The sequence below is a fragment of the Streptomyces sparsogenes genome (genome assembly GCF_001704635.1).
Taxonomy (GTDB): Bacteria; Actinomycetota; Actinomycetes; order Streptomycetales; family Streptomycetaceae; genus Streptomyces; species Streptomyces sparsogenes.
This window is the reverse complement of sequence record NZ_MAXF01000031.1, coordinates 1-55,474: the sequence shown is the minus strand read 5'-3', so window position 1 is coordinate 55,474 and position 55,474 is coordinate 1. Positions and strand designations below refer to the sequence as shown.

Here is a 55,474-nt window from a genome sequence, read left to right as displayed (position 1 = left end):
CGTCAGCGCCTGGCCGCCGTCCGCCTTGACCCGGGCCTCGAAGGTGTTGCCGCGCTGGTGGGCGAACTGGGACTGGCCGAAGGCCGCGGGGGACCCCAGCGCCTGGGCGAGCGCCAGCTTGTCGACGCCCGCCCCGTCCAGCAGCGCGCGGCGGCGGCAGCCGGGGTTGGCGGCCAGCGCGGCCAGCGCGCGGGCGTCCAGGGGGTGCGGGGTGGTCGCCGGGCCGCGCAGCTCAGCGAGCCGCTGCCGCAGCGCCTTCCCCGGCCGTGGCGGTCTCCCCGCCCCTGCCGCTTCGGGCTGCCGCGCCGGCCTCCCTGCCACCGCTGTCGCCGCTCCTGCTTCCGTCCGCGTCCCTGCCCTGCTGTCGAGGGATCCGTTCCCGTTCACGCGCCGCAGTCTCGCACTTGTCACTGACATTCGAGGCGACATTGAGGTTTGAGGTGCCATTCGCGGCGGTAGCGGAGGCGGTTCCGGCGGCCGCGGTTCCGGCGGTCGCGGTGCCGGTCCCGGGGGCCGCGGCGGTGGTGGTCCCGGCGGCCTCGTCGGGCCGGCGGGCGGCGCCGAGGCGGGCCCGGATCAGGCCGGCCAGCCGCAGCGCGGGCCGGGCCAGCAGCAGTCCGACCCCCATGACGGCCGCGCCGGCGGCCGCGTCGAGGAAGTAGTGGTTCGCGGTGCCCATCACCACGACGGCGATGCTCAGCGGATAGAGGACCCCGATCGCCTTGGCCCACACCGAGCGCCCGTGCCGCCACAGCACCACCCCGCACCACAGCGCCCACCCCACGTGGAGGCTGGGCATGGCCGCGTACTGGTTGGTGAGCCCGCCGAGCCCGCGCGGCGCGCTCGCCTCGCCGCCCCACCAGCCGTACGAGCTGTACTGCGCCATCGTGTCGACGAAGCCGTGGCTCGCCTCGAGCAGCCGGGGCGGGCAGGTCGGCATCAGCGTGAAGCCGATCAGGCCGATCAGCGTGGATATCAGCAGCCAGGTGCGCAGCAGCCGGTAGTCGGCGGCCCGGCGGCGCTTCCACAGCCAGGCCAGGATCGCGGGGGTGACCACGTAGTGCAACGAGGCGTACGCGAAGTCGGCGGGTATGCCGATCCAGGCGTGCGCGGTGAAGAGGTCGTTCAGCGGGGTCTCGAAGTCGAGGTTCAGCCGCTGTTCGAAGTGGAGGAGGGCCAGGCCGTGGTCGACGGCGGTCGACACGTCCCCCCGGGCCAGCAGTCGGCCGGCCGAGTACGCCGCGTACACCACGGCTATCAAGGGCAGTTCGGACCACCAACGTGGCCGACTGCCCTGCCATGTTCCGGCGCGGGGCGCGGTCTGGGGCATCCGGACGCTCTCCAAAAACTCGGGCGGCCACGAAATGGCGCGCGATCAACCGTACGGGGTAGGCAAAGCGGCTCGCGCACCGCCCCCGACATGCGTCCGGAAAGCGCGGGTCGCCGCTGCTCAATCCCCCGACATCCCCCTCCGACCGACAGGTGCGCGCAGAGGAAGACGCCGGGATCGCCCCCACGGTTGCCTCGGGAACAGGTGAGCGATGATGGGGCCGTACGGCGCCGACCGGTGCCCGACCCGGTGAAAGGCGACCCCCTCATGGCACCACGCATCCTCCTGGCCCGGCACGGACAGACGGAGTGGTCGCTGTCCGGGAAGCACACCGGCCGCACCGACATCCCACTGCTGGAGGAGGGGCGGCGCGGCGCCAAGCTGCTCGGCGAGCGCCTTCACCACGCGCCCTGGGCGGGCCTGCCGGACGTCGAGGTCCGCACCAGCCCGTTGGCGCGGGCGAAGGAGACCTGCGAGCTGGCGGGGTTCGGCGACCGGGCGCGGGACTGGGACGCGCTGATGGAGTGGGACTACGGCGCGTACGAGGGCATGACCCCCGCCGAGATCCAGGCGATCCGGCCGGGCTGGCTCATCTGGCGCGACGGCGTCCCGGACGGGGAGACGCCGGGCGGGATCGCGGCGCGGGCGGACGCGGTGGTGGAGTGGGCGCGCTCGGCCGACCGGGACGTGCTGGTCTTCGCCCACGGCCACATCCTGCGCACCCTGGGCGCGCGCTGGCTGGGCCTCGACGTGTCCTTCGGGGCGCGGATCCGCCTGGAGCCGACGTCCCTGTCGGTCCTGGGCTGGGCGTACGGCGAACCGGCCATCGAACGCTGGAACGACACGGGTCACCTGGGCTGAACGCGCACCCGGGCCGCCCCGCGCGGGACCGTCTCGTAGCGGGCGAGGAAGTCCGCGACCGTCGCGTTGCGGCCGTGGGGGCGCAGCACGCGGGCGGTTTCGTCGAGCATCGCTCGGATGCGGGAGGAACTGACCTGGTCCATCAGCTCCAGGGCGCGGCCCGCCGCGACGGCCGCCGCGTCCGGCGCGCCGTCCGCGAGCAGATCGCTGGCCAGCTCCGTGGTGAAGAGCGCGATGTTGCGGGTGAAGTGCGGGCTCTGCAGGGCGACCGCGCGGCGGGCGTGCTCGACGGCCCGCCCCCACTCGCCGAGCGCCGACCAGCACTGCGCCTCCAGACCCTCCAACTCGGCCTCTCCGTAGAAGCTCATCCACTCCGGGTCGGCGTCGGACGGGCCGCGGCAGAAGAGCGCCTGGGCCCGCAGCAGGGCCCGCTCGCAGTTCGTCCGGTCGGTCAGCCAGGCCCAGCCGCCCGCCTCGCGCAGCGCGATCAGCGACAGCAGCCGCGGCGAGGCCAGCCGGTCCGCCGCCCGCCGCGCCGCCTGCGCGGCCCGGACGGCCTCGCGTGGGCGGCCGGCGTCGCGGGCGAGGAAGGCGGCGTTGCAGAAGGCGTGCGCCTCCAGGGCCGGGTCGCCGGTGACCCGCGCGGTGGCCAGGGCCTCCGCGTAGTGCGCGCGGGCGTCGGCCAGGCGGCCGGAGTCATGGGCCAGCCAGCCCACCGAGATGGCCAGTTCCCCGGCGCCCGCGTACAGCCGGTCGGCGATCGAGCGGCGGTGGGCCCCGGCGTCCAGCAGGGCGTACGCGGCGTTCAGCGGGCGGGCGGTGTGCGGGTAGATGCTGTCCGCCCCGTGCCGGTCGTCCAGCAGCCGGATCCGGAGGACGGCCTCCTCGACGGCCGCCGCCTCCGCCTCCCCGGCCCGGCCGCCGGGGACGCCGAACGGCTCCCGGAACACGAAGTCGGGGTGCGGCGGATCGCCGCCTGGAAAGCGGCCCGGGGGAGGGCCCGGCGCGGCGGCGCGCTCCCCGGCGGGGGCCGGCCGGGGTCCGGGGGCGGGCCCCGCCCGGCGTCCGCGTACCGCCTCGCGCGGTGAGAAGCCGAGGTCGGTCAGCGTGCGCCCGGGGAACATGTGCCGGAAGACGCGCTCGTACGCGTAGTTGGGGCAGCGGATCGCCCCGGACTCGACGCGGCCGATGTAGCGGGCGTCGCAGGAGACCTGTTCGCCGATCTCCCGCGCGGCCCTCCGTACGGCGGCGGCGAACTCGGACGGGGAAAGCTGGCCGCGCAGCCGCCGGAAGGCGGCGTTCGGCCGCGGCGCCGACGTTTGCGAGGGCTGCGACGGCGAAGACGCCGAAGACGGCGAAGACTGTGACGGCGAAGACGCGGGAAGCGGCGTCATGGCGGCCCCTCCCTAACGGTCCTGACGGGGCTCCCGGGTGGGCGGAGGAGAACCGTACCGGCCAGGGCGCGCCCGACACTCGGGCGTTCCGGAAAAACGCGGCATCTCGCCCGTGATTTGCCATGAACTGCCATCCTTTACGGCGGCATTCGGCCGTAGCCGTTGACACTGTCGTGCGTTGGGCTCTTTGCAACCCGTCGGAGAGGGAGGCCCGAGTGGACAACAGTGGCTCGCGGACGACTGCCCAGCATCTCCCGTGCCAGGACTGCGACCTCGTCACCGTGCCGGCCCGTCAGGGGCTGGAGGCGGTGGACATCCTGCGCCGCGCACGCGACGGCGTGGGCCCCGTGCTGCACGACCACGCCTGCGACACGCTCGGCTTCGTGGTGCCCGCCGGCACCGCGGCGCGCTGGGACCTGCCGGGCAGCGAGTGCGCGGAGACACCGGGGTGCGGGGTCCGCCTGAGCACGGGCGGCGCCGCCGCCGAAGACGCGGCCGGGGGCAGCGGGGTGTCGCCCCCGCTGACCGGCACCGGCTGGCTGGTGCCCCCGGGCGACGCGTACACCGGCGCGACGGACCCCGCCGAGCTGCGGGCCGCGCTCGGGGAGGCGGCCCGCATGATCGAGGCCGTGGACCGCTGCCGCTGACCCACCGGCCCCGGCGCCCCGGCCCGCCCCCGCACGCCACCCCACCCGCATACTGGGGCACGTGGCGAAGGGCGTACGGAAGAAAGCGACGGCGGCGCGGGGGCGCGGCGCGGCGCGGGCGCGCGCCCTGGAGCCGGTCGCCGCGCCGGTGGACGGCGGGCTCGCCGAACTCGTCCCCGACCGGGACCGCCCGCGCGCGTGGACCCTGCTGGTGGACGGCAAGCCGCAGTCGCACGTCGACCTCGACGACCCCTCGTACCTGGACTTCGAGTACCAGCGCAGGTTCGGCCACATCGCCGACCTCACCGCCCCGCCCGGCCGCCCCGTCCACGCCGTCCACCTCGGCGGCGGCGCCTTCACCCTCGCCCGCTACATCGCGGCCACCCGGCCCCGCTCCACCCAGCAGGTGGTCGAGTGGGACGCCGCGCTCGTCCAGTTCGTACGGCGCGAGGCCCCGCTGAACCCCGCCGACCGGATCCGGGTGCGCGGCGCCGACGCGCGGGTGGGCCTGGGCAAGGTGCCCGACGGCTGGGCCGACCTGATCGTCGCCGACGTCTTCAGCGGCGCCCGCACCCCCGCCCACCTCACCAGCGTCGAATTCCTCGCCGAGGTACGACGGGCGCTGCGCCCGGACGGCCTCTACGCCGCCAATATCGCGGACGGTCCCCCACTCGCCCACCTCCGCGCCCAGGTCGCCACCGCGCGCGCCGCCTTCGCCCACGTATGCCTGACCGCGGACCCGGCCGTCCTCCGCGGCCGCCGCTTCGGCAACGCCGTCCTGCTGGCAGCCGACCGCGAACTCCCCATCGCCGAACTGACCCGCCGCGCCGCCACCGACCCCCACCCGGCACGGGTCGAGCACGGCCGCCCCCTCGCGGACTTCACCGCCGGCGCACCCCCGGTCACCGACGCCACTGCCACCCCCTCCCCGACGCCACCGCCGAAGGTCTTCGACTGATGTCCGAAGCCGACTGCGGTGAGTATGGGACAGCGACACGCCGTGGTGTCGGCGTGTCGCTGTCCCATACCCACCGCAAAGTCACTGGCATCGCCTCAGCAGTAGGGATGCTGACCGGTCACCGATGACGCCACGCGCATGAACACCCCGAACAGCCGGAACAGCTGAGGGACCGGCCCACTGACCTCGACCGTGCGCGCGTCGCGCAAGGTGACGCCCGGGATGCCCACCAACTGGGACGCGACGGAGGAGGACTGCCAGCGCACGGCCAGGGTCATGCCACCCGCACCCGCACCCGCGTCCGCACCGGCGCCACCACCCGCCGGACGCGCGAGCGCCGCGGCCCGGCTCACCCCCTCGGCGGCGGCCTCCTCGATCGCCTTCCGCGCCTCGGCCACCGGCCGCAGCCGGGCCGCGAATCGGTCGAGGGCGTACTTGACCGGCGCGGTCACGACCGCGGCGTCCCAGGCGGCCATCTCGGCGCAGGCCGCGTCGTCCCCGGAGAGCATCACCACCGGAACACCGAGGGCCGCGGCGGTGGCGTGGGCGAAGCCGATCTCGCCCACGGGCCGGTCGTCGAGCCACATGTCCTCGATCTCATGGCCCATGTAGCTGTGGCTCAGCACGCCGAGGGTCCCGGCACGGGAGTGGAAGCCGACGCACAGCACCGCGTCGAAGCCGGCGTCCAGGTCCTGCAACATGCCCATCGGCTTCGGCTTGCCGCGCACCAGAACCGCCTCGGGATGGACGCGGTCGGCGAGGAGGTTGCGCATGGAGCTGTGCGCGTCGTTGACCAGGACGTGGGTGGCACCGGCGGCGAGCGCGCCGCGGACGGCCGCGTTGACGTCCTCGGTCATCATCTCCCGGCCGCGCTCGTAGTCCCTGCCGCGCAGTTGCACGTCCTCGGCGTCGACCAGACCGGTCACGCCCTCCATGTCGGCGCTGATGTACACCCGCACGCCGTCGCCCCCTTCGCCGTCGACCGCAGTGGTCCGTGTGCCCGCCGAAACCCTACGCCCGGTGGTTCGGCTCGCGGCACGTCAGGGGAACCGGGCCTCGATGGCGGCGAGCTGGGCGGCGAGGATCTCCTCGAACGCGGCGCGGCGGTCCGCGCCGAGGGGGCGGATGTCGCGGGCGTAGTGGGCCAGGGCGGGGAAGCGTTCGGGGTCGGCGCCGAGCACGGCGACGCGGAACTGCTCCATGCCTTGTTCGTACTCCTCGGGGGTGATGGTGCTGATGCCGGCCTCGGAGGAGATCAGCGCGGCGAGGAGGATCACGAGGCGGTGGTAGCACGCCGGGATCTCCTGGTCGGGCAGGCCGGATGTGCGCAGGGCCCGCAGCAGCTCCTCCATGACCACCCGGGACCCGGTGCCGCCGGATCCATAGCGTCCCCAGACCGCGGCGAGTTGGGGTTGCTCGCCGAAAGCCTCGCGCAGACGCAGGCCGAGGGCCGTGATGCGCTGCTTCCAGTCGCCCTCGGGGCGGTAGCCGTCCATGGCGGACTGGAGGATCCGGTCGGCGACCGCGCGCAGCAGTTCGGTCTTGTTGCGGAAGTGGCGGTAGAGGCTGGAGGAGTCGGTCCCGAGCGCCGCGGCGAGCTTCCGCACGCTGAACGACTCGGCGTCGCTCGTGCGCAGCAGTTTCGCCGCCGTGTCCAGGATCTCCTCGGTCGACCATCGCCTTCGGCCTGTCATCTCGCCCCTCTCGTCGCAAGGCTCAGCCTAACCTGTGCGCTTGCCTATGCACGCAGCGCGTGCATAATGAGGGCGACCCACACCTGACGTCGGCTCCCTGATGTCGGCTCCGCTTCACACTCCTCAGTGGGTCGGCTCGCGCTCCTCGTGGGGCTCGTGCTCCGCCTGGTGGCGGCGGTACTCCTCCACCGTGGCCTTGGGGATCTGCCCCCGGTCACCGAAGTAGCTGCGGGACAGTCTGACGCGCAGCTTGTGCCTGCGGGACGCCTTCCGGGGGACGCCGGCCTCGTCGATCTCCGCCGGGGGCTCCAGGGGGTCCTGCTGGTCGTGGGCGGTCAGGGTGTACCGCTCGGCCTGGGTCAGCGGCTCGTGGATCTCGATGTACTCGCCGTGGGAGAGGCGCTTGATGATGCCGGTCTCGCGGCCGTGCAGGACCTTCTCCCGGTCGCGCCGCTGGAGGCCGATGCACCACCGCTTGGTGATGACGAAGACGATCGCCGGAAGCACGAAGAAGGCGATCCGGCAGGTCCAGGTGATGGCGTTCAGCGACAGGTCGAAATGGGTGGCGATGAGGTCGTTGCCGCCCGCGGCCAGCAGGACGGCGTACAGGGCCATCCAGGCGGCGCCGAAGGCGGTGCGGGAGGGCGAGTTGCGGGGGCGCTCGTTGAAGTGGTGTTCGCGCCGGTCGCCGGTGACCCACGCCTCCAGGAAGGGGTAGAGCCAGATGATCAGCAGCACCACCGGGAAGATCATCAGGGGGATGAAGACCCCGAGGACCAGGGTGTGGCCCCACAGATTGATCTCCCAGCCCGGCATCAGACGGATCAGGCCCTCGGAGAAGCCCATGTACCAGTCGGGCTGGGCGTCGGTGGACACGCGGTCGGGGCGGTAGGGGCCGTACAGCCACACCGGATTGACCTGGGCGATGGCCGACATGACGACGTTGACCCCGAAGACGAGGAAGAAGAAACCGCCGGACTTGGCGACGTAGACGGGCCACAGGGGCGGCCCGACGATGTTCATGTTCTTCCTTCCCGGCCCCATGTGCTGGGTGTGCTTGTGGTACACGAGCAGGATCATGTGGACCGCGAGCAGGCCGAGCATGATGCCGGGGAGCAGCAGGACGTGGAAGGTGAACAGCCGCGGAATGATGATTTCGCCGGGGAACTGTCCGCCGAAGATGAAGAACACCAGATAGGTGCCGACCACCGGCACCGACAGGATCGCGCCCTCAAGGAAGCGCATCCCCGTGCCCGAGAGCAGGTCGTCGGGCAGGGAGTAGCCGAGGAATCCGTCGAACATGCCGAGGATCAGCAGCCCGGCGCCGGAGAGCCAGTTGATCTCGCGCGGCTTGCGGAAGGCTCCGTTGAAGAAGGTCCGCATCATGTGGACGAGCATGCTCGCCACGAAGAGGATCGCCGCCCAGTGGTGGATCTGCCGCATGAGCAGCCCGCCGCGCACATCGAAGCTGATGTTCAGCGCGGATTGGTACGCCTCCGACATGCGGACGCCGTTCAGCGGCCGGTAGGTGCCGTGGTAGACGACCTCACGCATGCTGGGGTTGAAGAACATGGTGAGGTAGACACCGGTCAGAATGATGATGATGAAGGTGTAGAGGGCGATTTCGCCGATCAGATAGGACCAGTGGTCCGGAAAGACCTTCCTGAGCTGGGCCTTGCCCATCTTGAAGAGGCCGACCCGCCCGTCGAACCAGTTGGCGAGGCCCTCCCCCTTGCCGCCCTTTTCTGCTCTCATGCCTCACCCTTGCCGACGAGTCTGGATATGCCAGATTTACCAGCACATTCCAGTCGCCGCCCAGGTGCGGCGGCCTCGACTGGGCCGTTCGGAGGAAAGGCACGCCCGTATGCCGGTACGGGCTCGACCCGGCCGCCGGCCGCGACCGGGTCGTGACGTCCTACGCCTCGGGCACCTCACCCGTACGGGCCACCTGCCCGTACCAGTGGGCGCTGGCCTTGGGGACGCGGGCCATGGTCGCGTAGTCCACGTAGACCGCGCCGAACCGCTTGCTGTAGCCGTACGCCCATTCGAAGTTGTCCATCATCGACCAGAGGAAGTAGCCGCGCAGATCGGCCCCGTCCGCGATGGCGCGATGGGCGGCGGCCAGGTGGGCGCGCAGGTACTCGATGCGGTCCTGGTCCTGGACCACCCCCTCCGCGTCCGGCTTGTCGTCGAAGGCGGCGCCGTTCTCGGTGATGTACAGCGGCACGCCCGGCGCCTCGCGGCTGTAGCGCATCAGCAGCTCGTGCAGCCCGGTCGGGTCGATCGTCCAGCCCATCTCGGTGCGCTCGCCCGGCGTCTGGTGGAAGGCCACGCGCTCCGAACCGGGCCAGGGGGAGTGCTCGCTGGCGCCGTGGCCGTCGTGGCGGGGGCCGCGCTCGCCGTCGGCGGGGGCGGACACCAGGGCCGGGGTGTAGTAGTTGATGCCCAGCGCGTCGAGCGGGTGCTTGATGATCGACAGGTCGCCGTCGCGCACGAAGGACCAGTCGGTGATGGACGCGGTGTCCGCGATCAGGTCGCTGGGGTAGGCGCCGCGCAGCAGCGGGCCGGAGAAGACCCGGTTGGCCAGCGCGTCGATGCGCCGCTGGGCGTCCAGGTCCTGGGGCTGCTGGGTGAGCGGCCTGACCACCGACGGGTTGAGGCTGATGGCGATCTGGGCGCGCGCGGGCAGCGCGGCGCGCAGCGCCTGGGCGCCGAGGCCGTGGGCGAGGTTGAGGTGATGGGCGGCGCGCAGCGGGGCGAGTCGCTCGGTGCGGCCGGGGGCGTGCACCCCGGACCCGTAGCCGAGGAACGCGCTGCACCACGGCTCGTTGACGGTGATCCAGAACTCGACGCGGTCGCCGAGCGCCTCGGCGACGATCCCGGCGTACTCGGCGAACCGCTCGGCGGTCTCGCGCTCCGGCCAGCCGCCGGTGTTCTCCAGCTCCTGCGGCAGGTCCCAGTGGTAGAGGGTCAGCGCCGGCTGGATGCCGGCCGCCAGCAGCTCGTCGACCAGCGCGCGGTAGAAGTCGAGCCCGCGCTGCACGGCCGGCCCACGGCCGGTGGGCTGGACCCGGGACCAGGACACCGAGAAGCGGTACGCGCCCAGGCCCAGCTCCGACATCAGGCGGACGTCGTCGCGGAAGCGGTGGTAGTGGTCGATGGCCACGTCACCGGTGTCGCCGCCGATCGTCTTGCCGGGCGTATGGCTGAAGGTGTCCCAGATGGACGGGGTGCGCCCGTCCTCCTGTGCGGCGCCTTCGACCTGGTAGGCGGCGGCGGCCGTGCCCCACAGGAAGCCGGGGGGGAAGGTCAGACTCATGGAAGCGCTCCCATTCGAAGTCGTGGTGCGGGGCGGAAGGGAGGGGGGTTCGGAGGGCGGAGGTGAAGGGGTTCGGAGGGCGGGGACGAGGGGGTTTCGGAGGGCGGAGCGGACGGAGGGCGATGGCGCGGGGGCCGAGGGCGCGCCGGTCACGGGGTGACCGGCGCGCCCCGGTCGCCCGGGCCCTGGCCGGTCAGCCCTTGACCGCGCCCTGCATGATGCCCCCGACGATCTGCTTGCCGAAGAGCACGAAGGCGATCAGCAGCGGCAGGGTACCGAGCAGCGCCCCGGCCATGATCACCGACTGGTCGGGGATGTAGCCCCGGCCAAGACCGGTCAGGGCCACCTGCACGGTCGGACTGCCGTTCTGGGTGAGTGCGATGATGGGCCAGAAGAAGTCGTTCCACGCCTGTACGAAGGTGAGCATACCCAGCACGGCCATGGCCGGACGCGCGGCCGGGAACACCACGTGCCAGATGATCCGCAGGCTGCTGGCGCCGTCCACCCGGGCGGCCTCGATCAGCTCGGTCGGCAGCGCCTGGGTCAGGTACTGCCGCATGAAGAACACCCCGAAGGCGCTGACCAGCGTGGGCAGGATGACGGCCTGGAGCTGGTCGGTCCACTCCAGCTTGGCGATGGTCATGTACAGCGGGACCACGCTGAGCTGGGGCGGCACCATCATCGTCCCGATGGTCAGCATCATCAGCAGGTTCTTGAACCGGAAGCGCAGCTTGGCGAAGGCGAAGCCCGCGATGGTCGAGAACAGCACGGTGCCCACCGCGATGGTCCCCGCCACCACCGTGGTGTTGAGCAGCGCGGAGCCCATGTTGGCGTCGTTCCACGCCGTGTCCAGGTTCTTGAACAGGTTGCCGCCGAACCAGAAGGGCGGCGGTGTCTCGGCGAGCCGGGTGTTGGTGCGGGAGGCCGCGATGGCCGTCCACACCAGCGGGAAGAGCGAGCCGATGGTGAAGAGGATCAGGACGGCGTAGGTCACCTTGCCGCCGTGCAGGTGCCGGCCGGCGCCCTTGGCCCCCTTGCCCGCCCCGCCGTCCGGGCTCTTCACGCCCTCGGCGGCCCTACCGGAAGAGATAACAGCGCTCATGGTTCTCCCTCGGGCAACTCACTGGCTCTTGCGCAGCCGACGGGCCACGATCGCGTTCACGGCGGCGATCAGCAGCAGGATCAGGAACATCGTCCAGGCGATCGCCGAGGACCGGCCGAGGTGCAGGTTCACCCAGCCCTGCTCGTACAGGTACAGCCCGAGCGTCTGGTACTGGTGGTCGGGCCCTCCGGTGGCCCCGGCGGCCCCGTTGAACAGCAGCGGCTCACCGAAGAGCTGGGTGGCCCCGATGGTCGAGACGACGACCGTGAACAGGATCGTCGGCCGCAGCGAGGGGATCGTGACGTGGACGAACTGCTGCCAGCGCGAGGCGCCGTCCAGCGCCGCCGACTCGTACAGGTCGTTCGGCACGGCCTGCATGGCGGCCAGGTAGATCAGCGCGTTGTACCCCGTCCACCGCCAGATGACGATGGTGGACACCGCGAGCTGGGAGGTCCAGGTGCCGTTCTGCCAGTCGATGTTGTCGATCCCGACCAGCCCCAGCGCCCAGTTGATCATCCCGTAGTCGCGCCCGAAGAGCAGCACGAACACCAGGGTCGCGGCGGCCACCGAGGTGGCGTACGGGGTGAGGATCGCCACCCGGAAGAACATCGAGCCGCGCAGCTTGTAGTTCAGCAGATGCGCGAGGCCGAGGGCCATCAGCAACTGCGGAACGGTCGAGATCACCCCGATGGTGAACGTGTTCTGGAGCGCGTTCCAGAAGAACTCGTCGTCCCACAGCCGCGAGTAGTTGTGCCACCCCGCCCACTCCATATGGGTGGGGTCGGTCAGCTCCACCCGATGCAGCGAGGCCCAGCCCGTGTACAGCAGCGGGAAGAGCCCGAAGGCCGCGAAGAAGACGAAGAAGGGGGCGACGAACGCGTACGGGGAGTACTTGATGTCCCAGCGGTAGCGGCGGCTGCGCCGGGCGCGACGCCGCTCCTCGCCGGGATCGGGGGCCTTGACGGCCGCGGCGCGCGGGGCCGCGCCCCCCTGCCCTGTGGGGGGCGCGGCCGTACCAGCAGTGAAACCGGAAGGGGGTGTCATCCCGGGCTCACTGGTCCAGTGCGTTGTCGATCGTCTTGGTGGCGGCCTCCCAGGCGTCCTTGGGGGACTTGCCCTGCTGGTCGACCTGGAGCAGCCCGATGTCGGTGATGTTCTGCCCGATGATCTGGTCCTTCGGACCGAGCACCTGCGTCGGGATGCCCTTGGCGGCCTCGGCGAAGATCTTGCCGATCGGCGCGTCACCGAAGTACGGGTGCTTGGCGTCGCCCACCTGCGGCAGGCTGTAGGCGGCCTGGGCGCTCGGCCAGCTGGCCTGTTTCTCGAAGACCTTGGCCTGCTGCTCGGGGGCGGTCAGCCAGGCGGCGAGCTTCGTCGCCTCCTCCTGGTGCTTGGACGCCTTCGGCACGCCGATGAAGGCACCACCCCAGTTACCGGGCTTGGGGGCGGCGGCCACGTCCCACTTGTCCTTGGCCTTGTCCCCGGACTTCTCCTTGATGTAGCCGAGCATCCACGGCGGGCAGGAGACGGTGGCGAACTTGCCGTTCGCGTACGCCTGGTCCCAGGACTTCTGGAACTGCTGGAGCTTGGCGGTCAGCTTCTCCTCCGACGCGGTGGTCGCGAGGTCCCAGGCCTCCTTCACGGACGGGCTGTCCTTGTAGATGATCTTGCCGCTCTCGTCGTAGTAGCGCTTCGCGTTACCCGAGATCACCGCGTTGTAGACGCCGCCGGCGGAGTCCACGAAGGTGGTGTCGCCCGGCGCCTTCTTCATGTACTTCTTGCCGGTCTCGATGTACTTGTTCCAGTCGCCCGCCCACAGCTTGGCGACCTCGTCGCGCTCGGTGGGCAGCCCGGCCTGCTCGAAGAGGTCCTTGCGGTAGCAGATGGCCATCGGGCCGATGTCCGTGCCCAGTCCGATGGTCTTGCCGTCCTTGGTGGTGCCCTGGGCCCACTTCCAGGAGAGCCAGTTCTCCTTCTTGACCCCGGGCGCCTTGGCGAGGTCGACGAACTTGTCGGACTGGGTGGTGGTGATCTCGTTGATATTGGCGATCTCGATGGCCTGGATGTCGGCCAGGCCGCTGCCGGTGCCGAGGTGGGTCAGCAGCTGCGGGTAGTAGTTCTCGTTCCGCTCGATCGAGGTTTCCTCGATGTTGATATCGGGGTGGAGCTTCATGTACTCGGCGTAGAGCCCGGCCTGCTTGTAGCCGAAGACGCCGAAGGTGCCGACCGTGAGGGTCGTCTTCCCCTTGCCGCCACCGCCGCCACCACCGGACGAGCCCTTCGAGTCGTCGCCGTCGTCGGCGCAGCCCGCGAGCAGTCCGGCGCCGAGGGCCGCCACGGCCGCGAGGGTCACCGCTCGCCGCCGGTACGTACCAGAACTTCTTAACATTCGCGTCCTCCTTGACGCCCTGACGTACCGCTCCCGGCCAAATGGTGGCGCTGCGTGGGGGTTTGTGGTGCCTCGGCGCGGGCGGGGAACGTGCGGGTTGTGTATGTGTCAGGTAGTGTGGGAGCGCTCCCAGGTTGATGTCTTGAAGGGTCGCGGCTCGCCGCTGGGGTGTCAAGGGAGCGTGCGGAAACTTTTCGGTCCCACTCCTGCTGTTGAATGGCCCAACAGCTCCCCACACGGGGTGGTTCTGCTCGGTGTACCGGACGGCTGGAGGCGCGACATGGCAGGAACCCGACGGCGCGGTGTGGGGCGGGGAAGGCCCACCCTCGAAGAGGTCGCGGCCCGCGCGGGGGTGGGCCGCGGCACCGTGTCCCGGGTGATCAACGGCTCGCCGCGGGTCAGCGACCGCACCCGCACCGCGGTCGAGCAGGCGGTCGCCGAACTGGGCTACGTACCCAACCGGGTGGCCCGGGCGCTGGCCGCCAACCGCGCCGACGCGGTCGCCCTCGTCATCCCCGAGCCCGAGACCCGGCTGTTCGCCGAGCCCTACTTCTCGGACGTCATCTGCGGTGTCGGCGCCGAGCTGGCCGACACCGATCTGCAGCTGCTGCTGACCCTCATCCGCACCCCCAAGGAGCGCCAGCGCTTCGCCGAGTACCTCTCGGCGCACCGCGTCGACGGGGTGCTGCTGGTGTCCGTCCACGCGGACGACCCGCTGCCCGACCTGCTGGAGCGGATAGAGATGCCCGCGGTGCTCAGCGGCCGCCGCTCCGCGCACGAGTCCGTCCCGTACGTCGACTCGGACAACGCGGGCGGCGCCCAGTCCGCCGTCGAACACCTCCTCGGCCGCGGCCGCACCACGGTCGCCACCATCACCGGGCCGCTGGACATGTACGTGGCGCAGTGCCGCCTCGACGGCTACCGCGCGGCGATCCGGGCCGCGGGCCAGGAGGTGGACCCGGACCTGATCGCACCCGCCGACTTCACCGAGGAGGGCGGCCGCCGAGCGATGCGCGAACTGCTGCGCCGCCGCCCCCACGTGGACGCCGTCTTCGCCGCCTCCGACGTGATGGCCGCGGGCGCCCGCCAGGTGTTGCGCGAGGAGGGCCGCCGGGTGCCCGACGACGTGGCGCTCGTCGGCTTCGACAACTCGGCGGTCGCCCGCCACATGGACCCGCCGCTCACCAGCGTCCGGCAGAACACGGAGGAGATGGGGCGGGCGATGGTCCGGGTGCTGCTGGAGGAGATCGAGACCCAGGGCGACCGCACCTCGAAGCGGCCGCAGCTGGTGCTGCCGACCGAGCTGGTGCGGCGGGGGTCGTCCTGAGGGCAGGGCGATCGCCTCTTCACGCTTCATGAACTCTTCATGCCCCATGAACGCCGACGGGGCCGGCGGAACGCGCGTGCGCGTCCACCGGCCCCTCTTCGATCCGCTGTGTGTGCGGGTGCCCGCCGCGGTCTATCCGCGGGTCACAGCGCGGGGTAGGCGTTCTTCAGCAGCTCCTGGAACTGGGCCGAGAACCAGTGGCCCGACAGCGGCGCGTTCGGCAGCGCGCCGGTCTTGTTGTAGCCGTTGCGCGGGTTGCCCCCGTACGACGGGTCGCACATCTGGTCGAAGCCCTTGCCCTCGTCGTTCGGGATGGCGGAGCTGGCACCGTCGGACTCGCCCGGGGGCTTCATCCACACGTACGCGTCGATCCCGGCCGCGGGTGCCGCCTTGGGCCGCTCGCCGAGCCCGGCGCCGGACTGGTTGCACCAGTTGCCGATGTGGATCCTGCGGTCGTAGCGGCCGCCGTTGACGTAGGTGTCCACGTCGGTCCTGGCGCCGGGGCCGGACGGGCGGGCCGAGCCGCCCCAGCCGTTGCGGGAGGTGTCGATCAGGGCGCCGATGTTGGACGGGAGGCCGACGTTGACCAGCTCCTGCCGGAAGGCCTGGGCGTAGGACAGCTCGTCGACGTAGCGGTTCCAGTCCACCCACTTCGACTGACGGACGGTGGTGCCGTTGACGTTGTCGTTGATGGTGAAGTTGTTTTCCTTCAGCGCGCTGTAGTTGGCCGTGTTGACGATGATGCCGGCCACCTTGTCGACCGTGCTGCCCTCGGCGGTGGCGGCCTGCTTGATGACCTGGGCGGTGGCGTTGAAGTTGTCGTCCCAGCCGATCCAGCCGTGGTGGCCGGCGTCCACGTAGTTGTAGACGTTGGGGACCGCGCCCAGCTTGTTCAGGGCGTAGCCGACGCCCTTGATGTAGTTGCCGTTGGCCTTCATGGTGTCGCACTGCGGGGTCGCGGTGGGACGGCCGCCGGTGTTGGTGACCAGGTTGGGCAGCGAGTCGATCTCGACCGTGGTGACGATCCGCAGGTTGGAGTTGGCGTACTTCGACTCCGAGAGGATCGAGGCGATCGGGTCGATGAACTGGGTCTTGTACTTGTCGATGTCGTTCGGGCCCAGCTCGCCGTTGGACGCCAGCGCGGAGCAGTCGCGCCCCGGCAGGTCGTAGATCACTAACTGGACGACCATGGGGCTGCCGCCCGACTGGGACAGCGCGGTGTCCAGGTGGGCGCGCAGGCCACGGGCGCCGGAGGTGCCGTTGATGGCGGCGATGCGGTCCAGCCAGATGCCGGTCGGTTGGTTGGAGACCTTGCTGCCGCCGGGCTCGGCGGCGGCCTTGGCGGACCAGTCGGGGTTGACGTAGACCCTGGCGCCCGCGTACGGGTTGTCCACCTTCGCGGCGGCCGCTCTGCCGTTGTCGGCCTGGGCGGTGGCGGTGCCGCTGAGCGCGGAGACCGTCAGGGCGGTGGCAGCGAGCAGCGCGGAGCCGGCCAGGGCGGCGGCCCGGGTGCGGCGGGGGGGTGATGTTGTGCGGCTCATGACAATCCTTCCAGGTGATCACGGAGGCCCACGCCGAAGCCGGTCGGCGTGCCGTTGCATTCCAGGCGGTGGCGAGGCTTGTTGCCCGAGGCCCGCGGCTTCGGCGGTGTGGTGCCGGGGGTCGGCGGGTCCGCGGGCGGATCGGTCAGGCCGGCGACGGGCGGCAGGGCGGTGCCCGCCAAGGTCAGCGCCGCGGTGGTCGCCAAGGCGTAAAGACGCGGTGGTGCTCGCATGGAGCGACTCCTCGGTGTCCGGCCCTCTCCCGGGGTGTCCCCGAGGTGGCGCTGACTGCTGGAATCGCTCCCACTGGTTCACCTGACCGTAACGCCTGTGCGGCGCATGTCAACAGAGGCGTTCACGGATTTATCGCGCGAACACGTTCGACAGCTGCATCTTGTTCAAAGCCTTGACACCCCTTCAGACGCGCCCGCATCTTGGGAGCGCTCCCACTGGTTCGCACCGCCCCCACCCGCCCGGACCGCGAGGAGGACCTCCCCCATGCGCCCACAGCGAGGCTCGCCGTTATCAGGGGCACGACCAAGGATCGGTTGGTTGGCCGCGAGACGGCCGAAGGAGCAACGCCCGCGGGGGAGGAGGCCGAGGGCCCTGCGGCCGGCGGCCGTCCTGGCCGCCGCGCTCTCGCTCCCGGTGGCCATGACCGCGGCCGGCGGGGCGGCCCCCGCGCACGCCGCCGCCGTCCAGTGCGGCGTCGACTACAAGACCAACGACTGGGGTTCCGGCTTCACCGCCGACCTCACCATCTCCAACCCCGGCACGGACGCCATCGACGGCTGGACCCTGACGTACGACTACGCGGGCAACCAGAAGCTGACGGGCGGCTGGAACGGCACCTGGTCCCAGTCCGGCAAGACCGTCACCGTCAAGAACGCCGCCCACAACGCGAAGATCGCGGCGGGCGGCAATGTCACGACCGGCGCCCAGTTCGCCTACAGCGGTACCAACGCCGCGCCCACCTCCTTCGCCGTCAACGGCGTCACCTGCAAGGGCGCCCACCAGCCGCCCATCGCCGTGCTGAGCAGCCCGGTCCCCGGCGCGGTGTACACCGCCGGCGGCACCGTCCCGATGACCGCCACCGCCGCGGCCGCCGACGGCGCGACGATCACCAAGGTGGAGTTCTACAGCGACACCAAGCTCCTCGGCACCGACACCACCTCCCCGTACAGCTTCGACTACACCAATGTGCCCGCGGGCGACTACTCGCTCTACGCCAAGGCCTACGACAGCCAGGGCGCGTCCGCCGAGTCCACCCCCGTCGGCATCCGGGTCGCGGCCGGGCCAGCGCTCGTCGCCAGCCCCGCCCAGCTCGGCGTGCAGCAGGGCAAGACGGGCACGTTCGGCGTGAAGCTGTCCACCAAGCCGTCCGCGAACGTCACGGTGTCCGTGGCCCGCACCTCCGGGAACACCGGGCTGACCGTCTCCTCGGGTGCCACCCTCACCTTCACGCCCACCAACTGGGACACCGCCCAGCAGGTGACCATCGCCGCCGCGAACAGCGGCACCGGCTCGGCGACCTTCACCGCCACCGCCACCGGCCACACCAAGGCCGAGGTCACCGTCACCCAGCTGGCCGCCACCAAGGTGTACGACGCCCGCTTCCTCGACCTCTACAACAAGATCACCGCCCCGGCGGCGGGCTACTTCTCGCCCGAGGGCATCCCGTACCACTCGGTGGAGACCCTGATCGTCGAGGCCCCCGACCACGGCCACGAGACCACCTCCGAGGCGTACAGCTATCTGATCTGGCTGCAGGCGATGTACGGCAAGGTGACCGGCGACTGGTCCAAGTTCAACACCGCGTGGGACACCATGGAGAAGTACATGATCCCCACCCACGCCGACCAGCCCACCAACAGCTTCTACAACGCCTCCAAGCCGGCCACCTACGCGCCCGAGTGGGACCTGCCCTCCCAGTACCCCTCGCAGCTCAACGGCAATGTCCCGGTCGGCAACGACCCCATCGCCGCCGAGCTGAAGAGCGCGTACGGCACCGATGACATCTACGGCATGCACTGGATCCAGGACGTCGACAACGTCTACGGCTACGGCAACTCGCCCGGCAAGTGCGAGGCGGGGCCGAGCGACACCGGACCGAGCTACGTCAACACCTTCCAGCGCGGCCCCCAGGAGTCGGTCTGGGAGACCGTGACCCAGCCCACCTGCGACAGCTTCAAGTACGGCGGCAAGAACGGCTATCTGGACCTGTTCACCGGCGACGCCTCGTACTCCAAGCAGTGGAAGTTCACCAACGCCCCCGACGCCGACGCCCGCGCCGTCCAGGCCGCCTACTGGGCCGCCGAGTGGGCCAAGGCGCAGGGCAAGGGCGGCCAGGTGTCCGCCAACGTGGCCAAGGCCGCCAAGATGGGCGACTACCTGCGCTACGCGATGTACGACAAGTACTTCAAGAAGGTCGGCAACTGCGTCGGTGAGACCACCTGCGCGGCGGGCAGCGGCAAGAACAGCTCCCACTACCTGCTGTCCTGGTACTACGCCTGGGGCGGCGCCACCGACACCTCCGCGGGCTGGTCCTGGCGCATCGGCTCCAGCCACGCCCACGGCGGCTACCAGAACCCCATGGCGGCCTGGGCGCTGGCCAACTACGCCGATCTGAAGCCCAAGTCGGCCACCGGTGCCGCCGACTGGTCCACCAGCCTCAAGCGGCAGCTGGAGTTCTACCGCTGGCTCCAGTCCAGCGAGGGCGCCATCGCGGGCGGCGCCACCAACAGCTGGCAGGGCCGCTACGCCACACCGCCGTCCGGCACCTCGACGTTCTACGGCATGTACTACGACGAGAAGCCGGTCTACCACGACCCGCCGTCCAACCAGTGGTTCGGCTTCCAGGCGTGGTCCATGGAGCGCGTCGCGGAGTACTACAACCGCACCGGTGACGCCTCCGCGAAGACGGTCCTGGACAAGTGGGTCAAGTGGGCGCTGTCCAAGACGACGGTCAACCCGGACGGCACCTACCAGATCCCGTCCACCCTCCAGTGGTCCGGCCAGCCGGACACCTGGAACGCCTCCAGCCCCGGCGCCAACGCGGGCCTGCACGTCACCGTCGCCGACTACACCAACGACGTCGGTGTGGCGGCCGCGTACGCCAAGACCCTGTCCTACTACGCCGCGAAGTCCGGCGACACCCAGGCCAAGGACACGGCGAAGGCCCTGCTGGACGGCATGTGGGACAACTTCCAGGACGCGCTGGGCATCGCGGTCCCCGAGTCCCGCGCCGACTACAACCGCTTCGACGACCCGGTCTACGTGCCCAGCGGGTGGACCGGCACCATGCCGAACGGTGACAAGATCGACTCCAGCTCGACCTTCGCCTCGATCCGGTCCTTCTACAAGAACGACCCGGCCTGGTCCAAGGTCGAGGCCTATCTGAAGGGCGGCGCGGTCCCGACCTTCACGTACCACCGGTTCTGGGCCCAGGCCGACATCGCGCTCGCGATGGGTTCGTACGCGGACCTCTTCGAGTAGCGGCACCCGCGCCAACAGGGGCACACGCACCACCAGTGGCACACGAAGCTCCCGGGGACGCGCCACCCGGGACGCGGGGCGGGGCTCCACCAGGAGCCCCGCCCTCGCCGTGCGTACCGGCCCTCAGACGAGCACGGGATCGTTCCGTTCGGCCAGTTCCCGCTCCAGCCGCTGGATGTGGCGGTGCTGCAGCCGCGCCGTGCGCTGCAACGCCAGGACCACCCGCAGAAACTCGTCCATGTCGGCCGCCCGGGTGAGGATGTCGTCGGGCACCCGGTCATCGGCCAGGCACTCCCGCTCGTCCTGGGCGAGCACGGCCCGCGCCCAGGCCAGGGTGACCGGCTTGAACATCGTGGGGTGGCCCGCCACGATCCTGGCGCGGACGGCCAGGTCGTTCTCGGCCGCCTCCACATGCAGTCCGTCGTCCTTGTTGCGCGCCCCGAACAGCGCGTCGTGGAGGTGGTGGGCCGTGAAACCGTGCTCGGCGGACGCGATCCAGAAATCCCAGTCCTCCCCGGCACGCATGTCCTCGGCGTAGCCGCCCACGGTCTGCCACACCTCGCGGCGGTAGAGCGAGCAGTAGAACATGATCAGCCGCCGCAGCAGCAGGTCCTTGTCGTAGGCCGGGAGCTTCAGCGCCTGCGCGGGCAGTCCGTCGTCGGTGAAGACGGAGACGTCGGTGGAGACGATGGCGATGTCCGGCCTGTGGTCCAGCACCGCCACCGTCCGCTCCAGCATGGTGGGGGCGATCACGTCGTCGGCGTCCAGCGGCAGCACATAGCGGCCGGTGGTGGCCGCGATGCCCGCGTTACGGGCGGCCGAGACACCCGCGTTGGCCTGGCGCAGCAGCCGGATGCGCCGATCGGGATGGCCGGCGATCAGTGACCGGGCGACCGCCGCGGTGTCGTCGGTGCTGCCGTCGTCGACCACGACGAGCTCCCAGTCCGGGTAGGTCTGGGCCAGCACGCTCTGTACGGCCTGCGGCAGGTAGTGGCCGTAGTCGTGGCAGGGGATGACCACCGAGGCCACGGGCTCGGGCGAGGCCACCGCGGCCCCCCGGAGGCCGTCCTCCAGGGGGCCGCGTTCCGGGCCGGCGGGCGCCGGGGTCATCGGCGCCCGTGTCCGTAGGCGCCGCGGTGTTCCGTCTTGACCTTCGACGGATGGGCGGACACGGCGATGTTGGTGCAGTGCGAGCCCACCTCCGAGCCGCCGGGGGGAGCGATGATGGTCACGTTGGCCGAGGTGCCGATGGTGGTGTCACAGTCGTTCCGCTGCACCACACCGTGCGGGTCGCCGAAGACCTGCGCGAAGTTGAGGCACTCGGACGACGACGCCGGCGCCCCGCCGATGCTGAGGCCGCCCTTGGAGTCGCAGTCGTTGCTCTGCCTGATGGAGTTGTCCAGACCGGTCGCTCCGGCGCCCGTCCCGCCGAAGACCACTGCCCCGGCCGCCGCCGTCAGCAGCGCGGCCGTCTTGCCGATGTTCATCCAATGCTCCTTTTTCTCGCTCGTCCTGACGGGAACACCCGGGGACGCATCTGGCTAACGAGACCCGCCGACGCGGGCTTCGGCAGGGCGAGTGGCTTCACCTGCCTGGCTCAGCGGGCCACCTCCCGGGCGGGCCGGGTGCACCACCTCGACGCCGGGCAGCGCCCAGCAGGCGACGCCCATGTCCTGGGCCAGCGCGGCCAGCCCCTCGGTCTCGATGAGCCGCCGGTAGGGGACGGCGGGGAACACCAGCCCGTCGCGGTGCAGATCGGCGTGGACCAGCAGGGCCGTACCGCCGACCCCGTCGACGCGGACCCGCTCGTGCCCGCGCAGCTCGTCGAGGTAGTGGCGGCCGAATCCCTTGGGTGGCTGAAGGATCCCGTCCCTGAGCCACCGGTCCCAGTCCAAGGCGCCGGAATCCGGGCGCAGGACGAAGGTGTTGAGGTCGAAGCTGGGCCCGCCGGGCTCGGTGACGCAGTGCGCGGCGACGATCTCCTCACGCGCGCCGAGCAGCCGCTGGACGAGGTCGGCCGGATGGTCCGTCACATCGACGTCCAGCCACAGGACCCAGCGCTCGTCGGCGAGCGCGCGCGCCAGCAGGTGGTTACGGGCCATGGCCAGCGCCGCCCGCCGCTGCCGCTGGACGCCACGCTCCCAGCGCGGCCCGGCCAGCCGCAGGCCGAAGTGGCGCCGTACGAGGGTGACCCGCCGGAAGTCCGCCTCCAGGGCCGGCAGGGCGTCCTGGAGGGCCTGCCAGGTGCCGTCCCGGCTGTCGCCCTCCAGCAGGCCGACGGAGAGCGCGTCACGGGGATGGTCGAGGGCGCGCAGGTTGTCCAGGTAGCGGGGGAGGAAGGCGGTGGCGTCCTTGACGGGGGTGAGGACGAGCAGCGGCGGGTGCTCGTCCGCGTCCGCGCGTACGTCCACGGGGGTGGGCCGCCGGGTGTGGGGGACACGCGCCGACGGGTCGGGGGCCTGCCGCGCGGTGGCTTCCGCGGTCTTCCCCGTGGTGTCCCCCGCCGCAGGGACATCCGCCTCAGGGAGATCCGCCTCAGGGGCATCCGCCTCCGGGAGATCCGCCTCCGGGGCATCCGCCGGGTCGAGGGGCAGCCGCGCCGCCATCGCGCGCACCTGGTCCGCGTAGGCGCGGCCCGTGGGCCACAGGTGGGTCGCGGCGTCGAAGAGGCTCGTGAAGTGCGGCTCGTCGAAGGTGTTGGCCCCGTGGAACACGTAGGTGTACAGCTCGGGCGCGTCCAGCGACACCGTCCGCCCGCCGCGCACCACGGCCTCCGCGACCGGGGAGTCCTCGCCGCGCCGCAGCTCCGGGTAGCGGGGGAGCGCGTCCTTCGCGCAGAGCATGGAGCCCTCCCACACCCGTACCCCGGAGATCCCCAGTTTGCGGCGCGCCGGCCACCACAGCCGCTCACGGGCCAGGAAGCACGCCGTGGCGTCCAGCGTGAGGACCGCCGCGAGCTGGACCTCGAGCCGCTCCGGGTCGTACAGGTCGTCGTCGTCCCACTGGCACACATACGACCCGGTGGCCAGGTCCGCCGCGATGTTGCGCAGCTCGCCCAGCGTCCGCCCCTCCGGCGGCAGCCGGTGGAGGCGGATCCGCTCGTCGCCCAGGGCGCGTACAAGGTCCTCCAGCGCGCCGTCGGTGCCGTCGTCCACCACGACCAGCTCCGCGCGGGTGTAGGTCTGGGCGAGGAAGCACCGGATGGCCCGCTCGGCCAGCGGCAGCCGGTCCTTGGTCACCATCAGACAGGACACGGTGGGCGCGGCCGATCCGGCGGCCCACCGCCGGCGCTGGGCGTCGAGGTCGATCACGCCATGGGCGCCGGGCTGAAGGTCCTGGCTCGTCCAGAACCTGACCTCACGGCCCGCCGGGGGCTCCGGGAGGCCGGGGCCCTCCCGCTCCCAGCTTCCCGACCAGTGGTGCACGGCATGCGCCCGGTCGAGGTCCGCCGGCCGTGGCCCGAACAGCTCCGCCGCGGCCGGGCTCGGCTCGGGGTACACGGTGTCGGCCGCCAGAAGTGTGGGGGAGCAGCCCTCCGGGGCGCTGTCGACCGCGCGCGTGAGGAAGAACGGGCCCGTCGCGGCCAGCGGGTCGGGCGAGGTGTGGGCGCCCACCAACCGCCGGTGCACATGCGGCCAGAACGGATGGCCGGGCCGCGACGCCATGAAGGCGTTGCCGACGATGCGCCGCATACCGTTCCGGCGGCTCCACGGCAGCCGGGCGTGCTCCTCCGGCTCGAGAGCGAGGACGAGCTCCTGCCCGGCGAGGAGCCCGGTCACCGGGCGCAGGCACTCGAAGTCCAGGTCCACGTACAGCCCGCCAAAGTGGTCGAGCAGGAAGTAGCGGATCGCGTCGGCCCGTTGGATCGGCTCGGGATAGCCGTCGTAGACGGGCAGGAACCACGCGTAGTGCTCCTCGAGGAAGGCGCGGTTGTCGGCGTCCGTCCACAGCCGGTATTCCCAGTCGGGGTGGTGGCGGCGCCAGGACCCGGACCACTCGCGCCACCCAGGGGGAACGTCGGTGTTCTTCCAGGTCTGGTGGATCAGGAGCGGAACGCCAAGCTTCTCGGCCATCCGCGCAGTATGTTCGCGCGCCGCGCCCGCCGGGCGGCGACGTGGCGGGGCGATGTCACCCGCCCGGACCAGCGTGCGCGCCGCACCGGGCGGCAAAGCCCCTGCTTGCGGCGGTCAGCCGAGGGAGGACAAGGGCGCGGAGAACAGCACCCGTTCGGGGACGGTCCGCTCCTGCCATCGGCCGGCCGTCGGGTCCTGCCGACGCCCCTCTTCAGGGAAGTATCGCGGCGGGGAGGACCGCGGCGCGGCTCACGCGCGCACCCGGGACACCCCGGGGTACACGGCGGCCACGTTGTCCACGGGCTTCGGCCGGTGCTCGGCGCAGGGGCCCGCCGCGAAGGCGCGCAGCAGATTCCCGGTGGTGCGGCGGACGAACGCGGCGGTCCGCGCGTCCATTCCGTGGTCGCGCCCGTTCTCGCGGGTCCCCGCCATCAGCCCCTCCACCCACCGCATCGTCCCGGTGGCGAACACCCCCGCCCCGCTCGGCACGGTGTAGTACGCGGAGTCGGCGTGGCTGTGCCGGCCGTTGCAGACCAGGGGGGAGTGGGCGATGATCTCCAGCGGCTCCGGGGTGGGCTCGCCCGGGGTCACCCGGTCGTACTCCACCCCCACCAGGTGGGCGAAGGAGTCGCCCCGCCGCACCCCGGTGCCGGCGAAGAGCCAGTGGCCGGGGGTGTGCACGACGTACGGGGCGTCCGTCGGATAGCCCTCGTAGAAGACACCGGTCAGCGACGACTCCGGGTCGGGGGCGGGCTGCTGCCGGAAGTCGGTGGTGACCAGGTCGCGGTGGTCGGCGAGATACGGGTCGTCGTGGTAGGCGGTCTTGTAGCAGACCACCGTGCGGTCCGCGCCGCCCGGGCCGCGCTCCAGCCTGATCCGGCGGAAGCAGGTGTTGGCGCCGAGGAAGGCCACGTTGGTCCCGGCGTCGCGGGCCCGGGTGACGTACCGGCGCTGCTGCGGCGTCCAGTACTCGTCGTGGCCGAGCGAGATCACCGCGGCCGCGTCGCGCAGCACCCCCGGCTCGCGGTGCACGTCCACCCCCGTGGTGTAGGCCAGCGGGATGCCGAGCCGTTCCGCGAGCACCACCAGCGCCCGCTCGTACACCAGGAACTTCACCGCGCCGTTGCCGTCGTACGGCCGGTCGAAGCCGACGGCCAGCGAGCGCGTCCCGTACGCCCCGTCCTGGCCCTGGTAGAGGCTGAAGCCGCCCCAGGTGTTGTACGCCTGCCAGGTGGCCACCGCGTGCATCAGCAGCGTCCGCCCCGCGGCCTCCTTCGAGCGGACGATCAGGGGGACGTACCGCTGGTGGCCGTGGTCCGCGTCCAGCCGCAGCAGATACGCGCCCTCCGGCCAGCCCTCGGCGCGCACCCGCAGGGTGCGCCGCCAGTCCGCCTGGACCGTCCGGGTCGCGTCGATCATCAGGGGAGGGTTCTGGCGGCGGCCCGGCACCCGGCCGGAACGCCAGACCAGCCGCGCCTGCGCCCCGCCGTACCAGCCGACGCGGTACGCCGAGACGCGGAAGGCGGGCGCGGTGGTCGACACGTACAGCCCGAACTCCTCTCCGGGCACCACGCTCACCTTGTCGGTGTAGCCCTCCACCGCGTCCTGGGGCCCCACCGAGCGGATCCGCCAGTCCGCGTTGCCCGGCCTGTGCCGCTCCGTGTCCACGGCCCGCCGCGCGGCCCTGGAGGGGTGGGCCGTCGGGTCGTGCTCCCCGTGGCCGGAGCTGTCGCACCCGGCCATCGCCACCCCGGCGGCCCCGGCGGCCCCGACCGCCCCGAGGAAGCGCCGGCGCTCCAGGCCCGGCTGGTGGCCCTGCCGTCCCGCCTCGTCGTCCATCGCACCCGTCCCGGCCGCGCCCTGTCCCCCTGCGGCCATCCTGGGCGGGGGCACGCCGGCGGGCGACCGGGAGACACCCGAACCGGCGACGGCCCGGCCTCCCGCCGCCCGCCCGCCGCCTCCCGCCGTCGCCCGACTGCGACGGTTCGAGGTGCGCGGGCGCGGCGCGGGCCGCAGCGTGGACACATGACCGAGAGCGAGAGCCCGCGCGTCCACCGGCCACCGATCGTGGTGCTCGGTGTGCAGCCGAACGACCCTCCCTTCCGCATGATCGAGGTCGCCGGGGAGCTGGTCGGCAAGGCGCACTCGGTCCTGGACGTGATCGAGATCGCCCGTCTGGTCGGCCTGGAGGACGCCGACCTCGACGACCCGGACGTGGTCCGCTGGGTGGGCGGCGACAAGTTCACCTGGACGCCGTGGTGGCCGGGCAGGGGCCCGCGGAAGCACCGGGAGCACGGATTCTGGAGGCACAAGGCCCACGGGCAGGCCGAGGAGGCGGGCGAAGAGGCGACGACGGAGGAGAACGGCGGCCCGAACCCCGAGCCCCGCCCCGACACCGGCCCTCCCCACCCCTGACGCGGCGGGCTCAGCCCATCACGTGGGTCACCCCGGGGCATGCGCACAGGCGTCCGAAGCGCCCGACTTATGATCCAAGCTGTGGACATCCCCGACAGACTCATCACTCTTCAGCAGAACGCCGACACCGAGTACGCCAAGCTCGCCGGGCTCCTCGGCGAGGAGCGCGAGGCCCAGTGGAAGCGCTGGTACGAGGCCGCCGTCGAGATCCAGGCCGCGGTGACCGCCCACGCCCAGGAGACCGGCACCCCGCGCAACCAGCTCGAGGCCGCGGTGAAGAAGGCCGTACGCCATCCCCAGCCCGAGGACGGCTGAGCGGCCGACCGGCCCCGCTCCGGGGCGGACCGACCACCCGCGCTTCCCGCCCCGGGTGCATGGTTCGCCCACGGCAGGGCACACGGGGGCGGACCCGAGGGGGGAATCTCCCGAAGGAGCACCGTCGTGATCAAGAAGCTGCACGACATCGGCCTGCGCAGCGAGCACGCCTACACCGCCGCCGTCATCTCCATCGGCCTGTCGGTCGTCACCTGGTCCGCGTCCCTGCGCGTCGAACCCGGCTCGGGGCTCGACCGCGCCGACCGGTGGGGCATCTTCGTCGGCGAGTGGGCGCCCACGCTCTTCGGCCTCGGCGTCGCCCTGTCCCACTACGAGCAGGAAGAGGGAACCCTGATGGGCAAGGCCCACGCGGACGGTGAACGCCGGCGCCAGATGGCCGGGACCGCCTAGCGCCGCTCCTGCGGACTCCGCGGCGAGCCCAACCGCAAGGGGTGAGCTCACGACCGGGTGAGCCGAGGGTTTGAGGCCCTCCCCCGTCGCCTGGGGAGCGGTGAGAGGGAGGGCCGATCCGGTCATCCGCGCGGCCCAGTAGGGTGCGCGGGGTGAACGAACCTTCCCGTCTGCCGAGCACCTTCCGCCTCATCGTCACGGGAGGAGGTACCGGCGGCCACACCTATCCGGCGCTCACTGCGATTCGGGCGCTGCAGGCCCGGCTGGCGGCCGGCGGCCGCGCGCTCGACGTGCTCTGGATCGGCACGCCCGACGGCCTGGAGGCCCGCGTCGCCCCGGCCGAGGGCATCGCTTTCACGACGGTCGCGACGGGCAAGATCCGCCGGTCTGCGAATCCGCTCAAGATGGTGTCCCCGGCAAACGTCAAGGACATGGCGCGGGTGCCGCTCGGCGTCGCCCAGGCCCGCAAGATCGTGTCGGGCTTCCGGCCGGACGTCGTCCTTGCGACCGGCGGGTACGTCGCTGTCCCGGCCGGGCTGGCGGCGCGGATGTGCAAGCGCCCGCTGGTGCTGCATGAGCAGACCGTGCGGCTCGGCCTGGCGAACCGGAAACTGGCCGGCTCGGCGGCGCGTATCGCGGTGTCGTCGGAGTCCACGCTCCCGCTCCTCCCGGAGGCCGTACGGTCCGCGGCCGTCGTCACCGGGAACCCGGTGCGGCCGGAGGTCCTGGCCGGGCACGCTGAGAAGGCGGTCGCCGCGCTCGGGCTGACCGGCTTCGACCGGCGGCTCCCGACGCTCTATGTCACCGGCGGCGCGCAGGGCGCGCAGCAGATCAACAACGTCGTGCGGGATGCCCTCCCGTGGCTGCTGGAGCGCGCCAACATGGTGCACCAGTGCGGGCCGGCGAACGTCGAGGCCCTGCGCGTGACCGCGGCCGGCCTCCATCCGCACCTGGTCGGCCGGTACTACCTCACGGGGTTCGTCGGGCCGGAGCTCCCTGACGTCCTGGCGCTCGCCGATGTCGTGATCTCCCGCAGTGGCGCCGGCACCCTCGCGGAACTCACCGCCCTCGGTAAGCCGGCCGTGTTCGTACCGCTCGCGTCCTCGGCGGGGAACGAGCAGGCGCACAACGCGAAGCACCTTGAGGACGCCGGCGCCGCCGTCGCCCTCACCGGCGAAGTCACTGCGGACCGTCTGCAGCACGCCTTGGAGCCGCTGCTGACCGATCCGGCGCGGCGCGCGGGGATGGCGAAGGCGGCCCGAGCACACGGACGGCCGGACGCGGCGGACAGGCTCGTGGACGTGATCCTGTCCGCCGCGTCTGGCGGCTGACCGGCCGGGGCCCGGCTTCTAGGGCAGGTGTCGTGGGGCGCCGTCCTCGATGATGCGGGCAACGTCGGCGAAGGCCTTCGGCTCCTTGCCCCAGGGGTCGGGGACGTCCCGGTCACCGAGCCCGGGCCACCGAGCTCGGCGAGGATGAGCGCGGCGCGCGGTGGGCGGCAGTGGTTCCCCAGGCACACCGCGAGCAGCCGTCGCGGCCGGGCGGTCACCGGCCGGCCCCCACGGTGAGAGCGGCCCGGAGCTCGTCGGCGACGTGTCTGGCGTCCGTCTCCGCGAGGTGCTGGTGGAAGGGGAGGGTCAGGATCTCGCGGCCCAGTCGCTCGGTGACCGGTAGCGGCCGGTGCCATGGGGCGAAGGCCGAAGGTGACCCGCGCGGAGCGGGTGCTTACGCCCGGAGTCGCTGAGGTGCGCAACTACTGCTGAGTAAGTTCTGCTGCAAATCTGCGGCAGACAAATGATCAGCATCGCCCGAGCGTGGTCGGGTGCCAACCGATCCGCTTCCCGACTGGGTGCTCCAGCAGCGCCGCCGGGTAGGCGATCGCATCCGGCTTCTTCGCGAGGAACGGACGCTGTCCCAGGAGCAGCTGGCCGAGCTCACGGGGTTGAGCCGCCATACGATCTACCGAATCGAGCTCGCGCAGTACGGGACGTCCGTCGATAACCTCGCTCTGATCGCCCGCGCGCTCGGAGTCGAGACCGTTGCCCTATTCAGTTAGTTGCCGTGGCCATCAGCGACTACCAGGCGGTATCCGTTACCCCGGATGGGGGTTCAGGGGCTCGCGTACGTGTAGGCCAGCAGCGCCACCGCTGCACCAGGGCACCTAGTCCGGTAGTTGCCAGCTCACGCCGTCCGGCTCGTCCAGCCACAGCGAATGCCCACCGTCCGGACCGACGGTCAAGCCGTACCGCTCGTGGCCAGGGCGCCCGGCATCCCGCCAGTGCGAGAGCAGCAGTTCCCGCTCGGCCCACAGATCACGCGGCCCGCCGTGGTCGAGCCGAGCGCTTGTCACCCCGGTCAGGGTGATCCGCGCCCACGACTCGGTGACCGGGTCGAAGAGGCACCGGATCTGCCGGCCGTCGTCGTCGGCCAGGGCGAAGTCGCTGATCCTGGGGTGCAGCATCGAGGCGAGGAACTGCGGCCCCGGGGTGTCCAGCGCCGGGACGGTGATCCCCCGGGTCTGGCCTGTCCAGGTCAGCAGTGGCTGGACGAGGCTCCCTGCGGTCGCGCTCACGGTGTCGGAGGTCGGCCGGGCGGTCATGAAGGTGGCCAGGCCGGGCAGGAAGCGGCCGGCGGCGGAGTGGTCGGCCGCGACCTCCAGGCGGACGATGGCGCAGCCGACGTTGGCCACGATGACGCCGCCGGGCCGGAGCTGTTCCAGCCAGGGCGTCGGGATCCGAGGCACTCCGCACGTAGCGAGCAGCCGGTCGTACGGGGCCCGTTCCGGATGCCCGGCCATGCCGTCGCCGACGATGAGAGTGGGCTCGTACCCGGCCTGCCGCAGCCGGGTCTGCGCGGCCGCCACGAGGTCGGGGTCGACGTCGACGGTCACGACGCGGTCGGCGCCGAGGCGGTGGGAGAGGAGGGCCGCGTTGTAGCCGGTGCCCGCACCGATCTCCAGCACGGTGTCGCCGTCCCGTACGTCCAGGGCCTCGAGCATCTGGGCCATGAGGGAGGGCTGCGTGGAGGAGCTGGTGGCGGTGCCGTCCTGGTCGAACTGGGTCAGCAGGGAGATGTCCTGGTAGGTCGCGGCCAGCCATGCGGGGTCGCCCTGGCTGTACCTGTGCAGGCTGCCCTGGGACCGGACGGTGAAGGTCGGCACGAAGGTCTCGCGGGGGACGCTCAGGAAGGCGGCCTGCCATGGCTTGGACCGGATGCAGCCAGTCCTCACCAACTGGTCGGCCAGGTGTTGGCGCAGCTCGTCCGCTGATGGTGCCTGTGTGATCACGGGTGGGCCCTCTCCAGTAGGTCAGCGAGTGCTCGGGTGATGGGCGTGCGCAGGTCGGGGATGAATCCCCACTGACCGTTCGGGTTGACGTCGATCAGGTACCAGCGCCCTTGTGGGTTAACGAGGAAGTCCAGCGCGACGTATCGCAGCCCGAAAGCGTCCATCAGCGCTCGCACGCCGCGGGCGGTGGCCTCGGGCACGTGGCAGAGCTTGTACGTCAGGCTGTCGTAATCGGCCCGGAAGTCGATGCGGGAGGCGTCCGAGCCTGCGTGGATCTCGGCGGCGAACAGGTGGTGCCCCGCCGCGGTGAGCCGCACCTCGTACGCCTTGTCCACCCACTCCTGGAACTGGTGGGCGGTGCGCCTCACGGACTCGTCGATCTCGCCGGGGCGGACCTGCGTGGTCCACAGGGCCTGCGGCCGGTCGTCCTGATCGCTCGGGTGCACTGTGCCGAGCGCCTTGTACGCGGCGACCTGGCCGGGCAGCGCGGAGACGAACGCTCGGGCCTCGGCCGGGTCGTTGGTGATCAGCGTCCGGGGGACGGAGAGCCCGCTCCGGACAGCGGCGGCCACGGCGACCGGCGGGTACGAGGCCCACCGGTTGCGGTGGGGGTGGTTCACCCACAGGCAGGGCAGCGAGTACAGCAGCCCGCCGAACCCGGCCTGCGCCTCGGCCTGGGCCCACCGTGCGTCCTGCTCGGGCATCTCCGGGTGGAGCCGGGGGGTTCCAGGGCGCCGGTAGTAGACCGACCGGACGTCGGCGAGCGACACGTCCCGGTGCTGACCACGTAAGACACTCGACCACGATGTGCGGTCGGAGTCGATCCGGGCCGCCACCATCAGCGCCTCCGGGAAGTCCCCGGGATCGAGGCGATGGACGGGAACGCCACGGCTGTTGAGTTCCGCGATGACCAGGTCAGCGGTCGCATCTTGGGGCCGGGTCAGCACCAGGACGGTCATGATTCAGATCCTCCGGTCAGCCGCTGTCAGTCGGTGTCGTTGTCCTTGTCGTCCGCCAGCTGGCTGTCCTCCCTGGTCTGGCTCGTCGTCTCGAACTGCGACTTCATCGACGGCTCGCTGATGAACGGCGTCCCGCCCTCGGCCACGCTGATCTGCCGCTTCGGGCAGAGGCGCAGGGTCGGCGGGATGAGCTTCTCGTCGGCGACGGGGACGGCCTTGGACAGCCCGAACGGCCTCACGGCCGGGCGGGTCTGTGCACGGTCCATGGTCAGTGTCACGGTGTTCTCCATTCGTGTGCGGATCTTCTGTGATGGGACTCCGGCCCGCGGTCCCCAAGCCGTTGCCCTGGGGTCGGCGGCCGTGCCTGGCTGTGCCGACTCGCAGGGTGTCGGTGAGGGTGGGTCGCCGGGACGCGCCTGCAGTCCGGCACGGGGGGACCGGACGCCGGCGGCCCACCGGTCTACGGGGCCGGGTCGCCCAGCACGCACAGGGCGACGGTGAGCGCCAGGAGCCCCGCCAGCACGGCGAGGGTCAGGCCGGCGCGGGCGGCCCGGAAGGCGTACAGCGCGACCCGCTCGGCCGCCGGCGGTCGGCGGTGCCTCATCACCCGGGCTCCTCCTCGTGGTGGGCCCGCCGTGTGGCCGCCTCGTAGGCGTGCAGCAGATCCTCGCCCTGACTGCAGACGCCGCCGGGCGTCTTGCAGGCCTGGCATCCCGCGGCGTGCTTGATGGCCGCGAGCCAGGTTGCCTCCTCGACGGGGTCCCTGGTCGTCATCGGACCCACCCCTGCTCTCGGGCGCGGTGCATGGCCGCGAGCTCGGCGAGGACGTCGCGCTGCTGGGGGAAGGTGGGCGCGCAGGGCGGGCAGGCGTAGACGGTGCGGCCGCCGGCGCTGGCGCTGTGCTCGACCGCGACGGTCACCGGCTCGCTGGTCGGCTTGTCGCAGCGGGCGCAGATCTGGAGGGTCACCGCGCTGCCTCCTCGCGGGGGCCGAAAGCCTCGCGGGTCGCGGTCTGCAGCGCCGCGTAGAGGGCCGAGGGGGCGCTCAGGTGCCGGTCGTGCGGTGGCACCAGCCAGCGCACCCCGGGCCCCTTCCGGAAGTCGGCAGGGGGCACTTCGATGTAGGAGGTCGCTCCCCAGACCGCGATGTGGGGCAGCAGGCTCATGTCCCAGTCGGCGGCTGAGCCGGGCGCGATCAACCAGTACAGGACCTTGTCGAAGGGGTTCTCGATGACCGCGCCCGTCGCGTCGCCCAGCAGGTCGAGGGTCCGTTTGCCGATGCCGATGCCGATGGAGAGGGGGACGCGAACGGCGTCCCACGATTTCCCGGCGGGCTGCAGCTGGGTGCTGCGGCCGCTCGGCGGAATCCACGGGTCGGCTTTGGTCGTCATGGGTCCAGCAGACCGCGCCTGGCGGCCTCTCGGCAGTGTGTGTCAAGGGCGTGTGCGAGTACCGCAATCACACAGTGTGTGAGCGCCATTTCGCTACGCTCGTCGCACTGAGTGATTCGGGGAACACCACATGGAACCCAACACCCTGCTGGACGCCCTCCTCGACGAGGCAGGCATGTCCCGGCTCGGCCTCGCCACTCGCCTCAACCAGGCCAACGAGGCGCGCGGCAAGGCGACCGCATACGACCACACATCCGTGATCCGGTGGCTCAAGGGCCAACGGCCACGCGGCAGAACACCCGACCTGATCTGCGACATCCTCGCCGAGCGGCTCGGCCGCCCGGTGAACTTGGAGGACATCGGCATGGGGACCCCAGGCACCACACCCGAGCCGGGAGCGCCGCTCGACGGCTTCATCGAACAGTCCACCGCCCTGTGGCGCGGCGACCAGAACCAGCGGCCCGACCTCCAAGAGGCACCCGTCATCACCGGCCTCCGCGCTGTCGGCCCGGTCTGGGAATGGGAGAACCCTCCGGAAGACCTGGACGTCTCCCGCCTCGGCACCATGCGCGTCAGCGAGCCCGACGTGGTCATGCTCCGGGCCGCCCGGAAGCACTACGAGGAGATGTACCGCAAGGCCGGAGGCGTCGCGACCCGCCCCCGCGTCATCAAGTTCCTCACCACCGAGACCGCCCCCATACTGCGCGGCTCCTACACCGACGCCATCGGACGCGAACTCCACCGCGCCGTCGGCGGCCTGGTCGCCATCGCCGGGATCTGCAGCTACGACAGCGACTCACAAGGACTCGCCCAGCGCTACTTCCACCAGGCGCTGCGCTTGGCCAAGGCGAGCGGGGACCGTGGGTTCGGCGGCTACGTCGTCGCGCTGCTCGTCAACCAGTCGCTGTTCATGCGCGAGTACCGGCAGGCCGTCGCGTTCGCCGAGGCCGCCGTCCGCACCGCGGGCCAGCACATGTCGCCCGCACTGGCTACCGACATCTATGCGATGCAGGCCAAGGCGTACGCGCGCATGGGCGACCAGGGCGGCGCCCACCGGTGCATGACGCTCGCCGAGACCGCCGTGGGCCGGATCCGCCGCGACGAGGAGCCCGCCGAGACCGGCTACGTACAGCCCGGCCTCATCGAGGCCCAGTTCGCGGACGCGCTGCTCCGCCTCGGGGACCTGGAGCAGGCGCAGGAGTATGCCCGTGAAGCTGTGCGGGTGCAGTCGCACGCCCGCGGCCGCGCGCACCGGCTCGCCACGCTGGCGGATATCGAGCTGCGCAGCGGCGACGCCGACCGGGCGGCGGCGACGGCGGTGAAGATGGTGGAGACCGTGCAGGGCATGGAGTCCCGGCGCCTCCGCGACCGGCTCGTCACCGTACGGAACAGTTTGGCGAGCCGTGGCAGCGTGGCTACCACTGGCGCGGAGGAGCTGATCGACGGGGTCCTCAGCTTGCCCGTGTAGCCGGTCCTCGTGTTGGGATAGGGGCCGGTCCCGGAGCGAGAGGCGGCAGGCGTGGAGTGGACGAACCTCGGCGAGCGCACCGTGTACGAGAACCGCTGGGTGCGCGTGAACATGGCCGACGTCGAGCTGCCGGACGGGCGCCACCTCGACCACACGGTGATCCGGCTCCGGCCGGTCGCTGTGGCGACCGTCGTCAACGAGGCGAACGAGGCGCTGCTGCTGTGGCGGCACCGGTTCATCACCGGCGCGTGGGGGTGGGAGCTGCCCTCGGGCGGCACTGGCGAGGGCGAGGATCCGGCGGCCGCCGCTGCGCGGGAGCTGGAGGAGGAGACGGGCTGGCGCCCGGGCCCGATGCGACTGCTGCTCTCCGTGGACCCGCAGCCCGGGATCTCGACGTCGCATCACCGGGTCTACTGGTCTGACCGCGCCGAGCGGGTTGGCGAGCCGCGGGACAGCTTCGAGTCGACGCGGCGGGAGTGGGTGCCGCTCAAGTCGGTGCCGGACCTGATCGCGCGCGGGGAGATCCGCTCGGCGAACGCCGTCGCGGCGCTGCTGATGCTGCACCACCTCCGCCTGGGGTGATCCCGGGCATGTTGAGAGCCCCCTCACCGGGCCCGGAGGCCAGACGAGGGGGGGCGCGGTGCGGCCCGTCCATGACGCGCTCGCCCGGGCGGCCGCGGGGCAGCCCACCGCCCAGGGCGCCCTGCACCTGGTGGTGGCCGCCGAAGTGTGGCTGCGGCAGCTCGCCGCTGCGCCCACGACGTGGTGGGAGGAGGCGAGCGCCCATGTGGCAGCTGCATGAGAGCACCCACCCGGTCCTCACCGACGAGGGCGGCGCGATCCTCGACGAGCACACCGGCCGCTGGATCTACCTCACCCCGACCGCCTCGGCCGCGGTGATGCTGCTGCTGGCGTCCACGACTCAGGCCGAGGCCGCCGACCGCTTCGCCGAGCGGTACGGCATCCTCGGCGAGCAGGCCGCCGCCGACGTCCGCGCCGTCGCCCAGGCGCTGACTGCTCAGGGCCTCACCGGAACCGACGACGCGCCGGCCCGGCGGCGCCGGTGGGGGCGGCGCTCGTGACCAGCATGGAGGCGTACTCCACCACCCGGACCGGCACCTTGGGTGAGCGCGTGGCCGCGGCCGCCGGGCTTGCGCTCGCCCTGGTGCTGCTGCGGCTCCCGTTCCGGCACACCATCCGCGCCGCCCGCCTCGCCCGCCGGGTCGGCCGGCGCCAGCTCGATGCCGACCGAGCCGAGGCGCTCGTCGGCGCCGTACGGCACACCGCCCGTCTGTGGCCCGGCCGCGCCGCCTGCCTGGAAACATCGCTCGGCGCCGTGCTCGCCGCCGCCCTGCTCGGCCGCCGCCTCACCTGGTGTCTGGGGGCGCGGTTCTCCCCGCCGCCGGTGGAGTACCACGCCTGGGCCGAACTGCCCGGCGGCGGCCCGGTCAGTGAGTACACCGTCGCCGGATGGCACCACCACACCGCCCTGGAGATCTGACCGCGCTCACGGCTGAGCGCGTGTCCTTCACCCGGCCGGAGCTGTTGAAACACACGAGTTCCCCACCACCCGCAGGAGTGAAAAAGGTTGACCCTCTCCGCACCGCCCATCACCCTGGCCCCCCACGTCGCCGAAGCCGCGGAGACGGTGCCCGCCCGGCACTACACCCACCATGACGAGCGCGGCCACACCGTCCACCGAACCAACCCCGTCTACGTACAGCGCGACGTGAGCAGCCTGGACGTCGCCGAAGGCATGAACGTCCTGGAAATCGGCACCGGCTCCGGCTACTCCGGCGCCCTGCTCGCCCGCCTCGCCGGCGCCTCCGGACGGGTCACGAGCCTGGACATCGACCCCTACCTGACACGTTGGGCCAACCTCATCCACCACCGGCGCGGCCTGGACAACATCCGCTGCTTCACCGTGGACGGCACCGCTGGCCTCCTCAGCCGCGGCCCGTACGACCGGATCGTGGCCTGGTGCACGCCGCCCCTGCTGCCAGCGGCCTGGCTCGACCAACTGTCCGAGGACGGGTTGATCGTCACGCCGTTGCCCGTGGCCGCACTGCCCCACTTGACCGTCGTCACCCGGATCCGGACCGTCCAGGGCCAGCCGACCGTGGAGAACGTGACGACGGGCGGCTACATCGACGCCACCGCTTCCCCCAAGGCCGATCTGGACCTGCCCGGCCGCTGGGTCGACTGGGAGAACCGCCACCCCAGCCTCTCGTGGATCTCCATCGCCTGGCGCGACCGGGACGACTGGCAGCACACAGGCGCCCGCGCAACACTCAACCGTCTGCTGAACCCGAATTACAGGGAGCCTGCTGACGCTGTGGTCCAGGACTGGCCACTGTGGAAGTACTGGCCCGCCGCCACCGGCGACCTGGGGATGACCATGGTCGGCCTCGGCCCCGAGAACCTGGCGTTCGGCCACAGCACACCGGATTCCGCAGCGGTCATCACCCAGGACGGCCGCATCATCGCCGACAGCGCGGAATCGCCCTCACTGGCCGTCCTGCGCTCCTGGATCTCCGGCTGGAACGACGCCGGCTGTCCGCCCCGCGAGTCCTACAAGCCGTCCCTTGTACCCCACAGCAGCCACGCCGGTACGGGATGGGACCTACGCCTGAGACGGTAACAACCACAACCCCGAAAGAGCAGAAAGATCAGCCCGCGACCTGTCTTCGCAGGTCACGGGCTGATCGTTCAGGGTGAGTAACGGGACTCGAACCCGCGACATCCTGGACCACAACCAGGTGCTCTACCAGCTGAGCTATACCCACCATGACCGGCGCTTTCCGCACCGGCCGAGAAAAAGTGTACAGGGTCCTCGGGGGTGCTCGCTCCCGGCTTTCCGGGCCGGGAGCGAGGGGTCACGGCTGCCGGGCGGGAAGGACGTGCTTCGCCGCGATCGACTTGGCCGTGTCCGAGTCCGGGCCGGGCTGCGGGACGAAGACCGCCTCCCGGTAGTAGCGCAGCTCCGCGATGCTCTCGTGGATGTCCGCGAGGGCGCGGTGGTTGCCGTTCTTCTTGGGGCTGTTGAAGTAGGCCCGCGGGTACCAGCGGCGGGCCAGCTCCTTGATCGATGAGACGTCGACGATCCGGTAGTGGAGGTAGCTCTCGAGCTCGGGCATGTCCCGCAGCAGGAAGCCCCGGTCGGTGCCGACCGAGTTTCCGCACAGGGGGGCCTTGCCGGCCTCCGGGACGTGCTCGCGGACGTACGCCAGGACCTGCCGCTGGGCGTCCTCCAGCGTGGTCCCGCCGTCCAGCTCCGCGAGCAGTCCGGAGGCCGTGTGCATCTCGCGCACCACCTCGGGCATGGTGGTCAGCGCTTCGGCGGGCGGCCGGACAACGATGTCCACTCCGTCACCCAGGATGTTCAGCTCGGAGTCCGTGACCAGCGCGGCCACCTCGATAAGCGCGTCGTCCGACAGCGAGAGCCCGGTCATCTCGCAGTCGATCCACACCATGCGATCGTTCATACGTCTCACCCTACGGGGCGCTCCCGCTGGCCGGGCAGGGTCGGGCGGCCGGGCGCACGGCCGGTGGCCTGCTCGGGCAGGCGCGGGGCGTAGGCGTCCGACTCGGGCTTGCCCGGGTCCGCTCCGCTGTGCGGGTGCGGCGCGTGGTGCGGGTGGGCCAGGGGTGCGCCGGGCCGCCGCAGCGGCATGGAGTGCTCGCCCGGGCGCTGCTCGCCCAGCTCGGCCCGGTCGAGCCGCTCGCCCCGCTCCAGGCGGTCCAGCCGCTCGGAGCGCTCCGGGCGGTCCGTACGGTCCCCGGGGCCGCCCTGGGGCCTGCGGGCGCGGTACGCGGCCCGGTAGGCGGCCGGGGAGGACCCCAGCTGCCGCCGGAAGTGCCCGCGCAGCGCGACCGGGGAGCGGAAGCCGCAGCGGCCGGCGACCTCGTCGACGGAGTAGTCGGAGGTCTCCAGGAGGCGCTGCGCCTGGAGCACCCGCTGGGTGATCAGCCACTGGAGTGGAGCGCTCCCAGTGAGCGAGCGGAACCGGCGGTCGAAGGTGCGGCGGCTCATATAGGCCCGCGCGGCCAGGGCCTCGACGTCGAACTGCTCGTGCAGGTGCTCGAGCGCCCACGCCACGACCTCGGCGAGCGGATCCGCGCCGATCTCCTCAGGTAATGACCTGTCCAGGTAGCGCTCCTGTCCTCCGCTGCGGCGCGGCGGGACGACCAGGCGGCGGGCCAGGGCACCCGCGGCGTCCGCGCCGTGGTCGGTGCGGACGATGTGCAGGCACAGGTCTATGCCCGCGGCGGTGCCCGCCGAGGTCAGGATGTCCCCGTCGTCCACGAACAGCTCGCGCGGGTCGACGTGGACGGACGGATAGCGCTTGGCGAGCGTCGGCGCGTACATCCAGTGGGTGGTCGCCGGGCGGCCGTCCAGCAGCCCCGCGGCGGCGAGTACGAAGGCCCCGGTGCACAGGCCCACGATCCGCGCGCCCTCCTCGTGCGCGCGGCGCAGCGCGTCGAGCGCCGCGGTCGGTGGCGGCTGGGTTATCGACCGCCAGGCCGGTACGACGACGGTGCCGGCCCGGGACAGCGCCTCCAGGCCGTATGGTGCGGTCAGTTCCAGTCCGCCGGTCGTTCGCAGTGGCACATCTTCGCCCGCGCACACCAGCAGTCGGTACCGCGGGACTCCGGCGTCCTGACGGTCGATGCCGAAGACGGAGAGCGGGATGGAGCTTTCGAAGATAGGGCCGCCGCTGAAGAGCAGCACCGCGACGATTTCCCGTCGCCGGCGTCCGGAGAGCTTGCGCGAGGTCTCCGGTACGGTCGTGGAGTCCTGGCTCATCGAACTAAGCCCCCCTCGGTGGTCGCGTCCTCTCGGTCCTGCACGTTTCCCCTCGGTCCTGAACGGTTCCCCCGCCGGTCATGGCCAAGATCGAATCTACTGTGTCGCGTGTGGTCGCCGTGACCAGTTCACCACCCGCCACTATGTCGACATGACAACTTGGCGGGAAGCATTCGATCACGAAGCGTTGCACTCGTGGGCCTCCCTGTGAAGTACGCCTAGCGCTCGAACCCACTTCGCGTAGGGGGTCCGGGCCGCCGATACCCCTTTCCCCGCTGGTCGGAGGGGGTTGGGCCCGGCGTTTGCCAAGGAAAGAACTCTGAGGCGAAGTTGGCCGAAAAGGAGTGGGCGCAGACGTGCGGAAGGGTCCTCCGCCGGGCGTACGACCCGCTCGGAGACCCTCAGCAGTGTGTGCCCGGAGCGCTACGGAGCGCGCCCTCAGCCCCGCCGGCCGCCCCTGTGCGCCCCGATTCCGGTGCGCCCATGTCGTCCACGATGTGGACTCACCCCCGCCCCGGAGAGCCGCGCGGCGGCGCGCTCGGAGCGGCGCAGCAGCGTCCGGCTGACGGCGGTGACCGCGGCCAGCCCGAGGGCGGAGCCGGCGGCCGCGCCGAACGGCGAGCCGCACACCAGCAGCACCACGGGCACCAGGGCGCTGCTGAACGCGCCCCAGCGGGTCACCTCGTCGGCCGCCTCTCCCACCGGGGTCCGGGCGGGGTGGCCGTGGCCTTCGCGGGACGCGTCGTACTCGAGGGTGGCGGGCACGTATCTGCTCCTCGGAGGCGGCGGACGGGGGACCACGCGGCTTCTACAACGCCCCGCGGGCCGTGGGGTCACTGCCGACCGCCCGCCCGGTGGACGCGGCTTCGCCCGGCGTCCACCGGACGATCGCTCGAGGCTCACTCGGGCCTCGCCGGGGGAGCCGCACATCGGCACGGTCGGGACCACTTGGGGCATTGCGTTACGGGCCGCCCTCCGGCATGCTCCGTGGAACGCCTCGGGCGGTTCGCCGCCCAGGAGCTCTCTGGGCAGGAGGGGAGTGGCGCCGTACCCTTAGGGGCAAGGGCTTGGAAAGATGAATCCCGGACGGATTCGGTTCGTTCGATACGCTCCCCCGAGCGCCAGCGAGCTTGCGTCCCCTGACAACTCCAACCACGAGCCCCCGCCGTTCCCTCCTCACGAGGACTTCCTTCGCCGAGACACCGATGGCCGGTCACGACATCCCCGAACCCGCGGACCGCAAGCGGGTCGCCGATCACATGGCGCACCCCGAAGCGGCGGAAGAATCACGTCATTCCTGCGATCCGGCGTTCCAGCACGGCGTCGTGGTGGGATTCGACGGTTCGACATCGAGCGAGCGCGCCCTCGCGTACGCCATCGGCATGGCCCGGCGCTCCGGCTCCGGCCTGATCATCGTCCATGTGGCCAACCGGCTGCCGACGACCGTGTGGGCCGGGTGCGAGCCCCCGGTCTTCGTCGACGTGCCCGACCACCGCACCGAGGTGCTGGGCCTGGAGCTGGCCTGCGCCGACCATCTCACCGAGGTGCCCTGGATCCTCGTGGAGCGGGGCGGGGACATCTGCCACGAGCTGGAGGAGGTCGGCCGGGAGTACGCGGCCGACGCGATCGTGGTCGGCTCCACGCACGGGCTGGTGGGGCGGATCTTCGGCTCGGTCGCGGGGCGGCTGGCACGCCGGGCGCAGCGGCCCGTGGTGGTCATTCCCTGACGTTCCCGGGGCCCGGATCGGTTCCCGGGGGGTTCGTGGCCGGTTCCCGGGCGCGCGGACGGGCGTCGGGAATCGGACATGCTCAACTCCCTTGCGAACCGGCCGAGATGGCGTCAAGTCCGGCTTGACACCGCCCGGCGGCGGGCGAATCTACCCGCGCGTAGAGGTGGATTGTGCGTTTGTGACGGGTAAAAACCGAACGATCGGGCGTGCGTCGCGTGCCGCCGGTCGGGAGGTGACGGCTCCCGGCGGCGGCTCACCTGCCGGCGTGAGGGCGACGCCGGCACAGGGGAGGCGGCCCCCGCGTGCGTGGTGGCACACGCGGGGGACCGCCGAGCGCTCGGCCGCCGGGCGGCCGGGCCTGAGGGTCGCTCGGCAAGGCCGGCCCTGAGGGCCGCTCAGCCCTACTCCACCGTCACGGACTTCGCCAGGTTGCGCGGCTTGTCGATGTCGCGGCCCAGCGCCAGCGCCGTGTGGTAGGCGAGGAGTTGCAGCGGGACGCCCATCAGGATCGGGTCCAGCTCCGGCTCGTTGCGCGGGACCACGATCGTGTGGTCCGCCTTCTCCTGCTCCTGGTGCGCCACGGCCAGGATCCGGCCGCTGCGGGCCTTGATCTCCTCCAGCGTCGCGCGGTTCTTCTCCAGCAGGTCGTCGTCCGGGAGCACGGCGACGGTCGGCACCTCGGGCTCGATGAGCGCCAGCGGGCCGTGCTTGAGCTCCGAGGCCGGATACGCCTCGGCGTGGACGTAGGAGACCTCCTTGAGCTTCAGGGACGCCTCGCGGGCGACCGGGTAACCGCGCACCCGGCCGATGAACATCATGCTCTTCGCGTTCGCGTACTCCGCCGCGAGCTTCTTGATCTCCTCCTCGCCGCGCAGCACCTCCGCGATCTGCTCGGGCAGCCGCCGCAGCCCGGCGATGATCCGCTTTCCGTCGGCGACCGACAGGTCCCGGATCCGGCCGAGGTGGAGGGCCAGCAGGGCGAAGGCCACGGCCGTGTTGGTGAAGCACTTGGTGGACACGACGCAGACCTCGGGGCCCGCGTGGACGTACACCCCGCCGTCCGTCTCCCGGGCGATCGCGCTGCCGACCACGTTGACCACGCCCAGGACTCGCGCGCCCTTGCGCTTGAGCTCCTGGACGGCGGCCAGGGTGTCGTACGTCTCCCCGGACTGGCTGACCGCGATGTAGAGGGTGTCCGGGTCGACGACCGCGTTGCGGTAGCGGAACTCGCTGGCCGGCTCGGCGTCCGCCGGGATCCGGGCCAGCTCCTCGATCAGCTGGGCGCCGATCAGGCCCGTGTGGTAGGCCGAGCCGCAGCCGAGGATCTTCACCCGGCGCACCCCGCGCGCCTCGCGGGCGTCCAGGTTGAGCCCGCCGAGGCGGACGGTGGCGAAGCGGTCGTCGATGCGCCCGCGCAGCACCCGGTCCACGGCGTCGACCTGCTCGTGGATCTCCTTGTGCATATACGTGTCGTGGCCGCCCATGTCGTACGACTCGGCCTCCCACTCCACGGTGGTCGGCGTGGCCGAGGTACGGGAGCCCTCGGTGGTGTAGGTGCGGAAGTCGTCGGCCTTGAGGGTGGCCATCTCGCCGTCGTCGAGGGTGACCACCTGGCGGGTGTGGCTCACCAGCGCGGCGACGTCCGAGGCGACGAACATCTCCTTCTCGCCGATGCCCAGCACCACGGGGGAGCCGTTGCGGGCGACGACGATCCGGTCGGGGAAGTCCGCGTGCAGCACGGCGATGCCGTACGTGCCCTCGACCAGGGCGAGGGCCTGGCGGACCTTCTCCTCCAGCGTGGCGGCCTGCGAGCGGCCGATCAGGTGGGCCAGGGTCTCCGAGTCGGTCTCGGAGGCCAGCTCGACCCCGTCGGCGGCGAGCTTGGCGCGCAGCTCGGCGGCGTTGTCGATGATGCCGTTGTGGACGATCGCGACCTTGCCGTCCGCGTCCAGGTGCGGATGCGCGTTGGTGTCGTTGGGCGCGCCGTGGGTGGCCCAGCGGGTGTGCGCGATGCCGACGGTGCCCGCGAAGCGCTTGGGAAGCCTGGCCTCCAGATCCCGCACCCGGCCCTTGGCCTTCACGGTCTTCAGACCGGTCGGGTGCGCCGCTTGCCCCGATTTGGCGGGCTTGGCGTGGATCGCGATACCGGCCGAGTCATAGCCGCGGTACTCCAGGCGCTGCAGCCCCTCCAGCAGCAGCGGCGCCACATCGCGCTTCCCGATATATCCGACGATTCCGCACATGGTGTTAAACCCTCCCTGACGCGTCGCTCATGGGTGCCCGGCTCAGCCGTAGACGATGCGCCGCAGCTGGCGCAGCGAGAGCTCCGGCGGAGCCACCGCGCGGTGCGGCAGCTCGGCCGTGATCCGCTCGAAGATGTCCGGGTTCGTCAGCCCGCCGGACTGTAGCTCGCGGTGGCGGCGGCGGACGTATTCCTCGGTCGTCTCGTCGAAGTACGCCAGCACGTCCAGCACCACCCGGGCGGCCTCGCCGCGGCTGAGCGGCGTGCTGCGCACCAGGTGGTCGATGAGGTCATCGTGGGACATACGGCGATCGAGCACCCGTAGATACTGCGGGGAGCCGTCCCGTTTCGCAAGAATCCTGCCCGATATCGGGCAGGGAGGGTCCGATACCGGGCAGGGAGGGGTGTTGGGCGCGGGGTGTTGGGCGGGGCAGGGGCGCCCCCGGGTCAGCCGGCGAGCCCCAGCTCGCGGGCGATCAGCATCCGCTGGACCTCGCTGGTGCCCTCGCCGATCTCCAGGATCTTGGAGTCCCGCCACATCCGGGCCACCGGGTACTCGTTCATGAAGCCGTATCCGCCGTGGACCTGCGTGGCCTCCCGCGCGTTGGTCACCGCGACCTCGGAGGAGTAGAGCTTGGCGATCGACGCCTCCTTCTTGAACGGCTCGCCGCGCACCAGCCGCGAGGCCGCGTCCCGCCACGCCACCCGGGCCAGGTGCGCCCGGGTCTCCATGTCCGCGATCTTGAACTGGATGGCCTGGTTGGCGCCGATGGGGCGGCCGAAGGCCTCGCGGGTCTTCGCGTACGCCACCGACTCGTCCGCGCAGCCCTGGGCCAGGCCGGTGGCCATCGCGGAGATCGCCACCCTGCCCTCGTCCAGGATCCGCAGGAACTGGGCGTAGCCACGGCCCTTCTCGCCCAGCAGATGGTCCGCCGGGACCCGGCAGTCGGAGAAGGACAGCTCGCGGGTGTCCGACGCGTTCCACCCCACCTTGGAGTAGGGGGCGGCGACGGCCAGGCCGGGGGTGCCCGAGGGCACGATGATCGTGGAGATCTCGGGTCCGCCGTCGGGCTTGCGGCCGGTGACGGCCGTGACCGTGATCAGCGCGGTGATGTCGGTGCCGGAGTTGGTGATGAAGCACTTGGTGCCGTTGATCACCCACTCGCCCGTGGCCTCGTCCAGCCGGGCGGTGGTGCGGGTGGCGCCCGCGTCCGAGCCGCCGCCGGGCTCCGTCAGGCCGAACGCGCCCAGGGACTCGCCCGAGCACAGGGCGGGCAGCCAGCGGCGCTTCTGCTCCTCCGTGCCGTAACGGAAGATCGGCATCGCGCCCAGCGACACCCCGGCCTCCAGGGTGACGGCCACGGAGGAGTCCACCCGGGCCAGCTCCTCGATGGCCAGACAGAGCGCGAAGTAGTCGCCGCCCATGCCGCCGTACTCCTCGGGGAAGGGCAGCCCGAACAGGCCCATCCGGCCCATCTCGCGGACGATCTCGTACGGGAACTCGTGCTGCTCCCAGTACTCCCCGATCTTCGGGGCCACCACGTCGTGCGCGAACGCCTCGACGGTACGGCGCAGTTCCTCGTGCTCGGGAGAGAGGCGGTGGTCGGTCGACATGGCTCAGAACTCCTTCGGGGCAAGCGCGCGGACGGTACGGGACGGGCTGGGCCGGCCCAGGTGACGGGCCATCCACTCACTGGTCGCGGCGAGCCGGCGCAGATCCACCCCGGTCTCGATGCCGAGGCCGTCGAGCATCCACACCAGGTCCTCGGTGGCCAGGTTGCCGGTGGCGCTCTTCGCGTACGGGCAGCCACCGAGGCCGCCGGCGGAGGCGTCGACACAGGTGACGCCGTACTGGAGCGCCGTGAGGGTGTTGGCGAGCGCCTGGCCGTAGGTGTCGTGGAAGTGGACCGCCAGCTTGGTCGCCGGGACGCCCGCCTCGCTCAGGGCGGACAGCAGCTCCAGCACATGGCCGGGGGTGGCCACGCCGATGGTGTCGCCCAGGCTCAGCTCCGCGCACCCCATGTCCATGAGGCGGCGGGCGACCGAGACCGTCTGGGAGACGGGGACCGCGCCCTCCCACGGGTCGCCGAAGCACATCGACAGATAGCCGCGCACCCCGGCGCCCGCCGCGCGGGCCTCGGCGACGACGGGCTCGAACATCTCCAGCACCTCGTCGACCGAGCGGTTCAGATTGGCCCGGGCGAAGGACTCGGTGACGCTGGCGAAGACGGCCACGTCCCGCGCCCCGAGCGCCAGCGCGCGCTCCAGCCCGCGCTTGTTGGGCACCAGCACGGGCAGCCGGGCCGGGGTGTCCTCCAGCAGGGGCATCAGCTCCTCGGCGTCGGCCAGCTGGGGCACCCACTTGGGGTGGACGAAGCTCGTGGCCTCGACGGTGGTCAGCCCCGCCTCGGCCAGCCGCCGGATGAACTCGGCCTTCACCGCCACCGGGACGAGCGTCTTCTCGTTCTGCAGGCCGTCCCGGGGGCCCACTTCATGGATGCGGACCCGGGCGGGCAGCCCGGGGGCCGGGAAGGTCATGGGAAGGGTGTCGGGAAGGGCCATCACGCACGCTCCTCGGTCTCGCGCGGGGTGACGACCGCCAGCAGCTGGTCCATGGCGACCGTGCTGCCGGGGGCCACGTCGAGCTCGGTGACGGTGCCGTCGTGCGGGGCGGAGATGACGTGCTCCATCTTCATGGCCTCGACCACCACCAGACCCTGCCCGGCGGTGACCTCGTCGCCGACGGCGGCCTTCACCACCGTGACCGTGCCGGGCATCGGCGCGGTCAGCTCCCCGGCGTGGGTGCCGGCCGCCCCGCCGCGCAGCGCCGCCTCCACCGGGTCGTGGTCGGCCACCTGCCAGGCGTCGCCGTCCCGGCCCAGCCAGTGGCCGGCGCCGTGTGCGGCGTACGCGAAGGTGTGGGTGACGCCGCCCCAGTCCAGCACGGCCCGCGCGCCCCCGCCCCCGGAGGGGAGACCCCCCGGCCCGCCGGCCGGGCCGGCTGCGGGCCCGCTCGCGGGCGGCACCGTCAGCCGCGCCCGGACGATCCGGGGCTCGGCGCCCTGCGCGCCGCCCGGAGCGCTCCGCGCGGCGGGGGAGCCCTGGACCGGCGCCGGGGCGGCCGCGGGCCCGGCCGCGCCGCCGGCGTCGGCCTCCTCCACCCACACCTCCGCGTCGTGGGCCCGGCCGCGCACCCGGACGGTCACCGGGGCATGGCCGGGGACGCGCAGATGGTGGACGGTCCAGGCGGGCTCGCCGCCCAGCCGCCAGCCGGTCGGCACGGAGAACGGATCCACCCAGCCGCCCGGGCCGCCGGGCCCGCCCGGCTCCAGCGCGGCCTGGCGCAGCAGGGCCGCCGCCGCGTACACCTCGTCCGGGACGGCGGAGGGCACCAGCGCGGCGGCCTCGCGGTCGACGAGACCGGTGTCCAGGTCGCCGGAGACCACGGCCGGGTGGGCGGCGAGGCGGCGCAGGAAGCCGGTGTTGGTGTCCAGGCCGAGGACGGTGGTGCGGGCCAGCGCGGCGCGCAGCCGGCGCAGGGCGGTGGGGCGGTCGGGGCCGTGGGCGACGACCTTGGCGAGCATCGGGTCGTAGACGGTGCCGACCTCGGTGCCGACGGTCAGCCCGGAGTCGACCCGCACCCCCTCCCCGTCCGGCTCGGACAGCGCGAGCACGGTGCCCGCCGAGGGGAGGAAGTCGACGGTGCCGCCGCTGACCCGGGCGGTCTCCGCGCAGAGGCGGGCCTCGACGGCATGGCCGGTGAGGGCGATGTCGTCCTGGCCGAAGGGCAGGTGCTCACCGGCCGCGATCCGCAGCTGCCACTCCACCAGGTCCAGCCGGCCCCGGTCCTTGACGGACACGGCCAGCTCGGTCACCGGGTGCTCGACCTGGAGGCGGGTGTTCATCTCCATGAAGCAGTACGCCGACGGGTCGTCGCCCGGGACGATGAACTCCACCGTGCCCGCGCCCACATAGCCGCAGGAGCGCGCGGCCTGCACCGCGGCCTCGCCCATCAGCGCCCTGGTGTCCGGGTCCAGCAGGGGGCTGGGCGCCTCCTCGATGATCTTCTGGTGGCGGCGTTGGAGCGAGCACTCGCGCTCGCCGAGGTGGAGGACCTGACCATGCCCGTCGGCCAGCACCTGGATCTCGATGTGCCGGGGGCGGTCGATCCAGCGCTCGACCAGCAGGGTGTCATCGCCGAACGCGCCCCGGGCCTCGCGCCGCGCGGCCGCGATCTCGTCGGCGAGCCGCGCCTCCTCCCGCACCAGCCGCATCCCCTTGCCGCCGCCGCCCGCCGAGGGCTTGAGCAGCACGGGCATGCCGATCTCGCGGGCGGCGTCGATGAGCTGGGCGTCGGTCAGGGCGCTGCCGACGGAACCGGGCACCACCGGCACACCGGCCGCCCGCACGCTCTCCTTGGCGCGGATCTTGTCGCCCATCAGCTCGATGGCCCCGGCGGGCGGGCCGATGAAGACGAGCCCGGCGCCGGCGCAGGCGCGCGCGAACGCCGCGTTCTCCGCGAGGAAGCCGTAGCCGGGGTGCACGGCCTGGGCTCCCGCGCGGTCGGCCGCGTCCAGCAGCCGCTTGAGCGACAGATAGCTCTCGGCGGGGCTCGCCGGGCCGAGCCGGACCGCCGTGTCCGCCTCGCGCACATGCAGCGCGTCCGCGTCGGCGTCGCTGAACACGGCGACCGAGCGCACACCGAGCCGCCGCAGGGTGCGGATCACCCGGACGGCGATCTCCCCGCGGTTGGCCACCAGGACTGTCTCGAACATCGGGCTCACACTCTTCAGCTCCACGGTCCCTCACATCCGGAAGACGCCGAAGCCGGGCGCCACGGGATCCTGGCCGGGCTTGCCGGGAAGCGGCGCGTTGGCACAGGCGGTGAGGGCCAGGCCCAGCACCGAGCGGGTCTCCAGGGGGTCGATCACGCCGTCGTCCCACAGCCGCGCCGTGGCGTAGTAGGCGTTTCCCTGGGTCTCGTACTGCTCGCGGATCGGCGCCCGGAAGGCCTCCTCCTCGTCCGCCGGCCACTCCTCGCCGCGCGCCTCCAGCTGGTCGCGCTTGACGGTCGCGAGCACGGAGGCCGCCTGCTCGCCGCCCATCACGGAGATCTTCGCGTTGGGCCACATCCACAGGAAGCGCGGCGAATAGGCGCGCCCGCACATCGAGTAGTTGCCCGCGCCGTACGAGCCGCCGACGACCACCGTCAGCTTCGGCACCCGGGCGCAGGCCACGGCGGTGACCATCTTGGCGCCGTGCTTGGCGATGCCGCCCGCCTCATAGCTGCGGCCGACCATGAAGCCCGAGATGTTCTGCAGGAACACCAGGGGGATGCCGCGCTGGTCGCACAGCTCGATGAAATGGGCGCCCTTCTGGGCCGATTCGGAGAACAGGATGCCGTTGTTGGCGACGATGCCCACCGGGTGGCCCATGATGTGCGCGAACCCCGTCACCAGGGTGGTGCCGAACTCGGCCTTGAACTCGGCGAACCGCGAGCCGTCCACGATCCGCGCGATCACCTCCCGCACGTCGTACGGGGTGCGGGAGTCGACCGGCACCGCCCCGTAGAGCCCCGCCGGGTCCACCGCGGGCTCCTCCGAGCGCCGCACCGGCCACGGCGGCGACCCGCCGCCCGGCAGGGACGGGGGGAGGGTGGAGACGATCGTGCGGACGATGCGCAGCGCGTGGGCGTCGTCCTCCGCGAGATGGTCGGTGACCCCGGAGACCTTGGAGTGGACCTCGCCGCCGCCCAGCTCCTCGGCCGTGACGACCTCCCCCGTTGCCGCCTTCACCAGCGGCGGCCCGCCCAGGAAGATCGTGCCCTGCCCGCGCACGATGACCGCCTCGTCGCTCATCGCCGGGACGTACGCCCCGCCCGCCGTGCAGGACCCGAGGACCGCCGCGATCTGCGGGATCCCGGCGCCCGACATCCGCGCCTGGTTGTAGAAGATCCGCCCGAAGTGGTCCCGGTCGGGGAAGACCTCGTCCTGCATGGGCAGGAAGGCGCCCCCGGAGTCGACCAGATACACGCACGGCAGGCGGTTCTCCAGCGCGACCTCCTGGGCGCGCAGATGCTTCTTGACCGTCATCGGGTAGTACGTGCCGCCCTTGACGGTGGCGTCATTGGCGATCACGACCACCTCGCGGCCCGCCACCCGCCCGATCCCCGCGATCACGCCCGCCGCCGGGGCCTGCCCCCCGTACATCCCGTCGGCGGCCAGCGGGGCCAGCTCCAGGAACGGCGAGCCCGCGTCCAGCAGGGTGTCGACCCGGTCGCGGGGCAGCAGCTTGCCGCGCGCGGTGTGCCGCGCCCGCGCCTTCTCGCCGCCGCCCAGCCGCGCCTCGGCCAGCTTCTCGCGCAGCCGCGCGGCCAGCTCGCGGTGCGCGGCCTCGTTGGCCGACCAGGCGTCGGACGCCGGATCGGCGGCGCTGCCCAACACCGGTGCCTGCTCCATGGCTACGGGCCCCCTTGCCTCGTGCGGTCTGCCTCGTGCGGTCTGTCTCGTGCGGTCCATCTCGTACGGTCTGTCTCGTACGGTTTGTCTCGTACGGTCCGTCCCGCGCGGTTAATGAGCGTTAACCCATCCACCAGGTTAACGACCACTAACGCCGCTGTCTAGAATTCCTTCCATGAGCACGCAAGCCCCTGCCCCCACCCGCCGCGAGCAGATCCTGAAGGAGGCGGCGCGCCTGTTCGCCGAGCGCGGCTTCCACGGCGTCGGCGTCGACGAGATAGGCGCGGCGGTCGGCATCAGCGGACCGGGCCTCTACCGCCACTTCGCCGGCAAGGAGGCCATGCTCGCGGAGCTGCTGGTCGGCATCAGCGGCCGGCTCCTGGCGGGCGGCAAGCGGCGCGCCGCCGAGGTCCCGGAGGGGGAGCGGGATCCGGCCGCCGTGCTGGACTCGCTGGTCCGGGGCCACATCGACTTCGCCCTCGACGACCGCCCGCTGATCGTCCTCCACGACCGCGAGCTGGATCGGCTCCGGGACACCGACCGCAAGCTGGTGCGCTCGCTCCAGCGGCAGTACGTCGAGCTGTGGGTCCAGGTGGTGTGCGAGGTCCACCCCCGGCTCTCCGAGGCCGAGGCGCGGGCGTGCGTCCACGCCGTCTTCGGGCTGCTCAACTCCACCCCCCACCTCAGCCGCCCCGGCGCCCTCCCGGGTCGCGCGGCCACCGCCGAGCTGCTGCACCGCCTGGCGCTCGGCGCCTTCCGCGCCGCCGCTGACGGGAGCGGGCCGGCGTCCGGGGAGGGCGGGGGCGGGGTCTGAGGCGGTGGGTCGCGCCGGGGTGGGGCGCGGTGGGTTCGTACGGGTCTGGACAGGCCTGCCGACTGGCCGGTAGCTTTCGCTGAGCAAGCGCTTAGCCAGCCGACCGAGGAGGCCGCCGCAGATGCGTCGCACGGTGTTCAACGAGGACCACGAGGCGTTCCGGGAGACCATCCGCGACTTCATCGCCGCCGAGGTCGTCCCCTACTACGAGGAGTGGCGCGAGGCCGGCCAGGCCCCCCGCGCGTTCTACAAGAAACTCGGTGAGCTGGGGATCTTCGGCATCGAGGTGCCCGAGGAGTACGGCGGCGCGGGCGAGACCAGCTTCAAGTTCAACGCGATCATCACCGAGGAGACCGCCCGGGCCGGCGTCAGCTTCGGCGGCAGCAGCGTGCACACCGCGCTCTGCCTGCCCTACCTCCTCAAGTACGCCACCGAGGAGCAGAAGCGGCGCTGGCTGCCCCCCTTCGTCTCCGGCGACATGATGACCGCCATCGCCATGACCGAGCCGGGCACCGGCTCCGACCTGGCGGGCATGAAGACCACCGCCAAGCTGTCCGAGGACGGCACCCACTACGTCCTCAACGGCGCCAAGACCTTCATCACCGGCGGTGTGCTCGCCGACCGCGTCCTGGTCTGCGCCCGCACCGCCCCCGCCACGCCCGAGGACCGCCGCGGCGGCATATCCATCCTCGTCGTCGACACCAGGAGCGAGGGCTACGCGGTCGGCCGCAAGCTGGAGAAGCTGGGCCTGAAGACCTCCGACACCGCCGAGCTGTCCTTCACCGACGTCAAGGTGCCGGTGGAGGACCTGCTGGGCGAGGAGGGCCGGGCGTTCGAGTACCTCACCCACAACCTCCCCCAGGAGCGCCTGGGCATCGCCGTCGGCGCGTACGCGCAGGCCGCGGCGGCCGTCGAGTTCGCCAAGGCCTATGTCACGGACCGGACGATCTTCGGCAAGTCGGTGGCGTCCTTCCAGAACACCAAGTTCACGCTCGCCGACTGCAAGGCCGAGGTGGACGCGATGCAGGCGGTCGTCGACCGGGCCCTGGAGGCGCACGACGCGGGCGAGCTCACCGCCGCGGACGCCGCCTCCGCGAAGCTCTTCACCACCGAGCGCGCGGCCGTCGTGATCGACAAGTGTCTGCAACTGCACGGCGGCTACGGCTACATGATGGAGTACCCCATCGCCCGCCTGTACGCGGACACCCGCGTCACCCGCATCTACGGCGGCACCAGCGAGGTCATGCGATCCATCGTCGCGAAGTCGATGGGCCTGTGAGACCGGCCCGCCCGGCCCCTCGTGGCAACAGCCCCGCAATACGGGTCTGCGACACTCCTTAAACCATGAACGACGCACCACACGGCGCACCGCACGGCGCACCGAAAGACGACGCGCCCCAGGGCCTGCCCGGTCTCCTCGACCTGCTCGACCTGGAACGGATAGACCTGGACATCTTCCGAGGCACCAGCAGCGCGGCACCCCTGGTGCCGCGCGTCTTCGGCGGCCAGGTCGCCGCCCAGGCCCTGGTCGCGGCCGGCCGCACCGTCCCGGCCGACCGCCCGGCCCACTCCCTGCACTCCTACTTCCTGCGCCCCGGCGACCCCGCCGCGCCCATCGTCTACACCGTGGACCGCATCCGCGACGGCTTCTCCTTCACCACCCGCCGGGTGGTGGCCGTCCAGCACGGCCAGCCGATCTTCCACCTCTCGGCGTCCTTCCAGCGCCACGAGGAGGGCCTGGAGCACCAGGAGCCCATGCCCGCCGTGCCCGACCCGCTCTCCCTGCCCAGCGGCGAGGAACTGCTGCCCCGATACGCCCACCTGTTCGGCGACCCGAGCGTGGTCGAGCGGATGCTGGAGGCGCGCGCCGCGATCGACCTGCGGTACGTGGACGCCCCGCCGTACGCCAGCGTCGGGCGGCCCCGCGAGCCGAAGTCGCAGGTTTGGTTCCGGACGAACGGCAAACTGGACGGCGCCGCCGACGACCCTCTCACGCACCTCTGCCTGGCCACCTATGTCTCCGACATGACCCTGCTGGACTCGATCCTCCTCGCCCACGGCCGCGGCGGCTGGGCCGTCGGCGACATCGTGGGCGCCAGCCTGGACCACGCCATGTGGTTCCACCGCCCGTTCCGCGCGGACGAGTGGCTGCTGTACGACCAGGAGAGCCCCTCCGCGTCCGGCGGCCGGGGCCTGGCCAAGGGCCGTATCTTCACGGCCGACGGACAACTGGCGGTCTCGGTGATCCAGGAAGGCGTCATGCGCGTCCCACGCGCGCGTGGGTAGGGCGGGGTTGCCCGTCAGAACCGGGCGTCGAGCCCCGCCGCGTCCAGGAGGTAGGCGACCATCGGGTCGTAGAAGCGCGGGTTGGTGACGTGGTCGTCCAGCGGCACCACCACCTGCAGCGTGCCCTCCGCCTCGCCGAGGAACAGCGCCGGGTCGTTGCAGTCCGCGTACCCCACCGCGTCGATGCCCCGCTGCCCCGCGCACCCCGCCCAGCCGTGGTCCGCGACCACCAGATCCGGCAGCGGCCGCCCCTCCCGCTCCAGGCCGTCCAGGATCGCGGCCATGGGGGCGGGGGAGTGGGTGTGCCACAGCGTCGCGCCGCGCTCCAGCATCGCCACGTCGCAGAACTGGAAGACGTACCCCTCGTCCGCCTCCAGACCGCCCGGGATCGACACGATGTCGCACCCCGCGGCCCGCAGCGCCGCCGCCGTGGCGCGGTGCACCTCCAGCAGCCCGCCCGGGTGCCCGGTGGCGAACAGCACCCGCTCCCCGGCCTCGGCCGCCTTCCGCAGCACCGACGCCATCCGGTCCAGCGCCCCCACCGTCAGCTCCGGGTCGATCGTGTCCTGCCCGACGCGGTGCTCCGGATCGTCCACCACGCCGCAGCGCTCCGCCATGACCGCCAGCACGTCCTGCTCGTCGGCCCAGCGGTCGCCCAGCTCCAGGCCCAGCCAGTAGTGGCGGTCGCCGTTCGCGAGCTTGCGGTAGTGGGCGAGGTTGTTGTCCCGGGGGGTGGCGACGTCTCCGGCGATGCGGGTACGGACCAGGTGGTCGATCAGTTCGGCCCGGCTGGGCACGGAGCTGGATATCGGCATGCGGTCCATTGTCGCCCCTGTGGCGGGTAAATGGGGGCGTCCGCTACGGCCCCGGTACTGACAGGATCATGACGCGACCACGGGCCCGGGCCCGGTCCCGGGGCTGACGGGATCAGGACGCCGCGCCCGGCTGCGCCCTCCCCGGCCGGCGGCCGCGCCGACGCCCCCGGCCCCGGCGGCCCCCCGCCGCACCGCCGGTGGCCGCCTGCGCCGGGGCCGGCGCGTCGATCGTGACGGCGACCCCGGACGGGACCCGCGCGCCGGTGATCCGGGCCAGCTCGGTGTCCTCGGAGCGGACCCGGGTGGTGCGCGGGGTGATGCCCGCGTCCGCCATCAGGCCGTTCATCGCACGGCGCTGCGCGGGCAGGACCAGGGTGACGACCGTGCCCGAGCCGCCCGCGCGGGCGGTGCGCCCGCCGCGGTGCAGATAGTCCTTGTGGTCCGCCGGCGGGTCCACGTTGACGACGAGATCGAGGTCGTCGACGTGGATGCCCCGGGCGGCGACATTCGTGGCCACCAGCACGCTGACGTGGCCGGTCTTGAAGTAGTCCAGGGTCCGGGTGCGCTGCGGCTGGGACTTGCCGCCGTGCAGCCCCGCCGCCCGCACGCCGCTCGCCAGCAGGTGCCGGGTCAGCCGGTCGACCGCGCGCTTGGTGTCCAGGAACATGATCACGCGGCCGTCGCGGGCGGCCACCCGGGTGACGACGGCCCGCTTGTCGGTGTCCTCGATGTGCAGCAGATGGTGCTCCATCGTGGTGACGGCGCCCGCCGAGGCGTCCACCGAATGGACGGCGGGATCGTCGAGGAACCGGCGCACCAACTGGCCGACGTTGTGGTCGAGGGTCGCCGAGAACAGCATGTGCTGGCCGTCGGCCGGGACCTGCCGCAGCAGCCGGGTCACCTGGGGGAGGAATCCCATGTCGGCCATCTGGTCGGCCTCGTCGAGAACCGTGACGCGCACCTGGTCCAGCACGCAGTCGCCGCGCTCGATCAGATCGTGGAGCCGCCCCGGAGTCGCGATGACCACCTCGGCGCCGTCCCGCAGCGCCGCCGCCTGGCGGTTGATCGACATTCCGCCGACCACGGTGGCCGGCCGCAGCCGCAGCGGCCGGGCGTACGGGGCGAGCGCGTCGGTGACCTGCTGGGCCAGCTCCCGGGTGGGGACCAGGACCAGGGCGAGGGGGTGGCGGGGCTCGGCGCGCCGCCCGGCGGTGCGGGCCAGCAGCGCCAGGCCGAAGGCCAGGGTCTTGCCGGAGCCGGTCCGTCCACGGCCCAGCACATCGCGCCCGGCCAGCGCGTTGGGGAGCGCGGCCGCCTGGATCGGGAACGGCACGGTCACGCCCTGGCGCGCCAGCTCCGCGGTGAGCGCGTCCGGCAGGTCCAGCTCGGTGAAGGAGCCGACGGCGGGCAGCAGCGGAGTGGTGCTCGGCGGCACGGCGAATTCATTTCCGCCGTCGGGTATGCCGGCGGGCACGGAGACCGGCGCCGGGGACGGGCGGCGCCCGCGTGAGCGCGGTGAGGCACCGCGGGACGAGCGGGCAGGGCGATTCGAGCGGGCACGTTGATCCATACGGGACCTTCCTCGGACGGCGCGTTTCGAGGAGGACTCCTCAGCGGGGATGGTCCCGGGGCGAGAAATTCGCAGAACGTGCCGGAGAGCGGGTGAATGACGGGGCTGTATGTCACGGCCTCGATCGGCCGTCGGCGGCCGGGTGAAATGCCGGCGTCGATCGGGCGTCGGCCGCGGAGGAAATGCCACCGTCCGGGAGCCCGGCCGCGGGGGCCGGAGCGGTCATGCGCGAGCCGGGGCCCGCACCCTTTCGGGCGCGGACCCCGGCTCGTGGCAGGCTTGTGAACCGTGTCAGGCGGGCACGATGTTCTCGGCCTGGGGGCCCTTCTGGCCCTGGGTGACGTCGAACGAGAACTTCTGGCCCTCGTTCGCGGAAGC

At 72.1% G+C, this 55,474-nt stretch carries 54 protein-coding genes, 1 tRNA gene and 1 pseudogene (1 of these 56 cut by a window edge); 20 read left to right on the top strand and 36 right to left on the bottom strand.

What is annotated here, in order from left to right; genetic code table 11:
- Both BBH68_RS06665 and BBH68_RS06660 read right to left on the bottom strand, forming a co-directional pair.
- Positions 1-321, bottom strand: partial view of a hypothetical protein gene (locus tag BBH68_RS06665; protein ID WP_079150837.1) — the 5' end (the start) only. 1,029 nt of this gene lie to the left of the window's left edge; 321 of the gene's 1,350 nt are visible here — the first part of the coding sequence; its start codon is at positions 319-321; the stop codon falls past the left edge of the window.
- On the bottom strand, positions 233-1,330 hold the full coding sequence (locus BBH68_RS06660; protein WP_065959666.1) for a phosphatase PAP2 family protein: 1,098 nt from the start codon (positions 1,328-1,330) through the stop codon (positions 233-235). Before BBH68_RS06660 ends, BBH68_RS06665 begins: the two co-directional genes overlap by 89 nt.
- Positions 1,331-1,597: 267 nt before the next feature.
- On the opposite strand from BBH68_RS06660, the gene BBH68_RS06655 reads away from it, so the two are divergent.
- Positions 1,598-2,191, top strand: coding sequence for a histidine phosphatase family protein (locus tag BBH68_RS06655; protein WP_065959735.1), 594 nt, complete (start codon positions 1,598-1,600; stop codon positions 2,189-2,191).
- On the opposite strand, the gene BBH68_RS06650 is transcribed toward BBH68_RS06655, so the two are convergent.
- Positions 2,179-3,585, bottom strand: a complete 1,407-nt coding sequence (locus BBH68_RS06650; protein WP_065959664.1) for an NsdA family TPR-like regulatory protein — start codon at positions 3,583-3,585, stop codon at positions 2,179-2,181. The genes BBH68_RS06655 and BBH68_RS06650 overlap by 13 nt on opposite strands.
- Positions 3,586-3,800: 215 nt before the next feature.
- Between BBH68_RS06650 and BBH68_RS06645 the strand changes: the two genes are divergently transcribed.
- Together BBH68_RS06645 and BBH68_RS06640 are read left to right on the top strand one after the other, a co-directional pair.
- Positions 3,801-4,232, top strand: a complete 432-nt coding sequence (locus BBH68_RS06645) for a hypothetical protein (protein ID WP_065959662.1) — start codon at positions 3,801-3,803, stop codon at positions 4,230-4,232.
- Positions 4,233-4,293: 61 nt separating this feature from the next.
- Complete coding sequence (locus tag BBH68_RS06640; RefSeq protein WP_065959661.1) at positions 4,294-5,190, top strand: spermidine synthase; 897 nt, start codon at positions 4,294-4,296, stop codon at positions 5,188-5,190.
- Positions 5,191-5,285: 95 nt separating this feature from the next.
- Here the strand turns inward: BBH68_RS06640 and BBH68_RS06635 are convergent, their stop codons facing one another.
- The 7 genes from BBH68_RS06635 to BBH68_RS06605 form a co-directional block, all read right to left on the bottom strand.
- Positions 5,286-6,149 carry a M55 family metallopeptidase gene (locus BBH68_RS06635; protein ID WP_065959659.1) on the bottom strand — a complete coding sequence of 288 codons (864 nt, stop codon included), beginning with the start codon at positions 6,147-6,149 and terminating at the stop codon, positions 5,286-5,288.
- A gap of 81 nt (positions 6,150-6,230) precedes the next feature.
- Positions 6,231-6,884 (bottom strand): TetR/AcrR family transcriptional regulator, encoded by a 654-nt coding sequence (locus tag BBH68_RS06630; RefSeq protein WP_065959658.1) that lies wholly within the window; start codon positions 6,882-6,884, stop codon positions 6,231-6,233.
- A gap of 123 nt (positions 6,885-7,007) precedes the next feature.
- Positions 7,008-8,639, bottom strand: a complete 1,632-nt coding sequence (qcrB, locus tag BBH68_RS06625) for a cytochrome bc1 complex cytochrome b subunit (protein ID WP_065959656.1) — start codon at positions 8,637-8,639, stop codon at positions 7,008-7,010.
- A 160-nt stretch (positions 8,640-8,799) separates the two neighbouring features.
- Positions 8,800-10,203 carry a GH1 family beta-glucosidase gene (locus tag BBH68_RS06620; RefSeq protein WP_065959654.1) on the bottom strand — a complete coding sequence of 468 codons (1,404 nt, stop codon included), beginning with the start codon at positions 10,201-10,203 and terminating at the stop codon, positions 8,800-8,802.
- Between the two features lie 193 nt (positions 10,204-10,396).
- Entirely contained in the window at positions 10,397-11,305 is a 909-nt protein-coding gene (locus tag BBH68_RS06615; protein ID WP_245737921.1) for a carbohydrate ABC transporter permease, read from the bottom strand.
- An 18-nt stretch (positions 11,306-11,323) separates the two neighbouring features.
- Positions 11,324-12,349, bottom strand: coding sequence for a carbohydrate ABC transporter permease (locus BBH68_RS06610; protein WP_065959651.1), 1,026 nt, complete (start codon positions 12,347-12,349; stop codon positions 11,324-11,326).
- A gap of 7 nt (positions 12,350-12,356) precedes the next feature.
- The gene (locus BBH68_RS06605; protein ID WP_065959649.1) at positions 12,357-13,694 is read right to left on the bottom strand and encodes an ABC transporter substrate-binding protein; all 1,338 of its coding nucleotides are present in this window, start codon (positions 13,692-13,694) and stop codon (positions 12,357-12,359) included.
- A 280-nt stretch (positions 13,695-13,974) separates the two neighbouring features.
- Here BBH68_RS06605 and BBH68_RS06600 point away from each other — a divergent pair, with 280 nt between their 5' ends.
- On the top strand, positions 13,975-15,021 hold the full coding sequence (locus BBH68_RS06600) for a LacI family DNA-binding transcriptional regulator (RefSeq protein ID WP_065959646.1): 1,047 nt from the start codon (positions 13,975-13,977) through the stop codon (positions 15,019-15,021).
- A 143-nt stretch (positions 15,022-15,164) separates the two neighbouring features.
- Here BBH68_RS06600 and BBH68_RS06595 read toward each other — a convergent pair whose 3' ends face one another.
- Together BBH68_RS06595 and BBH68_RS06590 are read right to left on the bottom strand one after the other, a co-directional pair.
- Positions 15,165-16,562 (bottom strand): glycoside hydrolase family 6 protein, encoded by a 1,398-nt coding sequence (locus tag BBH68_RS06595; RefSeq protein ID WP_076972133.1) that lies wholly within the window; start codon positions 16,560-16,562, stop codon positions 15,165-15,167.
- A complete protein-coding gene (locus BBH68_RS06590; protein WP_141712959.1) occupies positions 16,559-16,795 on the bottom strand; it encodes a hypothetical protein in 237 nt (78 codons plus the stop codon). Before BBH68_RS06590 ends, BBH68_RS06595 begins: the two co-directional genes overlap by 4 nt.
- A gap of 421 nt (positions 16,796-17,216) precedes the next feature.
- On the opposite strand from BBH68_RS06590, the gene BBH68_RS06585 reads away from it, so the two are divergent.
- On the top strand, positions 17,217-20,057 hold the full coding sequence (locus BBH68_RS06585; protein ID WP_245737924.1) for a glycoside hydrolase family 48 protein: 2,841 nt from the start codon (positions 17,217-17,219) through the stop codon (positions 20,055-20,057).
- Between the two features lie 123 nt (positions 20,058-20,180).
- Here the strand turns inward: BBH68_RS06585 and BBH68_RS06580 are convergent, their stop codons facing one another.
- The 4 genes from BBH68_RS06580 to BBH68_RS06565 form a co-directional block, all read right to left on the bottom strand.
- Positions 20,181-21,167, bottom strand: coding sequence for a glycosyltransferase family 2 protein (locus tag BBH68_RS06580; protein ID WP_065959642.1), 987 nt, complete (start codon positions 21,165-21,167; stop codon positions 20,181-20,183).
- On the bottom strand, positions 21,164-21,544 hold the full coding sequence (locus BBH68_RS06575) for a hypothetical protein (protein WP_065959641.1): 381 nt from the start codon (positions 21,542-21,544) through the stop codon (positions 21,164-21,166). Before BBH68_RS06575 ends, BBH68_RS06580 begins: the two co-directional genes overlap by 4 nt.
- Before the next feature lie 54 nt (positions 21,545-21,598).
- The gene (locus BBH68_RS06570) at positions 21,599-24,130 is read right to left on the bottom strand and encodes a glycosyltransferase (protein ID WP_065959639.1); all 2,532 of its coding nucleotides are present in this window, start codon (positions 24,128-24,130) and stop codon (positions 21,599-21,601) included.
- Positions 24,131-24,379: 249 nt separating this feature from the next.
- The gene (locus tag BBH68_RS06565) at positions 24,380-25,969 is read right to left on the bottom strand and encodes a N,N-dimethylformamidase beta subunit family domain-containing protein (RefSeq protein ID WP_079150836.1); all 1,590 of its coding nucleotides are present in this window, start codon (positions 25,967-25,969) and stop codon (positions 24,380-24,382) included.
- 186 nt (positions 25,970-26,155) lie between these two features.
- Between BBH68_RS06565 and BBH68_RS06560 the strand changes: the two are divergent.
- The 5 genes and pseudogenes from BBH68_RS06560 to BBH68_RS06540 all read left to right on the top strand — a co-directional run.
- A pseudogene (locus BBH68_RS06560) lies at positions 26,156-26,386 on the top strand (hypothetical protein); the annotation flags it as partial.
- 240 nt (positions 26,387-26,626) lie between these two features.
- Entirely contained in the window at positions 26,627-26,860 is a 234-nt protein-coding gene (locus tag BBH68_RS06555) for a hypothetical protein (protein ID WP_245737920.1), read from the top strand.
- 126 nt (positions 26,861-26,986) lie between these two features.
- The gene (locus tag BBH68_RS06550) at positions 26,987-27,271 is read left to right on the top strand and encodes a hypothetical protein (protein WP_065959635.1); all 285 of its coding nucleotides are present in this window, start codon (positions 26,987-26,989) and stop codon (positions 27,269-27,271) included.
- Between the two features lie 152 nt (positions 27,272-27,423).
- Positions 27,424-28,602: a UDP-N-acetylglucosamine--N-acetylmuramyl-(pentapeptide) pyrophosphoryl-undecaprenol N-acetylglucosamine transferase gene (locus BBH68_RS06545; protein ID WP_065959729.1), complete on the top strand. Its 1,179-nt coding sequence runs from the start codon at positions 27,424-27,426 to the stop codon at positions 28,600-28,602.
- A 491-nt stretch (positions 28,603-29,093) separates the two neighbouring features.
- Positions 29,094-29,327, top strand: coding sequence for a helix-turn-helix transcriptional regulator (locus BBH68_RS06540; RefSeq protein WP_065959633.1), 234 nt, complete (start codon positions 29,094-29,096; stop codon positions 29,325-29,327).
- A 105-nt stretch (positions 29,328-29,432) separates the two neighbouring features.
- Here the strand turns inward: BBH68_RS06540 and BBH68_RS06535 are convergent, their stop codons facing one another.
- The 7 genes from BBH68_RS06535 to BBH68_RS06515 form a co-directional block, all read right to left on the bottom strand.
- On the bottom strand, positions 29,433-30,557 hold the full coding sequence (locus BBH68_RS06535; RefSeq protein ID WP_065959631.1) for a methyltransferase domain-containing protein: 1,125 nt from the start codon (positions 30,555-30,557) through the stop codon (positions 29,433-29,435).
- Positions 30,554-31,516 carry an ATP-grasp ribosomal peptide maturase gene (gene tgmB / locus BBH68_RS06530; RefSeq protein ID WP_065959629.1) on the bottom strand — a complete coding sequence of 321 codons (963 nt, stop codon included), beginning with the start codon at positions 31,514-31,516 and terminating at the stop codon, positions 30,554-30,556. Before tgmB ends, BBH68_RS06535 begins: the two co-directional genes overlap by 4 nt.
- Positions 31,517-31,542: 26 nt before the next feature.
- Positions 31,543-31,794, bottom strand: a complete 252-nt coding sequence (tgmA, locus tag BBH68_RS06525) for a putative ATP-grasp-modified RiPP (protein WP_079150843.1) — start codon at positions 31,792-31,794, stop codon at positions 31,543-31,545.
- A 182-nt stretch (positions 31,795-31,976) separates the two neighbouring features.
- Entirely contained in the window at positions 31,977-32,120 is a 144-nt protein-coding gene (locus BBH68_RS41840) for a hypothetical protein (RefSeq protein WP_170066540.1), read from the bottom strand.
- Entirely contained in the window at positions 32,120-32,290 is a 171-nt protein-coding gene (locus tag BBH68_RS41835) for a hypothetical protein (protein ID WP_170066539.1), read from the bottom strand. Before BBH68_RS41835 ends, BBH68_RS41840 begins: the two co-directional genes overlap by 1 nt.
- Positions 32,287-32,484: a hypothetical protein gene (locus BBH68_RS06520; protein WP_065959627.1), complete on the bottom strand. Its 198-nt coding sequence runs from the start codon at positions 32,482-32,484 to the stop codon at positions 32,287-32,289. Before BBH68_RS06520 ends, BBH68_RS41835 begins: the two co-directional genes overlap by 4 nt.
- The gene (locus BBH68_RS06515) at positions 32,481-32,906 is read right to left on the bottom strand and encodes a hypothetical protein (RefSeq protein ID WP_065959626.1); all 426 of its coding nucleotides are present in this window, start codon (positions 32,904-32,906) and stop codon (positions 32,481-32,483) included. The genes BBH68_RS06520 and BBH68_RS06515 overlap by 4 nt, the downstream gene beginning before the upstream one ends.
- 130 nt (positions 32,907-33,036) lie before the next feature.
- Here BBH68_RS06515 and BBH68_RS06510 point away from each other — a divergent pair, with 130 nt between their 5' ends.
- From BBH68_RS06510 to BBH68_RS06490, 6 genes are all read left to right on the top strand, one after another.
- Positions 33,037-34,374 carry a tetratricopeptide repeat protein gene (locus tag BBH68_RS06510; protein WP_065959623.1) on the top strand — a complete coding sequence of 446 codons (1,338 nt, stop codon included), beginning with the start codon at positions 33,037-33,039 and terminating at the stop codon, positions 34,372-34,374.
- Between the two features lie 51 nt (positions 34,375-34,425).
- Positions 34,426-34,956: an NUDIX domain-containing protein gene (locus BBH68_RS06505; protein WP_065959621.1), complete on the top strand. Its 531-nt coding sequence runs from the start codon at positions 34,426-34,428 to the stop codon at positions 34,954-34,956.
- A gap of 58 nt (positions 34,957-35,014) precedes the next feature.
- Positions 35,015-35,176: a hypothetical protein gene (locus BBH68_RS41830; protein ID WP_158080404.1), complete on the top strand. Its 162-nt coding sequence runs from the start codon at positions 35,015-35,017 to the stop codon at positions 35,174-35,176.
- Positions 35,160-35,456 (top strand): PqqD family peptide modification chaperone, encoded by a 297-nt coding sequence (locus BBH68_RS41825; RefSeq protein WP_065959620.1) that lies wholly within the window; start codon positions 35,160-35,162, stop codon positions 35,454-35,456. Before BBH68_RS41830 ends, BBH68_RS41825 begins: the two co-directional genes overlap by 17 nt.
- A gap of 5 nt (positions 35,457-35,461) precedes the next feature.
- Complete coding sequence (locus tag BBH68_RS06495; protein ID WP_065959727.1) at positions 35,462-35,875, top strand: lasso peptide biosynthesis B2 protein; 414 nt, start codon at positions 35,462-35,464, stop codon at positions 35,873-35,875.
- An 87-nt stretch (positions 35,876-35,962) separates the two neighbouring features.
- Positions 35,963-37,015, top strand: coding sequence for a protein-L-isoaspartate O-methyltransferase family protein (locus tag BBH68_RS06490; protein ID WP_065959618.1), 1,053 nt, complete (start codon positions 35,963-35,965; stop codon positions 37,013-37,015).
- Positions 37,016-37,087: 72 nt separating this feature from the next.
- On the opposite strand, the gene BBH68_RS06485 is transcribed toward BBH68_RS06490, so the two are convergent.
- From BBH68_RS06485 to BBH68_RS06470, 4 genes are all read right to left on the bottom strand, one after another.
- Positions 37,088-37,160 (bottom strand) — tRNA-His (locus BBH68_RS06485).
- Positions 37,161-37,250: 90 nt separating this feature from the next.
- On the bottom strand, positions 37,251-37,859 hold the full coding sequence (gene orn, locus BBH68_RS06480) for an oligoribonuclease (RefSeq protein WP_065959617.1): 609 nt from the start codon (positions 37,857-37,859) through the stop codon (positions 37,251-37,253).
- Positions 37,860-37,864: 5 nt separating this feature from the next.
- A complete protein-coding gene (locus BBH68_RS06475) occupies positions 37,865-39,181 on the bottom strand; it encodes a helix-turn-helix domain-containing protein (RefSeq protein ID WP_065959615.1) in 1,317 nt (438 codons plus the stop codon).
- 438 nt (positions 39,182-39,619) lie between these two features.
- A complete protein-coding gene (locus BBH68_RS06470; RefSeq protein WP_245737919.1) occupies positions 39,620-39,946 on the bottom strand; it encodes a hypothetical protein in 327 nt (108 codons plus the stop codon).
- Between the two features lie 440 nt (positions 39,947-40,386).
- Here BBH68_RS06470 and BBH68_RS06465 point away from each other — a divergent pair, with 440 nt between their 5' ends.
- A complete protein-coding gene (locus tag BBH68_RS06465; protein ID WP_065959613.1) occupies positions 40,387-40,908 on the top strand; it encodes a universal stress protein in 522 nt (173 codons plus the stop codon).
- Between the two features lie 404 nt (positions 40,909-41,312).
- Here BBH68_RS06465 and glmS read toward each other — a convergent pair whose 3' ends face one another.
- The 6 genes from glmS to BBH68_RS06435 all read right to left on the bottom strand — a co-directional run bounded on the left by glmS (position 41,313) and on the right by BBH68_RS06435 (position 49,611).
- Positions 41,313-43,154 carry a glutamine--fructose-6-phosphate transaminase (isomerizing) gene (gene glmS / locus BBH68_RS06460; protein ID WP_065959608.1) on the bottom strand — a complete coding sequence of 614 codons (1,842 nt, stop codon included), beginning with the start codon at positions 43,152-43,154 and terminating at the stop codon, positions 41,313-41,315.
- A gap of 42 nt (positions 43,155-43,196) precedes the next feature.
- On the bottom strand, positions 43,197-43,472 hold the full coding sequence (locus BBH68_RS06455) for a hypothetical protein (RefSeq protein ID WP_065959607.1): 276 nt from the start codon (positions 43,470-43,472) through the stop codon (positions 43,197-43,199).
- Positions 43,473-43,600: 128 nt separating this feature from the next.
- Positions 43,601-44,767, bottom strand: coding sequence for an acyl-CoA dehydrogenase family protein (locus BBH68_RS06450; protein ID WP_065959606.1), 1,167 nt, complete (start codon positions 44,765-44,767; stop codon positions 43,601-43,603).
- Positions 44,768-44,770: 3 nt separating this feature from the next.
- Positions 44,771-45,715 (bottom strand): hydroxymethylglutaryl-CoA lyase, encoded by a 945-nt coding sequence (locus BBH68_RS06445; RefSeq protein WP_065959604.1) that lies wholly within the window; start codon positions 45,713-45,715, stop codon positions 44,771-44,773.
- A complete protein-coding gene (locus BBH68_RS06440) occupies positions 45,715-47,928 on the bottom strand; it encodes an acetyl/propionyl/methylcrotonyl-CoA carboxylase subunit alpha (protein WP_065959603.1) in 2,214 nt (737 codons plus the stop codon). The genes BBH68_RS06445 and BBH68_RS06440 overlap by 1 nt, the downstream gene beginning before the upstream one ends.
- A gap of 30 nt (positions 47,929-47,958) precedes the next feature.
- On the bottom strand, positions 47,959-49,611 hold the full coding sequence (locus BBH68_RS06435) for a carboxyl transferase domain-containing protein (protein ID WP_065959601.1): 1,653 nt from the start codon (positions 49,609-49,611) through the stop codon (positions 47,959-47,961).
- A gap of 175 nt (positions 49,612-49,786) precedes the next feature.
- Here BBH68_RS06435 and BBH68_RS06430 point away from each other — a divergent pair, with 175 nt between their 5' ends.
- The 3 genes from BBH68_RS06430 to BBH68_RS06420 all read left to right on the top strand — a co-directional run bounded on the left by BBH68_RS06430 (position 49,787) and on the right by BBH68_RS06420 (position 52,711).
- On the top strand, positions 49,787-50,425 hold the full coding sequence (locus tag BBH68_RS06430; protein ID WP_065959599.1) for an SACE_7040 family transcriptional regulator: 639 nt from the start codon (positions 49,787-49,789) through the stop codon (positions 50,423-50,425).
- Positions 50,426-50,546: 121 nt separating this feature from the next.
- On the top strand, positions 50,547-51,704 hold the full coding sequence (locus tag BBH68_RS06425; RefSeq protein ID WP_065959597.1) for an acyl-CoA dehydrogenase family protein: 1,158 nt from the start codon (positions 50,547-50,549) through the stop codon (positions 51,702-51,704).
- A gap of 65 nt (positions 51,705-51,769) precedes the next feature.
- Positions 51,770-52,711 (top strand): acyl-CoA thioesterase, encoded by a 942-nt coding sequence (locus tag BBH68_RS06420; RefSeq protein WP_065959595.1) that lies wholly within the window; start codon positions 51,770-51,772, stop codon positions 52,709-52,711.
- Between the two features lie 14 nt (positions 52,712-52,725).
- Here BBH68_RS06420 and BBH68_RS06415 read toward each other — a convergent pair whose 3' ends face one another.
- The 3 genes from BBH68_RS06415 to BBH68_RS38965 all read right to left on the bottom strand — a co-directional run.
- Complete coding sequence (locus tag BBH68_RS06415) at positions 52,726-53,535, bottom strand: phosphatase (protein WP_425428780.1); 810 nt, start codon at positions 53,533-53,535, stop codon at positions 52,726-52,728.
- 103 nt (positions 53,536-53,638) lie between these two features.
- Complete coding sequence (locus BBH68_RS06410) at positions 53,639-55,096, bottom strand: DEAD/DEAH box helicase (RefSeq protein WP_065959594.1); 1,458 nt, start codon at positions 55,094-55,096, stop codon at positions 53,639-53,641.
- A gap of 291 nt (positions 55,097-55,387) precedes the next feature.
- On the bottom strand, positions 55,388-55,474 hold an 87-nt coding region (locus BBH68_RS38965), incomplete at its 5' end, for a cold-shock protein (protein WP_141712962.1).

Excerpts from the sequence above, each read along its gene's own strand:
- BBH68_RS06660 (WP_065959666.1), bottom strand. The coding sequence starts at position 1,330 with ATGCCCCAGACCGCGCCCCGCGCCGGAACATGGCAGGGCAGTCGGCCA.
- BBH68_RS06655 (WP_065959735.1), top strand. The coding sequence starts at position 1,598 with ATGGCACCACGCATCCTCCTGGCCCGGCACGGACAGACGGAGTGGTCG.
- BBH68_RS06650 (WP_065959664.1), bottom strand. The coding sequence starts at position 3,585 with ATGACGCCGCTTCCCGCGTCTTCGCCGTCACAGTCTTCGCCGTCTTCG.
- BBH68_RS06630 (WP_065959658.1), bottom strand. The coding sequence starts at position 6,884 with ATGACAGGCCGAAGGCGATGGTCGACCGAGGAGATCCTGGACACGGCG.
- qcrB (WP_065959656.1), bottom strand. The coding sequence starts at position 8,639 with ATGAGAGCAGAAAAGGGCGGCAAGGGGGAGGGCCTCGCCAACTGGTTC.
- BBH68_RS06620 (WP_065959654.1), bottom strand. The coding sequence starts at position 10,203 with ATGAGTCTGACCTTCCCCCCCGGCTTCCTGTGGGGCACGGCCGCCGCC.
- BBH68_RS06615 (WP_245737921.1), bottom strand. The coding sequence starts at position 11,305 with ATGAGCGCTGTTATCTCTTCCGGTAGGGCCGCCGAGGGCGTGAAGAGC.
- BBH68_RS06610 (WP_065959651.1), bottom strand. The coding sequence starts at position 12,349 with ATGACACCCCCTTCCGGTTTCACTGCTGGTACGGCCGCGCCCCCCACA.
- BBH68_RS06605 (WP_065959649.1), bottom strand. The coding sequence starts at position 13,694 with ATGTTAAGAAGTTCTGGTACGTACCGGCGGCGAGCGGTGACCCTCGCG.
- BBH68_RS06600 (WP_065959646.1), top strand. The coding sequence starts at position 13,975 with ATGGCAGGAACCCGACGGCGCGGTGTGGGGCGGGGAAGGCCCACCCTC.
- BBH68_RS06595 (WP_076972133.1), bottom strand. The coding sequence starts at position 16,562 with ATGAGCCGCACAACATCACCCCCCCGCCGCACCCGGGCCGCCGCCCTG.
- BBH68_RS06590 (WP_141712959.1), bottom strand. The coding sequence starts at position 16,795 with ATGCGAGCACCACCGCGTCTTTACGCCTTGGCGACCACCGCGGCGCTG.
- BBH68_RS06585 (WP_245737924.1), top strand. The coding sequence starts at position 17,217 with ATGACCGCGGCCGGCGGGGCGGCCCCCGCGCACGCCGCCGCCGTCCAG.
- BBH68_RS06580 (WP_065959642.1), bottom strand. The coding sequence starts at position 21,167 with ATGACCCCGGCGCCCGCCGGCCCGGAACGCGGCCCCCTGGAGGACGGC.
- BBH68_RS06575 (WP_065959641.1), bottom strand. The coding sequence starts at position 21,544 with ATGAACATCGGCAAGACGGCCGCGCTGCTGACGGCGGCGGCCGGGGCA.
- BBH68_RS06570 (WP_065959639.1), bottom strand. The coding sequence starts at position 24,130 with ATGGCCGAGAAGCTTGGCGTTCCGCTCCTGATCCACCAGACCTGGAAG.
- BBH68_RS06565 (WP_079150836.1), bottom strand. The coding sequence starts at position 25,969 with ATGGACGACGAGGCGGGACGGCAGGGCCACCAGCCGGGCCTGGAGCGC.
- tgmB (WP_065959629.1), bottom strand. The coding sequence starts at position 31,516 with ATGACCGTCCTGGTGCTGACCCGGCCCCAAGATGCGACCGCTGACCTG.
- BBH68_RS41840 (WP_170066540.1), bottom strand. The coding sequence starts at position 32,120 with ATGAGGCACCGCCGACCGCCGGCGGCCGAGCGGGTCGCGCTGTACGCC.
- BBH68_RS41835 (WP_170066539.1), bottom strand. The coding sequence starts at position 32,290 with ATGACGACCAGGGACCCCGTCGAGGAGGCAACCTGGCTCGCGGCCATC.
- BBH68_RS06515 (WP_065959626.1), bottom strand. The coding sequence starts at position 32,906 with ATGACGACCAAAGCCGACCCGTGGATTCCGCCGAGCGGCCGCAGCACC.
- BBH68_RS06510 (WP_065959623.1), top strand. The coding sequence starts at position 33,037 with ATGGAACCCAACACCCTGCTGGACGCCCTCCTCGACGAGGCAGGCATG.
- BBH68_RS41825 (WP_065959620.1), top strand. The coding sequence starts at position 35,160 with ATGTGGCAGCTGCATGAGAGCACCCACCCGGTCCTCACCGACGAGGGC.
- BBH68_RS06495 (WP_065959727.1), top strand. The coding sequence starts at position 35,462 with ATGGAGGCGTACTCCACCACCCGGACCGGCACCTTGGGTGAGCGCGTG.
- orn (WP_065959617.1), bottom strand. The coding sequence starts at position 37,859 with ATGAACGATCGCATGGTGTGGATCGACTGCGAGATGACCGGGCTCTCG.
- BBH68_RS06475 (WP_065959615.1), bottom strand. The coding sequence starts at position 39,181 with ATGAGCCAGGACTCCACGACCGTACCGGAGACCTCGCGCAAGCTCTCC.
- BBH68_RS06465 (WP_065959613.1), top strand. The coding sequence starts at position 40,387 with ATGGCCGGTCACGACATCCCCGAACCCGCGGACCGCAAGCGGGTCGCC.
- glmS (WP_065959608.1), bottom strand. The coding sequence starts at position 43,154 with ATGTGCGGAATCGTCGGATATATCGGGAAGCGCGATGTGGCGCCGCTG.
- BBH68_RS06450 (WP_065959606.1), bottom strand. The coding sequence starts at position 44,767 with ATGTCGACCGACCACCGCCTCTCTCCCGAGCACGAGGAACTGCGCCGT.
- BBH68_RS06445 (WP_065959604.1), bottom strand. The coding sequence starts at position 45,715 with ATGGCCCTTCCCGACACCCTTCCCATGACCTTCCCGGCCCCCGGGCTG.
- BBH68_RS06440 (WP_065959603.1), bottom strand. The coding sequence starts at position 47,928 with ATGTTCGAGACAGTCCTGGTGGCCAACCGCGGGGAGATCGCCGTCCGG.
- BBH68_RS06435 (WP_065959601.1), bottom strand. The coding sequence starts at position 49,611 with ATGGAGCAGGCACCGGTGTTGGGCAGCGCCGCCGATCCGGCGTCCGAC.
- BBH68_RS06430 (WP_065959599.1), top strand. The coding sequence starts at position 49,787 with ATGAGCACGCAAGCCCCTGCCCCCACCCGCCGCGAGCAGATCCTGAAG.
- BBH68_RS06425 (WP_065959597.1), top strand. The coding sequence starts at position 50,547 with ATGCGTCGCACGGTGTTCAACGAGGACCACGAGGCGTTCCGGGAGACC.
- BBH68_RS06420 (WP_065959595.1), top strand. The coding sequence starts at position 51,770 with ATGAACGACGCACCACACGGCGCACCGCACGGCGCACCGAAAGACGAC.
- BBH68_RS06415 (WP_425428780.1), bottom strand. The coding sequence starts at position 53,535 with ATGGACCGCATGCCGATATCCAGCTCCGTGCCCAGCCGGGCCGAACTG.
- BBH68_RS06410 (WP_065959594.1), bottom strand. The coding sequence starts at position 55,096 with ATGGATCAACGTGCCCGCTCGAATCGCCCTGCCCGCTCGTCCCGCGGT.